Origin of the sequence: Paenibacillus sp. FSL H7-0442, from assembly GCF_038593105.1 — a bacterium.
GTDB classification, from domain to species: domain Bacteria; phylum Bacillota; class Bacilli; order Paenibacillales; family Paenibacillaceae; genus Paenibacillus; species Paenibacillus polymyxa_D.
The window spans coordinates 5,044,088-5,101,758 of sequence record NZ_CP151963.1; the positions used below are offsets into that span (position 1 = coordinate 5,044,088).

36 protein-coding genes, 1 tRNA gene and 3 rRNA genes (2 of these 40 running past the window's edge) are annotated in these 57,671 nt (G+C 42.7%); 6 read left to right on the plus strand and 34 right to left on the minus strand.

Translation table 11 applies throughout. The features are described 5' to 3' along the window. The 19 genes from clpC to rfbC form a co-directional block, all read right to left on the minus strand. On the minus strand, positions 1-1,742 hold the 5' portion of the coding sequence (gene clpC / locus MHH57_RS22390) for an ATP-dependent protease ATP-binding subunit ClpC (RefSeq protein ID WP_340933292.1). 703 nt of this gene lie to the left of the window's left edge; 1,742 of the gene's 2,445 nt are visible here — the first part of the coding sequence; it begins with the start codon at positions 1,740-1,742; its stop codon lies beyond the left edge, outside the window. Between the two features lie 44 nt (positions 1,743-1,786). Continuing rightward, the gene (locus MHH57_RS22395) at positions 1,787-2,851 is read right to left on the minus strand and encodes a protein arginine kinase (protein WP_023990573.1); all 1,065 of its coding nucleotides are present in this window, start codon (positions 2,849-2,851) and stop codon (positions 1,787-1,789) included. A gap of 28 nt (positions 2,852-2,879) precedes the next feature. Then, positions 2,880-3,404 carry a UvrB/UvrC motif-containing protein gene (locus MHH57_RS22400; protein WP_029514506.1) on the minus strand — a complete coding sequence of 175 codons (525 nt, stop codon included), beginning with the start codon at positions 3,402-3,404 and terminating at the stop codon, positions 2,880-2,882. Between the two features lie 69 nt (positions 3,405-3,473). Further along, positions 3,474-3,938, minus strand: a complete 465-nt coding sequence (locus tag MHH57_RS22405; protein ID WP_013312188.1) for a CtsR family transcriptional regulator — start codon at positions 3,936-3,938, stop codon at positions 3,474-3,476. A gap of 537 nt (positions 3,939-4,475) precedes the next feature. Then, a complete protein-coding gene (locus MHH57_RS22410; RefSeq protein WP_029514507.1) occupies positions 4,476-5,663 on the minus strand; it encodes a GNAT family N-acetyltransferase in 1,188 nt (395 codons plus the stop codon). A 163-nt stretch (positions 5,664-5,826) separates the two neighbouring features. After that, positions 5,827-5,943 (minus strand): 5S ribosomal RNA (gene rrf / locus MHH57_RS22415). A gap of 151 nt (positions 5,944-6,094) precedes the next feature. Then, positions 6,095-9,021 (minus strand): 23S ribosomal RNA (locus tag MHH57_RS22420). Between the two features lie 233 nt (positions 9,022-9,254). Then, a tRNA-Ala gene (locus MHH57_RS22425) sits at positions 9,255-9,330 on the minus strand. 97 nt (positions 9,331-9,427) lie between these two features. Then, positions 9,428-10,983: ribosomal RNA gene (locus MHH57_RS22430) — 16S ribosomal RNA — on the minus strand. The 16S, 23S and 5S rRNA genes sit together here with 1 tRNA gene alongside, the layout of an rRNA operon. A gap of 378 nt (positions 10,984-11,361) precedes the next feature. Further along, positions 11,362-13,377, minus strand: coding sequence for an NAD-dependent DNA ligase LigA (gene ligA, locus MHH57_RS22435; RefSeq protein ID WP_342434525.1), 2,016 nt, complete (start codon positions 13,375-13,377; stop codon positions 11,362-11,364). 89 nt (positions 13,378-13,466) lie between these two features. Next, complete coding sequence (gene pcrA / locus MHH57_RS22440) at positions 13,467-15,791, minus strand: DNA helicase PcrA (protein ID WP_029514509.1); 2,325 nt, start codon at positions 15,789-15,791, stop codon at positions 13,467-13,469. Positions 15,792-15,832: 41 nt separating this feature from the next. Continuing rightward, the gene (locus tag MHH57_RS22445) at positions 15,833-16,543 is read right to left on the minus strand and encodes a heptaprenylglyceryl phosphate synthase (RefSeq protein WP_069010718.1); all 711 of its coding nucleotides are present in this window, start codon (positions 16,541-16,543) and stop codon (positions 15,833-15,835) included. A 126-nt stretch (positions 16,544-16,669) separates the two neighbouring features. Then, a complete protein-coding gene (locus tag MHH57_RS22450; protein WP_342434526.1) occupies positions 16,670-17,542 on the minus strand; it encodes a phosphatidylinositol-specific phospholipase C/glycerophosphodiester phosphodiesterase family protein in 873 nt (290 codons plus the stop codon). 106 nt (positions 17,543-17,648) lie between these two features. After that, a complete protein-coding gene (locus tag MHH57_RS22455; protein ID WP_039271378.1) occupies positions 17,649-19,049 on the minus strand; it encodes an undecaprenyl-phosphate glucose phosphotransferase in 1,401 nt (466 codons plus the stop codon). Continuing rightward, a complete protein-coding gene (locus MHH57_RS22460) occupies positions 19,046-19,954 on the minus strand; it encodes a glycosyltransferase family 2 protein (protein ID WP_029514513.1) in 909 nt (302 codons plus the stop codon). The genes MHH57_RS22455 and MHH57_RS22460 overlap by 4 nt, the downstream gene beginning before the upstream one ends. Positions 19,955-20,603: 649 nt before the next feature. Next, positions 20,604-21,515 carry a glycosyltransferase family 2 protein gene (locus tag MHH57_RS22465; protein ID WP_342434527.1) on the minus strand — a complete coding sequence of 304 codons (912 nt, stop codon included), beginning with the start codon at positions 21,513-21,515 and terminating at the stop codon, positions 20,604-20,606. Positions 21,516-21,706: 191 nt separating this feature from the next. After that, positions 21,707-22,579 (minus strand): dTDP-4-dehydrorhamnose reductase, encoded by an 873-nt coding sequence (rfbD, locus tag MHH57_RS22470; RefSeq protein WP_342434528.1) that lies wholly within the window; start codon positions 22,577-22,579, stop codon positions 21,707-21,709. 1 nt (position 22,580) lies between these two features. After that, positions 22,581-23,600 carry a dTDP-glucose 4,6-dehydratase gene (rfbB, locus tag MHH57_RS22475; protein WP_342434529.1) on the minus strand — a complete coding sequence of 340 codons (1,020 nt, stop codon included), beginning with the start codon at positions 23,598-23,600 and terminating at the stop codon, positions 22,581-22,583. A 27-nt stretch (positions 23,601-23,627) separates the two neighbouring features. Next, positions 23,628-24,173 (minus strand): dTDP-4-dehydrorhamnose 3,5-epimerase, encoded by a 546-nt coding sequence (gene rfbC, locus MHH57_RS22480; protein ID WP_342434530.1) that lies wholly within the window; start codon positions 24,171-24,173, stop codon positions 23,628-23,630. An 83-nt stretch (positions 24,174-24,256) separates the two neighbouring features. On the opposite strand from rfbC, the gene MHH57_RS22485 reads away from it, so the two are divergent. Next, positions 24,257-26,131: a hypothetical protein gene (locus MHH57_RS22485; protein WP_342434531.1), complete on the plus strand. Its 1,875-nt coding sequence runs from the start codon at positions 24,257-24,259 to the stop codon at positions 26,129-26,131. Between the two features lie 71 nt (positions 26,132-26,202). On the opposite strand, the gene MHH57_RS22490 is transcribed toward MHH57_RS22485, so the two are convergent. The 8 genes from MHH57_RS22490 to MHH57_RS22525 form a co-directional block, all read right to left on the minus strand. Then, a complete protein-coding gene (locus MHH57_RS22490) occupies positions 26,203-27,303 on the minus strand; it encodes an acyltransferase family protein (protein ID WP_342434532.1) in 1,101 nt (366 codons plus the stop codon). A gap of 59 nt (positions 27,304-27,362) precedes the next feature. Beyond that, positions 27,363-28,091 carry a sugar phosphate nucleotidyltransferase gene (locus tag MHH57_RS22495; RefSeq protein ID WP_342434533.1) on the minus strand — a complete coding sequence of 243 codons (729 nt, stop codon included), beginning with the start codon at positions 28,089-28,091 and terminating at the stop codon, positions 27,363-27,365. A gap of 13 nt (positions 28,092-28,104) precedes the next feature. After that, positions 28,105-29,241, minus strand: coding sequence for a hypothetical protein (locus MHH57_RS22500; protein WP_342434534.1), 1,137 nt, complete (start codon positions 29,239-29,241; stop codon positions 28,105-28,107). Positions 29,242-29,310: 69 nt separating this feature from the next. Beyond that, a complete protein-coding gene (locus MHH57_RS22505; protein ID WP_342434535.1) occupies positions 29,311-33,147 on the minus strand; it encodes a glycosyltransferase in 3,837 nt (1,278 codons plus the stop codon). A 42-nt stretch (positions 33,148-33,189) separates the two neighbouring features. After that, the gene (locus MHH57_RS22510; protein ID WP_013312205.1) at positions 33,190-33,603 is read right to left on the minus strand and encodes an adenylyltransferase/cytidyltransferase family protein; all 414 of its coding nucleotides are present in this window, start codon (positions 33,601-33,603) and stop codon (positions 33,190-33,192) included. After that, positions 33,600-35,072, minus strand: coding sequence for an asparagine synthase (glutamine-hydrolyzing) (asnB, locus tag MHH57_RS22515; RefSeq protein WP_342434536.1), 1,473 nt, complete (start codon positions 35,070-35,072; stop codon positions 33,600-33,602). Before asnB ends, MHH57_RS22510 begins: the two co-directional genes overlap by 4 nt. Before the next feature lie 79 nt (positions 35,073-35,151). Then, positions 35,152-36,459, minus strand: a complete 1,308-nt coding sequence (locus MHH57_RS22520) for an ABC transporter ATP-binding protein (RefSeq protein ID WP_342434537.1) — start codon at positions 36,457-36,459, stop codon at positions 35,152-35,154. Positions 36,460-36,469: 10 nt separating this feature from the next. Then, complete coding sequence (locus MHH57_RS22525; RefSeq protein ID WP_342434538.1) at positions 36,470-37,258, minus strand: ABC transporter permease; 789 nt, start codon at positions 37,256-37,258, stop codon at positions 36,470-36,472. Positions 37,259-37,408: 150 nt separating this feature from the next. On the opposite strand from MHH57_RS22525, the gene MHH57_RS22530 reads away from it, so the two are divergent. Together MHH57_RS22530 and MHH57_RS22535 are read left to right on the plus strand one after the other, a co-directional pair. Further along, positions 37,409-39,859, plus strand: coding sequence for an O-antigen ligase family protein (locus MHH57_RS22530; RefSeq protein ID WP_342434539.1), 2,451 nt, complete (start codon positions 37,409-37,411; stop codon positions 39,857-39,859). A gap of 317 nt (positions 39,860-40,176) precedes the next feature. After that, positions 40,177-40,320, plus strand: a complete 144-nt coding sequence (locus tag MHH57_RS22535; protein WP_342434540.1) for a hypothetical protein — start codon at positions 40,177-40,179, stop codon at positions 40,318-40,320. A gap of 807 nt (positions 40,321-41,127) precedes the next feature. Here MHH57_RS22535 and MHH57_RS22540 read toward each other — a convergent pair. From MHH57_RS22540 to galU, 3 genes are all read right to left on the minus strand, one after another. Beyond that, on the minus strand, positions 41,128-42,468 hold the full coding sequence (locus MHH57_RS22540; protein ID WP_342434541.1) for a lanthionine synthetase C family protein: 1,341 nt from the start codon (positions 42,466-42,468) through the stop codon (positions 41,128-41,130). Then, positions 42,446-45,676, minus strand: a complete 3,231-nt coding sequence (locus MHH57_RS22545; protein WP_342434542.1) for a lantibiotic dehydratase — start codon at positions 45,674-45,676, stop codon at positions 42,446-42,448. The genes MHH57_RS22540 and MHH57_RS22545 overlap by 23 nt, the downstream gene beginning before the upstream one ends. Before the next feature lie 401 nt (positions 45,677-46,077). Beyond that, positions 46,078-46,959, minus strand: coding sequence for a UTP--glucose-1-phosphate uridylyltransferase GalU (gene galU, locus MHH57_RS22550; protein WP_340957024.1), 882 nt, complete (start codon positions 46,957-46,959; stop codon positions 46,078-46,080). A gap of 187 nt (positions 46,960-47,146) precedes the next feature. Between galU and MHH57_RS22555 the strand changes: the two genes are divergently transcribed. Beyond that, positions 47,147-48,178, plus strand: coding sequence for a glycosyltransferase family 2 protein (locus MHH57_RS22555; protein WP_342434543.1), 1,032 nt, complete (start codon positions 47,147-47,149; stop codon positions 48,176-48,178). Positions 48,179-48,192: 14 nt separating this feature from the next. Next, the gene (locus MHH57_RS22560; RefSeq protein ID WP_257785374.1) at positions 48,193-48,630 is read left to right on the plus strand and encodes a GtrA family protein; all 438 of its coding nucleotides are present in this window, start codon (positions 48,193-48,195) and stop codon (positions 48,628-48,630) included. 136 nt (positions 48,631-48,766) lie between these two features. On the opposite strand, the gene MHH57_RS22565 is transcribed toward MHH57_RS22560, so the two are convergent. From MHH57_RS22565 to MHH57_RS22575, 3 genes are all read right to left on the minus strand, one after another. Next, entirely contained in the window at positions 48,767-51,277 is a 2,511-nt protein-coding gene (locus MHH57_RS22565) for a U32 family peptidase (RefSeq protein WP_029514530.1), read from the minus strand. Positions 51,278-52,046: 769 nt separating this feature from the next. After that, positions 52,047-53,960 (minus strand): stalk domain-containing protein, encoded by a 1,914-nt coding sequence (locus MHH57_RS22570; protein WP_342434544.1) that lies wholly within the window; start codon positions 53,958-53,960, stop codon positions 52,047-52,049. 49 nt (positions 53,961-54,009) lie between these two features. Further along, a complete protein-coding gene (locus tag MHH57_RS22575; RefSeq protein WP_029514532.1) occupies positions 54,010-55,254 on the minus strand; it encodes a trypsin-like peptidase domain-containing protein in 1,245 nt (414 codons plus the stop codon). 359 nt (positions 55,255-55,613) lie between these two features. On the opposite strand from MHH57_RS22575, the gene MHH57_RS22580 reads away from it, so the two are divergent. After that, positions 55,614-57,239: a ferredoxin--nitrite reductase gene (locus MHH57_RS22580; RefSeq protein ID WP_029514533.1), complete on the plus strand. Its 1,626-nt coding sequence runs from the start codon at positions 55,614-55,616 to the stop codon at positions 57,237-57,239. Positions 57,240-57,352: 113 nt separating this feature from the next. On the opposite strand, the gene MHH57_RS22585 is transcribed toward MHH57_RS22580, so the two are convergent. Next, positions 57,353-57,671, minus strand: the 3' portion of a protein-coding gene (locus MHH57_RS22585) for a hypothetical protein (protein ID WP_029514534.1). The gene runs 893 nt beyond the window's last position; only the last 319 of its 1,212 coding nucleotides appear in the window; the start codon falls outside the window, past its right edge; it ends in the stop codon at positions 57,353-57,355.

Below are 57,671 nucleotides of genomic sequence, written 5' to 3' on the forward strand. Positions count from 1 at the left end.
TGTTTCTCCATATATTCGGACATATCAATACGGATGACCGCATTTTCATCTCCAAACATGGATTCAGCCAAGGCGCGTGCCAACTCTGTTTTACCCACCCCAGTTGGACCGAGGAAAATAAAGGACCCAATTGGACGCTTCGGATCTTTCAGTCCGGCACGTGCCCGGCGAATCGCCCGGCTTACTGCCTTAACTGCTTCGTCCTGTCCAATTACCCGCTCATGCAGCAACTCTTCCATATTCAACAAGCGGTGTGTTTCTTCCTCTTTCAGCTTGCTGACTGGAACACCTGTCCAGATTGCAACGACTTGAGCGATATCCTCTGGTGTAACTTCAGAATCTGTACGACCCTGTTGTTCTTTCCATTGGTTTTTGGTCACGTCTAGCTCTTCACGGATTTTTTGCTCTGTATCACGCAGGGCTGCCGCTTTTTCAAACTCCTGACTTTGTACCGCTGAATCCTTTTCCTTCCGGATATCTTCCAGACGGTTTTCCAGCTGTTTCAGGTTTGGCGGTACAGTGTAAGAATTCAGCCTTACTTTGGAGCCCGCTTCATCAATAAGATCAATAGCCTTATCTGGAAGGAAGCGGTCGGTGATATAACGATCTGACAATTTTACGGCCGCTTCAATAGCTTCATCTGTGATCTTTACACGGTGATGCGCTTCGTAACGGTCACGCAGACCATACAAGATTTGAATCGCCTCTTCTGGAGAAGGTTGATCCACTGTAATGGGTTGAAAGCGACGCTCCAAAGCAGCATCTTTCTCAATATATTTGCGGTATTCATCCAGCGTGGTCGCACCGATGCATTGCAGCTCGCCACGTGCCAGAGCAGGTTTCAGGATGTTGGACGCATCAATTGCGCCTTCCGCTCCACCAGCACCAATCAGCGTATGCAGCTCGTCAATGAACAACACGATATTACCCGCTTGACGAATCTCGTCCATAATCTTTTTCAAACGATCCTCGAATTCGCCACGATACTTGGTGCCTGCTACCACAGAGCCCATATCCAGTGTCATTACGCGCTTGTCGCGCAACGTTTCGGGAATCTCATTCGCTATGATTTTTTGAGCCAATCCTTCGGCAATCGCCGTTTTACCTACCCCAGGCTCACCAATCAGAACCGGATTGTTCTTTGTACGGCGGCTGAGCACCTGAATTACGCGTTCAATTTCCTTGCTACGCCCAATAACAGGGTCCAGGTTGTTTTCCTTCGCAGATGCCGTCAGATCGCGTGCCAGACTGTCCAGGGTTGGCGTGCTGACATTAGCTGGAGCACCGTGATGGCTGGAAACAGCCTCGCTGCTGCCGAGCAATTGAAGCACTTGCTGACGCGCTTTGTTCAGACTGATGCCCAGGTTATTCAGTACCCGTGCTGCTACGCCTTCGCCTTCACGAATAAGACCCAGCAAAATATGTTCTGTACCTACATAGGTATGGCCCAGTTTGCGGGCTTCATCCATAGACAGTTCGATGACTTTTTTGGCACGTGGAGTATAGGCAATGTTCGTCGGTTGCTCTTGACCGCGTCCAATCAACGTTTCCACTTCATCCTGGATTTTTTCCAGTCCCAGGCCCAAACCGATTAAGGCTTTCGCTGCTATTCCTTCACCTTCACGAATGAGGCCTAGCAAAATGTGCTCTGTACCAATGTTGTTGTGTCCCAATCGAACTGCTTCTTCCTGAGCCAAAGCAAGCACTTTCTGTGCACGTTCCGTAAATCTTCCAAACATCATATATCCTGCACCTCCACAGTGTGTATTTCAGATCATTTTATATATTAAAGGGTTGTGCCTAATTTTTGCCGGATCAGCTTCGCCCGGTACATATCGCGCTCTTCGGTATTCATTTTATCCCCAAAGCTTTTTTGCAGGAACCCGGGTTGTGTCATCACATTCAGCTCATTCATCGCTGCGGTGGAAGGACGCTCCAAAATTCCCAAATCTACGCCAAGACGTACATCAGACAGCCGCTGTGCAGCCTCCTTGGAATCCAATACTGCTGCATACGACAAAATACCGAATGAACGCATCACCCGATCTGTAATTCGCAGCATAGATTCATTCATTAGCCTTTCTCTGGCAGAACGCTCGTGCTCAATAATTTGTAGCACCACGCCATGTAGATTCTCAATAATCTCCGCTTCGGTTTGTCCCAGTGTAATCTGATTAGACACCTGAAACAAATTTCCGACCGCTTCGCTGCCTTCACCGTAAATGCCGCGAACTGTAAGACCTACCTGTGAAACAGCAGACAATATACGATTGATTTGATGAGTCATGACTAATGCGGGCAAATGCATCATCACCGAAGCTCTCATACCTGTGCCGACATTCGTTGGACAACTGGTTAGAAAACCTCTCCGATCATCAAATGCATAATCAACATGCGCTTCAAATGCATCATCAATAACCATAGCGCGTTCCCAAGCTTCTCTAACCTGACATCCCGGATATAAGCACTGGATACGCAGATGATCCTCTTCGTTTATCATAACACTAACCGATTCATCATCGCTAATTAAGACAGCACCGTTACGAGATTCGTTCGCCAAATTAGGACTAATCAAATGCTTCTCAACCAGCACCTGCTTGTCGATCTCATCCAACTCGGATATTTTCAACGTATGAAAAGTACCAAAACCGCCTAAATCATCATACTGAAGGATATCCGTCAAGCGCTGAAGTGCTTCTTCCGACTGCTGATTGGTAGCAAGCATGGGAAAAGGCAGATGCTGCAAGTTACGCGCAATTCTTACCCGGCTGCTAATGACAATCTCCGAATCCGCAGCATCACCACGCATCCAGTCACTTAGCGGCTTCTCCGTAAACCGAATATTGGGCATTACGCATCCCTCCTACTCTTCACAAACTTTACTCTTCAGTCATTTCTTTTTCAAGCTCTCTGATTTGATCCCTAAGCTCAGCAGCTGATTCAAACTCTTCCTGTACAATATGCTGTTGCATCTCTTTTTTCAAATCGTCAATTTGCCGTTTAACCTTCAGTCGGCCACCAGTGCGAACCGGAACTTTACCAACATGATTCGTACTGCCATGCACACGCTTGAACAGAGGGTCCAGACGATTATCAAAATATTGATAGCACGACGGGCATCCGAAACGTCCCAGCTTACTAAACTGTGCATAGGTCATGCCACAATCCTTGCATTGCAGGTTCTGCGGACCACTGTGGCCTGGAGACTGGCTCTTTGTACTGGAGTCAAAATCCAACATCCCCGACAGCAAGCTATGAATTGAAAAGCCGTTAGGTGTTCCAGGGATCATCTCCCCTTTTTCCTTCGCACACGTCTCACAAATATGAAACTCCGTCTTTTCGCCATTCACAATTTTGGTGAAATGCAAAGTTGCCGGCCGCATATTACATTCTTGGCACAGCATAAAAGCACCTCCTTCAATGTCAGGATTTAATACCCACCTTACATCCAAACATTAGTCTCTATTCACACACTATTTGGTCGCCAGCAACGAGATCAGCATAGCCTTAAGCAATCTTGCTCGCAGTTGATCACGATAGGGAAGCTTCAGTAATAATGTATCTCTCGATAAAGCAGCCTTCATTAGATTAGCTTCCCTTTTGCTTAAAAAATGGGCTTCCTCTAACTGATAAATCAGTCCTTCTGCTGCTGATTGGCTAATTTCCTCCCCGATGCTCTGATGAAGATGTGTATGGATGGCATGCTGTGCAGGGAGCTGAATTCGCTGAATACGAATGTAGCCCCCACCACCGCGTTTACTTTCCACCACATAGCCTTTTTCCAGCGTAAACCGGGTGCTAATTACATAATTAATTTGCGACGGAACGCAGGAAAAGCGGTCAGCCAGATCATTGCGCTGAATCTCCACCAAACCTTGGGGACTTTCCAGCAATATACTCTTCAAATATTGTTCAATAATATCGGAAACATTGCGCATTTCATCATCCTCCACTAACGGAAACGCAAGTATTCAAGTACATTTCACGCTCCACAGAGTCCGCCGTATATTGAACTTAACCAAACGGTAAAGTCACGAATCTAAGCTGTATTTAGGCTATTGCCTGTTCTACATCCATTGAAATGTACCGTCTTGTCTCTAGTGTGGCCTTTATTTGCGATTAATCATACACTTCTCTTATGTTCATAAGAGTCAGCTCCTAACTATACGCAAATCATTTCAATTCTCGTTTGCTTCTTTACTATCGAAATTACTTCATACGGCCAATCCATCAGCATAATACTTCTACAGAATCACACTAGGTTTGATTGACTTTGACTTTCTTTGACTATATTCACATTATAGCACATTATTCATTTTTGCCAAGGGGTCAATACCATTTTTCGCAATCTAATTATGTTTTATACAATACCATAAAAAAACTCTTCCCATTACAGAAAGAGTTTTGAAAATAATGATAACCACACAAGTTATATTCTCTGAAAGATGAGCTTAAAAGATCTAAATAGGCCTTTATCAGAAAAAATCCAATAAAAACGTTTGATTTACTGGTATTACGCGTTTTAGGGCAGACACATACTCACTGCTACCTTCAATACGCCCCCATTTACACAGATCATCAACCTGCTGGTAGCCAAGCATCAGAGTCGTCAGTGACTGAATCCCAAGTTTCAAGTCAACTACTATGGCATTTTTAGATGAAATGCTTTTGTTCACTCTCTCCAGACACCCTTGCCCTTTCGTCGTAATCGTTAATCTCCATACTCCTTCATTCCATGGAGCATACCGATCAGTCAGATTTAAGGTTAAACTTGTTTCCTCTCCAATCTGCTCAAAAGGGAATCTTTCTACAAAAGCAGCTGCATCCACAATACGCCCCATAAAATAAGGCACAGTTTCCTGTTGAATTCGAGGATCATCAAGTAAAAATGGCAAATTGTCATCTGCTGGAACGTAAATAAATTTACCTTGGGTTATCATTGAGTCATGATTTGCAAAATAAGTCCATAAAGCCCGACGAGCCGTCTCATTTTCATATACCAACTCATCACAATTCAACTGTTTATCTTCAATTTTGTATAGTGCATATCCTTGCGGATCGCCTGTTTCTGAGTAATATACCGCAGTTCGATAGTTCTCACTTAAAATCCGCTCTTGCCACCATTCCTTATCTCGTACCAGCGTGCCATTATAACGAGATGCATACGCTTGATACACTTGGTCCAGTTCTGAAATATCCTTGATATCGCGTTTGACTGTACCTTCTGTTTTAAGTTTTGCAGGGAATTTATCAATGGGAATGACGTATTTTTTGTACTCTGTATACGTTTCCCATCCAAATTTACGGTAGAAGGCAAAGGAGAATGGATGCAAAAAAGAAAGGCTTTGTCCCGCAGACTTCATCTCTTCAAGTGCATGCGTCAATAAACGTGATACCATGCCTCCGCGACGCTTTTCTGGCCACGTCGCCACACCAGCAATGCCCCCCATATCAAAAACCTGACCATTTATGTATACCTGAAGCGGTAACAAAGTCAGTTTAGCATTTAAGTCATGTCCGTCGAATATTCCCCATGTTTGTTCTGGTTTGAATTTCTTCTTGGCCTTTTCCAGATCCTCTAGGGACATTGTAAACTGAAAAGCATATTGAGATAATTCAATAGCCGCTTCAAATTCCTCACGCTGTAATTGTCTGATCTCCATATCTTCATCACCTCGCTCGTATACTTGGACATCCATAAAAAAGATTACACACTTAGAGTGTGGCAAACCCCATTCTCTCTGTCAACCTTAGAAGCAGGTGGCCATCTAAAAATGCATAAAAAAGGATGATAATCTCAATGAGATTATCATCCTTTTCACTTTTGCTTGGCGACGTCCTACTCTCCCAGGACCCTGCGGTCCAAGTACCATCGGCGCTGGAGGGCTTAACGGTCGTGTTCGGGATGGGTACGTGTGGAACCCCTCCGCTATCGCCACCAAACATGAATTTGCTATGCAAATTCTTCCGTAAGGTTATTCGGTTCACCACATATCGTGTGAATGAATAGCCATGCGCTTGTCGTATGTCACTTATACATACCTTCAAGGTTACACCCTGAAAACTGGATCCGAAACTCATTTGCGTCTTATCTTAGGATAAGCCCTCGACCGATTAGTATTGGTCAGCTCCATGCATTACTGCACTTCCACCCCCAACCTATCTACCTCGTCGTCTTCAAGGGGTCTTACATACTGGGAAATCTCATCTTGAGGGGGGCTTCACGCTTAGATGCTTTCAGCGCTTATCCCTTCCGTACATAGCTACCCAGCGGTGCTCCTGGCGGAACAACTGGTACACCAGCGGTACGTCCATCCCGGTCCTCTCGTACTAAGGACAGCTCCTCTCAAATTTCCTACGCCCACGACAGATAGGGACCGAACTGTCTCACGACGTTCTGAACCCAGCTCGCGTACCGCTTTAATGGGCGAACAGCCCAACCCTTGGGACCTACTTCAGCCCCAGGATGCGATGAGCCGACATCGAGGTGCCAAACCTCCCCGTCGATGTGGACTCTTGGGGGAGATAAGCCTGTTATCCCCAGGGTAGCTTTTATCCGTTGAGCGATGGCCCTTCCATGCGGTACCACCGGATCACTAAGCCCGACTTTCGTCCCTGCTCGACTTGTAGGTCTCGCAGTCAAGCTCCCTTCTGCCTTTGCACTCTTCGAATGATTTCCAACCATTCTGAGGGAACCTTGGGGCGCCTCCGTTACTCTTTAGGAGGCGACCGCCCCAGTCAAACTGCCCACCTGACACTGTCCTCGCACCGGATTACGGTACCAAGTTAGAACCTAGATACGATCAGGGTGGTATCCCAAGGATGCCTCCCTTCAAGCTGGCGCTCAAAGTTCGACGGCTCCCACCTATCCTGTACAGATCGTACCCAAATTCAATATCAAGCTGCAGTAAAGCTCCATGGGGTCTTTCCGTCTTGTCGCGGGTAACCTGCATCTTCACAGGTATTAAAATTTCACCGGATCTCTCGTTGAGACAGCGCCCAAGTCGTTACGCCATTCGTGCGGGTCAGAATTTACCTGACAAGGAATTTCGCTACCTTAGGACCGTTATAGTTACGGCCGCCGTTTACTGGGGCTTCGGTTCATAGCTTCGCTCTTGCGAGCTTACCACTCCCCTTAACCTTCCAGCACCGGGCAGGCGTCAGCCCGTATACTTCGCCTTGCGGCTTCGCACAGACCTGTGTTTTTGCTAAACAGTCGCTTGGGCCTTTTCACTGCGGCCCCCTCGGGCTATTCACCCTACCGAGGCACCCCTTCTCCCGAAGTTACGGGGTCATTTTGCCGAGTTCCTTAACGAGAGTTCTTCCGCGCGCCTTAGAATTCTCTTCTCGCCTACCTGTGTCGGTTTGCGGTACGGGCACCTTCTCCTGGCTAGAGGCTTTTCTTGGCAGTCTGAGATCATGACCTTCGCTACTATAATTTTCGCTCCCCATCACAGCCCAGCCTTACGATGTGCGGATTTGCCTACACACCAGCCTCACTGCTTAGACGGACATCCATCAGTCCGCGTCACTACCCTACTGCGTCACCCCATTGCTCATAACGGATTACGGTGGTACAGGAATTTCGACCTGTTGTCCTTCGACTACGCCTATCGGCCTCGCCTTAGGTCCCGACTTACCCTGAGCGGACGAACCTTCCTCAGGAACCCTTAGGCTTTCGGCGGATCTGATTCTCACAGATCTTTTCGTTACTCATACCGGCATTCTCACTTGAATGCAGTCCAGCGCTCCTTACGGTACACCTTCAACCCGCATTCAACGCTCCCCTACCCCTGATGCAAGCATCAAGCCATAGCTTCGGTGGTGTGTTTAGCCCCGTTACATTTTCGGCGCAGAGTCACTCGACCAGTGAGCTATTACGCACTCTTTCAATGGTGGCTGCTTCTAAGCCAACATCCTGGTTGTCTGTGCAACTCCACATCCTTTCCCACTTAACACACACTTGGGGACCTTAGCTGATGGTCTGGGCTGTTTCCCTTTCGACAATGGATCTTAGCACTCACTGTCTGACTCCCGGAACTAAATCTATGGCATTCGGAGTTTGACTGAGCTTGGTAACCCTTGCGGGCCCCGCACCCAATCAGTGCTCTACCTCCACGATTCTTCTTTCCGAGGCTAGCCCTAAAGCTATTTCGGGGAGAACCAGCTATCTCCGGGTTCGATTGGAATTTCTCCGCTACCCCCACCTCATCCCCGCATTTTTCAACATGCGTGGGTTCGGGCCTCCAGTGCGTGTTACCGCACCTTCACCCTGGACAGGGGTAGATCACCCGGTTTCGGGTCTACGTCCACGTACTCATTCGCCCTATTCAGACTCGCTTTCGCTGCGGCTTCAGCTCTTCACCTTAACCTTGCACGGGAACGTAACTCGCCGGTTCATTCTACAAAAGGCACGCCATCACCCATAGATCGGGCTCTGACTTCTTGTAAGCACACGGTTTCAGGATCTATTTCACTCCCCTTCCGGGGTGCTTTTCACCTTTCCCTCACGGTACTGCTTCACTATCGGTCGCCAGGGAGTATTTAGCCTTGGCAGATGGTCCTGCCGGATTCATACGGGGTTTCACGTGCCCCGCACTACTCGGGATCCGTCTCGGAGAGAACAAGTTTTGAACTACAGGGCTTTTACCTTCTCTGGCGGGCCTTTCCAGACCTCTTCATCTAACCGGTTCCTTTGTAACTCCATGTGAGACGTCCCACAACCCCAAGGAGCAAGCTCCTTGGTTTGGGCTAATCCGCGTTCGCTCGCCGCTACTGACGGAATCACTATTGTTTTCTCTTCCTCAGGGTACTTAGATGTTTCAGTTCCCCTGGTCTGCCTCTATTCTGCCTATGTATTCAGCAGAAAGTGACTGTCGATGAAGACAGCCGGGTTTCCCCATTCGGACATCCCCGGATCAAAGCTTGCTTACAGCTCCCCGAGGCCTTATCGTTGTTCGCCACGTCCTTCGTCGGCTCCTGGCGCCTAGGCATCCTCCGTGTGCTCTTTGTAGCTTAACCTAGTATTTACATCGTAAATACGATTTGCTTTGAATTTCGGTTCAACACTTACGTGTGAATGAAATTCAAGGCAGCTACCTTTATTTCACTTGTTTACACAAGATCAGCTTAAAGGAATATTCTAAAACGCAATTTCGTTTCGGTATCCAGTTTTCAAGGTGCAAGGCTGTTTGATTATCAATCAATCTCCAAGGAGTTAACGATTCTCATACAGTTTATGATGAAATTGTAATTGGTGGAGCCAAGCGGGATCGAACCGCTGACCTCCTGCGTGCAAGGCAGGCGCTCTCCCAGCTGAGCTATGGCCCCTCACAAGTTCCATCAAAACTGAACAAATGGAATGATGAATTTTGAAGCTTACACTTCATATTTGAATGTTTCCATCGCAGGAAACGATTCTCCATAGAAAGGAGGTGATCCAGCCGCACCTTCCGATACGGCTACCTTGTTACGACTTCACCCCAATCATCTACCCCACCTTCGGCGGCTGGCTCCCTTGCGGGTTACCCCACCGACTTCGGGTGTTGTAAACTCTCGTGGTGTGACGGGCGGTGTGTACAAGACCCGGGAACGTATTCACCGCGGCATGCTGATCCGCGATTACTAGCAATTCCGACTTCATGTAGGCGAGTTGCAGCCTACAATCCGAACTGAGACCGGCTTTTCTAGGATTGGCTCCACCTCGCGATTTCGCTTCCCGTTGTACCGGCCATTGTAGTACGTGTGTAGCCCAGGTCATAAGGGGCATGATGATTTGACGTCATCCCCACCTTCCTCCGGTTTGTCACCGGCAGTCTGCTTAGAGTGCCCAGCTTGACCTGCTGGCAACTAAGCATAAGGGTTGCGCTCGTTGCGGGACTTAACCCAACATCTCACGACACGAGCTGACGACAACCATGCACCACCTGTCTCCTCTGTCCCGAAGGAAAGGTCTATCTCTAGACCGGTCAGAGGGATGTCAAGACCTGGTAAGGTTCTTCGCGTTGCTTCGAATTAAACCACATACTCCACTGCTTGTGCGGGTCCCCGTCAATTCCTTTGAGTTTCAGTCTTGCGACCGTACTCCCCAGGCGGAATGCTTAATGTGTTAACTTCGGCACCAAGGGTATCGAAACCCCTAACACCTAGCATTCATCGTTTACGGCGTGGACTACCAGGGTATCTAATCCTGTTTGCTCCCCACGCTTTCGCGCCTCAGCGTCAGTTACAGCCCAGAGAGTCGCCTTCGCCACTGGTGTTCCTCCACATCTCTACGCATTTCACCGCTACACGTGGAATTCCACTCTCCTCTTCTGCACTCAAGCTCCCCAGTTTCCAGTGCGACCCGAAGTTGAGCCTCGGGATTAAACACCAGACTTAAAGAGCCGCCTGCGCGCGCTTTACGCCCAATAATTCCGGACAACGCTTGCCCCCTACGTATTACCGCGGCTGCTGGCACGTAGTTAGCCGGGGCTTTCTTCTCAGGTACCGTCACTCTTGTAGCAGTTACTCTACAAGACGTTCTTCCCTGGCAACAGAGCTTTACGATCCGAAAACCTTCATCACTCACGCGGCGTTGCTCCGTCAGGCTTTCGCCCATTGCGGAAGATTCCCTACTGCTGCCTCCCGTAGGAGTCTGGGCCGTGTCTCAGTCCCAGTGTGGCCGATCACCCTCTCAGGTCGGCTACGCATCGTCGCCTTGGTAGGCCTTTACCCCACCAACTAGCTAATGCGCCGCAGGCCCATCCACAAGTGACAGATTGCTCCGTCTTTCCTCCCTCTCCCATGCAGGAAAAGGATATATCGGGTATTAGCTACCGTTTCCGGTAGTTATCCCTGTCTTGTGGGCAGGTTGCCTACGTGTTACTCACCCGTCCGCCGCTAGGTTATTTAGAAGCAAGCTTCTAAATAACCCCGCTCGACTTGCATGTATTAGGCACGCCGCCAGCGTTCGTCCTGAGCCAGGATCAAACTCTCCATTAAAGACCAACCGAAGCTGGTTTATAGAAAGAGCGATAAGCTCATTTTTAATGCTAGCGATTCTTCTTTATAAAAGAAGAAATCTTTGTTTCATCATCCATTTGTTCAGTTTTCAAAGAACTTATCTGCTCTCGTTCGTTCAACGAGCGAGGAATTAGATCATATCATGTTAGTTACTTTCTTGTCAAATCTTTTTTTCGATTATCTTTTCAGCAACCTCGCTTCAAGAAATGATACTCTCAAAGCAACGTCTAATAATATATCATGCCTAAAGTTATTTAGCAAGCATTTATTTATATCTATTTTATTTCCTACTATACAACAGATAATAAGGCAGCCACCCCGCCCCAGAGCGGAATGACTGCACTCATTGCAAAACTATTATTCTTGTTCCAGCAGTCTGATAAATTCATCCTCATCTTCTATGGTGTCAATTCCGAGCTGTTGGGCCTTAGCCAGCTTACTCCCAGCCTTTTCACCAGCTATGACTAGATCCGTCTTTTTCGATACAGACCCCGCAACTTTGGCTCCCAGTGCCTCCAGCTTGGATGCAGCTTCGTCACGCGTAAGCTGATGCAGGGTACCTGTAAGCACGACCGTTTTGCCGCTGAAAAAGCTGTCTGTCTTCTTCTCCTGCGGAGCTTCAGGGGCCTGAGCTTTCACCCCTAGAGACAGCATCTTTTCAATTCCCGCCTGAGTAAATGGATCTGCAAAGAAAGCAACAATGCTTTCGGCTACAATCCCGCCCACATCCGGTAGTTCTATCAGTTCTTCCTCCGTAGCGGACATCGTCTTGTGCAAATCACGGTAGTGTTCAGCCAACATGCGTGTTGTTGCTTTACCGGTATTCGGTATACCCAGAGCATAAAGGAAAGAAGCCAAATCTCTCTCTTTACTCTTTTCAAGTGCCGCCAAGAGGTTACTGGCCTTTTTCTCACCAAACCGCTCCAGCTTCACAAGATCATCATATTGGAGTGTATACAAATCCGCAGGCTCGCGCACTTCCAGTTCGTCATGCAGCTGTATGGCCGTTTTGTCACTGAATGTCTCAATATCCATAGCATCACGTGAAGCAAAATGGGAAATACGAGCTACAATTTGTGGTTTACACCCCAGCTTATTGTCGCAAAACAAATGGGCACCTCGCTGCTGTAACGGAAACCCGCAGGCTGGACAATGATCTGGTACGACGATTTCCTCCCCGTCGTTCTCAGACGTTACCTTTCCTAATATCTCCGGAATGACATCGTTTGAGCGACGGATAAACACACGTGCACCCAAAGCAAACTTCAGGTTTTTGCGCTCGATGTCACCAGCATTGTTCAGTGTACAATTTTGTACAGTGACTCCCGCCAGCTCTACCGGCTCTACCCTTGCGAGTGGGGTGATTTTACCGGTTCGTCCTACATTCCACTCAACCGAGTTAAGCACCGTTGTCGTTTCCTCGGCTTCGAACTTATATGCCACCGCCCAGCGCGGGAATTTATCGGTATACCCGAGAGCCTCACGTGTGCGCATATCTGTAATTTTCAATACTGCACCATCAATGAGGTAATCCAATCCGGCACGAGATTTTTCAATCTCAATCAGTTGCTCCATTACATCTTCAAAATTATCAAAGTAAGTCAGGTAAGGGTTTACCTTAAAATGATTTTCACGCAGGAAAGTCATCATTTCCTGGTGGCTGTTAAACTGGATACGGTCTGCATATCCCACATTGTAGAAAAATGCATTCAAGCGCCGCTCTGCTGTCACTTTGGGATTCAAGTTGCGCAAAGCACCAGCTGCGGCGTTGCGTGCATTTTTAAGAGGGTCCACGGCAGTCTCATTATATTTGGACAATACAGAGAGATTCATGATCCCTTCTCCCTGTACTTCAATGGTTCCATTTCGAAAAGGAATTGTAAGTGGCACAGATTTAATGGTCTTCACCTGTGCCAGTATTCCCTCACCCACTACGCCATTACCGCGGGTAGAAGCCTGTACAAGCTGTCCATCTGTATACGTCAGGTTCAGCGTCAGTCCATCGAATTTAAGTTCTATCGCATAGCCTGGAGATGGCAAAGGTTTCTCCGGGTTCTTGGTATTGTAATCATTAACCAGTTTCACAACACGCGCGTTCCATGCACGCAGCTGTTCCATATTCTGAGCTTTATCAAGGCTCCATAATGGGGCAAGGTGGCGATGCGGTGTGAAACCTTTGAGTAACTCCCCACCCACACGCTGTGTCGGCGAATCCGGCAGCACAAGACCGCTCGTCTGTTCGAGCGCTACCAGCTCGTCATAAAGCACATCATATTCTTTGTCGCTGATCTTGGGTTCATCCAGTGTGTAGTAATGATAGTTATATGTGTTCAGTTCAGCAACAAGCTGCTCCATTCTGTGCATTGGGTTCATGCAGGCGTATCCCTCCGGGAACTTCATCAGGGCAGAGGCCTAAGCCAAACTGCCACTCATGAGGTTCGAGATTTAATGATGTTTGAGATTTATTCTACTTTTGTAATAGGTGCAAAGCCAGCCAGCAGTCGTTTAACCCCTACCGGAGCCGGGAAAGCAATTTGAAGTTCCATATCATTGCCAGTCCCTTTTACAGCTACAATGGTTCCAATTCCCCATTTGCCATGCTGCACCTTGTCTCCAGCAGCAAAAATGGAGGGGCCTCCTGCCGAAGCAGCCGGAGTCGGTTTCGCGGATGAAGATGTCGTTACGGTTACGCGGGGTGACGCGGAAGCGGACGAACCACTGCGGCTCATCGTATCAAACGAGCGTTCTCCACCAAAGTTGCTGCCACTACCTTTATTCAGTCCGCGCCCACCATAAGATCCGCCTACATTGCCTGAACGGCGGTAGCGGTCACGTTTGATGATCGTATCCTCTTTTAACTCGTCTGGAATCTCTTCGAGAAAGCGGGAAGGCGGGTTAGCCGTGGTGCGTCCAAACAAAGTGCGCATCTGTGCACATGTAAGGAACAGTTGCTCCTCTGCACGGGTTATGCCGACATACGCCAATCTGCGCTCTTCTTCCAGTTCTTCGTTATCCAGAAAGGCACGACTATGAGGGAACACTCCCTCCTCCATACCGACAATAAATACAATGGGAAACTCCAGACCTTTGGCGCTATGCATGGTCATCAATACAACCGCATCGCTTTGCTCTTCTTCGTCGTCATTCATGGAATCAATATCAGCAATCAGCGCAAGGTCGGTCAGGAAGGAGACGAGTGACTTGTCTTCCGCACCTTTTTCAAATTCCATGGTTACCGACAGGAACTCATCAATATTCTCCAAACGCGAGCGTGACTCGAGTGTATTCTCGTTTTGCAGTTCCAATCGATATTGGGTGGTTTCCAGCATTTTTTCTGTTAACTCGGTAACCGACAGGTAGTCTACCATACGACTTAAACCTTCGATCATATCGTAAAACTCTACCAACGCATTGCGCGTACGTCCTGCAAAGCCCAAATCATCTACCACTTGAAGGACACGGAAAATCGAAACTCCACGTTCCGCTGCAGCTGCCTGCAATTTGCCGACAGTTGTGTCTCCGATGCTTCGTTTTGGCACATTAATGATTCGGATCAAACTGATGTCGTCGTCAGGATTGGAGAGCAGGCGAAGATACGCCAGCAAATCCTTAATTTCCTTCCGATCATAGAACTTAATACCGCCCACGATCTGATAAGGAATATCTGATTTAATCAGAATTTCCTCGACAACCCGAGACTGAGCATTCGTACGGTACAAAATGGCATGATGGCTATAGGTTTTGCCCGCTTTAATATTCTTATGAATTTCTGAGGCGATAAAGTAGCCCTCATCATGTTCAGAATCAGCACGGTAAACCTTAATCTTCGCGCCGCCTTCTTTGTCAGTCCATAGTTTTTTCGGCTTGCGGCCTGTATTTTGACCAATGACTTCATTGGCAGCATTGAGAATATTCGAGGTGGACCGGTAGTTCTGCTCCAGCAAAATGGTACGCGCTTCCGGGTAGTCCTCTTCAAAATTCAAAATGTTGCTAATGTCGGCACCTCGCCACCGATAGATGGATTGGTCACTGTCACCTACTACGCAAATCCGGTGATGCTTGTCGGCCAGCATTTTGCACAGCATGTACTGCGCACGGTTTGTATCCTGATATTCATCAACATGAATGTATTGAAATTTCTTCTGGTAGAAGTCCAGTACCTCAGGTACTTCTTTAAACAGCTGAATCGTTGCCATGATCAAATCATCAAAATCAAGAGAGTTGTTGTTTTTGAGCCGCTGTTGGTACTTGGTATATACCTTCGCCACAATCCCTTCAAAATAGTCGCCAATCTTGCGCTCATACATTTCGGGAGTGACCAGTTCATTTTTTGCCGTACTCATCATAGACTGAACCGCTTTGGGTTCAAATTTTTTGGTGTCTATATTCAGATCCTTCATGCAGCTCCGAATGACAGACAATTGATCCGTAGAATCCAAAATGCTGAAATTCGAGGTAAATCCAATCCGCTCGATATCCCGACGTAAAATACGCACACACATCGAGTGGAAGGTGGATACCCACACATCTCTTCCCTGTGGGCCAATCAGCTTGGATACGCGATCCTGCATCTCACGCGCGGCCTTGTTCGTAAAGGTAATCGCCAAAATGCCCCATGGAGCCGTCTTGCGGGTTGCGATGAGGTAGGCTATTCGGTGCGTGAGCACCCGTGTTTTACCACTGCCTGCGCCAGCCATAATCAGCAGCGGACCATCTACCGCCTCCACAGCCTGACGCTGAGGCGGATTAAGGCGAGCTACCGCCTCGTGTATATCTATTGATTGCATGCGTGCATGCTCCTTTCCCTGAGCTTCCATAAAATCACGTTCTATACTTCCAATTTCACAGCTATCGTCTCCAGCGCTTTCGCCAAGTCACGATAAATGATGTTTCCTACTACAATGGTGTCACAAACGGCAGCCGCTTGTAACGCGGTAGATTTATCCACGATTCCTCCCCCGTATAGGACACGAGAGTGCTCTGTACTGCGATGTATTTTTTGCACCAGCTCCATATCCCCAAAAGCACCGCTATATTCCACATATACAATCGGCAGATGCATGAGCTTGTCAGCAATCTGTGCATATGAGGTGGCAGATGAAGTATCCAGCGAAGTATCTGCTCCGGTAAGCTTAGCGACTGTAGAATCACCGTTCAAAACAATATATCCTTCCGTCACAAGCAAATCCCAAGGGATCATATAACCAAACTGTTCAATCGCACGTTGGTGCTGTCCTAGAATCCAATTACTGTCAGCGGTATTCAGTACCATAGGAATCATATATAGATCAAACCCTGGTACTACAGCTTCCAGATCGGACACCTCAAGCACACACGGCACCTCATAACGTCGAACCCTCGACAGCAAATCCACCGTATTTTCGTAGGTAATACCTGATGAACCTCCTACCATAATCGCATCCGTACCAGACATACACACGGCGTCAAGTGCCTCATCATCCAGTTCCTTTTCAGGATCAAGCTTAAACACATGCCTCCATGATTGAATTGAATCTGCCAACACACATTCCTCCAGCATCCATTGCTTTTGTCATGATCCAGTCGAACCGAATTCCAATATCCAAAAGCGTTCTATGCTAAGTCTATGACAGTGCTTAAAAGGTGTCAATGTTCGTATCAAATGGGAACACCCCGTTCAGACAGCTTAGGGGCGTAGCGCATACAACCAACTACGTTTACTAAGTTCTTTTTCCGTTAAAATATCTGTATAGAAACCTTGCACACCCATCTGTTCATACTCAGCCGCATCCTTCAACTCATTAATGGTATTTACGTAGCATACCGCTCCTGCCTGACGCAAACTTTCCACTAAAGCACCACTCACCCGATTCTCTGGTAAAGTTACTGCCGTTATATCATTTTGTTGTACAAATCGAATGATCTGGTCGTCCTTATCTTCTGTGGCATAGAGCGTATAAATAATGGATGGGTAAGGATAAATACTTCGTAACGTTCGCAACATTTCTTCATTATAAATTTGAGGAACAATACGGGACAAAAGCTCGGGATTTTTCTCCTGTGCCTGACGGGTCAGTTGCGCAAACAACTGTTTGATTTGGGCAGGGTCCTGTTCTTTCGTATCGGTCACAATATAAGCATCCGGGTATGTTTCCAATAAATCCAATACATCCTTCCAATCTACTGGGGTATAGGAACCGTGTATGGGGGTGTTCTTGAATTGATGATAGCTCCAAGGTTTTCCGCCCTGTTCCGTAGCAACTGCATGTTCCTGTTGCATTTGCACTGTAAAAGATTCTGTCCATTCATGGCGCGCCACCAATTGTCCATCCGATGTAAACATCAGGTCGACCTCGAATACGCGGCTGCCTTTTTTATAATTTTCCACAAACGCTTCACGCGCATTAGTATAGGCCAAACCATCAACGGCTCCCATGGCATGCGAAATCACACGGTGCATGGTAAAGCCAGTATGTTCTTCTGTAGATTTTCCTTTGTATGCCAGTAAAAATGTGCCGATTAACATTAAAAGAATAACCGAAACAATCAATCGTTTCATGGGGTGTCACATCCTTTTCGTACAGGTCAATACCCCACATACGCATGCTCAAAACAACTGCCAGACGCAAAAACACCCTCCGGCTAAACCGAAGGGTGCTTTTGTATTAATATGCGTTCTTGAAACCGTTGCGAATCGTGCGGAAAATAATTTTAATATCGAATAAGAGCGACCAGTTCTCAATATAGAAGATGTCATGCTTAATCCGTTCCTCAATAGATGTATCTCCACGCAACCCGTTGCTCTGTGCCCAGCCTGTGATTCCAGGACGAACATGATGCTTCACCATGTATTTTGGAATTTCCTCACGGAACTGATCCACATAATAGGGGCGTTCTGGGCGTGGACCAACGACACTCATATCACCCAGCAGAACGTTGAAAAATTGAGGCAGCTCGTCGAGACTCGTTTTACGAATAAAAGTACCAAAACGTGTGCGTCTTGGGTCATTAGCAGTCGTCCAGCCCGTATCTTCAGTTCCAGGAGGCAGCACCTTCATCGAACGAAATTTGTACATTCGGAAGGTGCGACGGTTCAAGCCTACCCGCTCCTGCTTAAAAATGATTGGCCCTCTGGATGTAATCATCACACCAATCGCTACTGCTAGCATGATCGGAGAGGTCAGGAGAATCGCGAATAAAGAGAATAAAATATCGAATAGGCGCTTAAACAATCGATTCCCCGCTACATCCAGTGGAATATCCCGCACATTGATCATCGGCATACCTGCAAAGTTATCAAAGTACGGGCGAGCCGGCAAATAATCGAAAAAGTCGGGGATTATAAGCGTGCGCACTCCAGCCTTTTCACACATGTTGATAATCTTGGGGTACTTATCATGAGCATCCAGCGGCAGCGCCAGAATGACCTCGTCAATCATCAGACGCGACAGCGTAGCCTCCAATTGATCTAAGCCTCCAAGAATCGGGCGGAAATGCGCCTCTTCCTCTTCACTCCAATGCCGCTTATCATCCAGAAAACCCACTACCTCGTATCCCAGATCAGGATACTGTCCAAGGTTATGATAAAATCGCTGGCCTAGAGTACCCGCCCCAAGAATAAGCATGAATTGTTTGTTGTACCCTTTTTGACGGAGAGCTTTAAGAACTTGCTTCAAGAAAAATCGATAAAACAAAATAAGCAGCACGTTTCCAACCATATAGATTGCCAGATAGGACCGCGAGATATCAATTTGTTTCACGAAGAACATCACACTCAACAGCACGAACAGTCCAACGATATGAATCTGGGTGACGCGAAATACATCATCTGCAAATCGTTTTTTGCGTTTGGGCGAATAGAGCGAAAATAACATCCCCAGCACTACGGCAATCAGGCCGTAGATTAAGCTCCAGCCTCCATATACTTGAATAGGAAGCGGTTCTGTATAGGTGATCCATTCACTTTCAAATTTGAAAAACCAAGCGATCAGAAAGGACAACTGAATGACCGCGAAATCCGCCACAATATATAATTGGGTTAAAAAACGCTGATTTCTGCGTATCATGCTTTCACCTCAGTATGAGATTGTTCCCCGCCGTCCGGCTTGACCGGTGCGGACAACTTATTTTTCAGGAAAGCCATTCCAAATTTCACGGCAATCCCCGCATATACAGCCATATTGGTGATCCAACTGTATTGCTGTTTATAATGCTTACGATGAAATACCCACATAGCTCTATGAAACTCATAAATAATTTTCAAAGGACGGCGGCGAGCGCTGCCCCCTTTGATATGAATAATATATGTGCGCGGGTAGTAGTAAATGCCCCACCCGGCTTGCTTAATCCGGTAGCACCAGTCAATATCCTCACCATACATAAAAAAGGTTTCGTCCAACCCCCCGACCTGGTCAATCGTCTCCCGGCGTACTAGCATAAAAGCACCTACCAGTACATCTACTGGATACTCATCATCCGGGCTTAGATGCCCAAGCTGATATTGATTGTACTTCGGGCTATCCGGGTAACGCTTCGACCAGCCGAAAGCGTAGTAAAAAGAAGCTGACGGCGTTGGAAATCCACGCTTGCATGCCTTATCCAGCGAACCATCCGGCAGGATGACCTTACAGCCCGATGCTCCCATCTCCGGATGCGTATCCATAAACGGAATCATCGTATCCAGTGTGTCCGGCTGCACCAGCGTATCGGAATTCAATAGCAATATATAACGTCCGCCGGCTACTTCCATTCCCTGATTGTTTGCCTTGGCAAAACCTGTATTATCCTCATTGGCTATCAACATAATCTCCGGGTATGCAGCACGAATAGCCTCAACAGATCCGTCACTGGAGTGATTATCAATAACAATCACTTCATATCGGTATTGCGTCTCGGACGCATACACCGACTGCAAACAATCCAGCGTCAATTGACACGTATTATAGTTGACGACCAGTATGCTTACATCCATATTTAAAACGCTCCTGACAAATTCAGTAATCTATTCTACTATCGCCTATTATAGCATACCGCGCAGACCACGGGGCGCAAAAAAGCACATAACTTGTAACCTTACATAGTTTAGAAGGATTATGCAAAATTCGATTCCTGTCACTCCAAAGCGCAAATATAGACAAACGAAATCATTTCGATCTATATATTGTTCATTGGAAGTCGTTTATTAGATTTTTGTAAAATCCTCGGTTGAGGTCTAAAATTCATCGTGGTAAGATATACATGGAAAAAGGGCTGGTGCCAGCCAGCCCCTGCGCAACCAACGCTCCAAGAGCGGACGGTTTTGGAACAATCAGGCCGAAAATAGACCCTTCCTTGCGGGGGCGGTCTATTTTCGTTTGTTAAACTCTAACAGTGTGACGATTAACGCCCCGAACGTCAGCATTAAACTGAGCGCCTCAAACACTGTCACAGGCTTCACCCCCCTCCTCGGGAGAGTTAGCCGACCGCCCTTGCCAGCTCTATCGGTTGCACGTTTCAATTATACTATATTTTTCCATAAAGGAACACGCATTCGATGGTATTTTATCTAGTATTCATTTGCACCTTTGACTATTTGACGCTTATATATGGAAAAAAGTTTCAATATTTTTCTTTCCATACCTCTATAACTTCCTCAATACGAAAACCAACTTATAAATCCAGTTGTCCAACCGTGACTGTCTATAAAATGGAGACTGCCAAATATATTTCATACGAGAAAATACGCCCTTTTGGTAGCTGTCCAGGAATTGATCCATATCTTTATACATTTGAGGAGTCATGTCTTGTCCATAAAGCTGAATAAATTGCTGGGCTTGTTTGCTTAAAATATAGCGATTTTTTCCCTTTAAAAATCTACTTAGTCTTTTCCTCCACTTGCTAATCCAGCCATCGGTAGAACCTCCCAACACATTGTTTTGATGCTGCCGATACCAAATGGACGGCTTGGGGTCAAAAACAACCTCACCAAAAGAGGAGGTGCATAAGTAAATCCACCAGTCATGCATGATAATGTTATCCAAAGAAGTCGGAATTCTCTTTTTCACGAGTTGGAGTGTTTCTTTATTGATCACCATGGTACAACCTACACATACATTCTCAATGAGAGCATTATAGAAGGATACAGGTCGGGGGATGTTCGCTGGCCATACTTTAAGTGGTTCCAATGTTTGAGAGACCATTTGTGTAGCAGAACAGTACATCAACGGCCGACTCCCATCCTGATCCCTGAGATGAGCCACAGCCTGAGCAAGTTTGTTCGGCATCCACACATCATCCTGATCACAAAAAGCGTAATAGTCGAATGTCTCAGACGATCTTTGAATCAAATCAAAAAAGCTTTTGATAACCCCTACATTGCTTTCGAGGCATAAAATAATCTGTTGAGGATAACGTTGCTTCAGGGCGCTCAACTTGGCAACCGTATCATCTGTCGAGCCATCATCACGAATTAAAATCTGAACTTCTACGTCTTTTTGATTGATGAGACTTTCGATTTGCTCATCTAAATAAGCTGCTCCATTATATGTAGACAATAAAATTTGTATGATAGGTCTGTTCAGAGTAATGACCTCCTTCTTTTAAATTGTGTAATAGCGGGACAATAGGTTCCATCTGCTTATACATTATAATGCTCATTGTCCTTAATCAACATAGACTTTAATACAATAAAATCTCCCAATCATGAACTGATGGGAGATTGCTGATATTTATAATAAGGTTTTAATTACTCGGATTTACTAAGACACTCCTGCAAAAAATCACGCAATCCCTTACGCCAGTCGCGCAAATCATTTAACCCGTTGGTTCGGATCGCTATATGCTCCATAACAGAGTTGAATGGCCGCGCTGCCGGTCTGGGGAATTGCTCTGTGCTGCACGGCTCCAATTTCGCTGTGATCTTGGCATCTAATATTTCCGCCGCATCCTGTAAAATAGCTTGCGTAAATTCATACCAGGTACAGGAACCACTATTGGATGCATGGTATATGCCGTACTTCTCCGTTTGAATCAATTCCGCCAAAAAACGTGCCAAATCCACCGTATAGGTAGGTGAACCCTTCTGATCATTCACCACCTGCAGGAACGGCTTCTCCTGTCCAAGCTTCAGCATCGTTTTCACAAAATTGTTCCCGTGCAATCCATATACCCAAGATGTACGAACAATAAAGTACCTGGAGGAAAGTGTTTGGGTCAACACTTCTCCCGCACGTTTGGACTTTCCGTAGATACTCTGTGGATTGGTATTATCGTACTCATGATATGGCTGTTTTGCCGTTCCATCGAACACATAATCTGTGCTGATATAAACCAGCTTGGCTCTAACCTTTTCCGCAGCCAGAGCCATATTACGTGTACCTGCCGCGTTGACTTGATAAGCCCCGTCTACATCGGTCTCCGCTGCATCCACAGCCGTATACGCTGCACAGTGGATTACGGCATCAGGTTGATATTGTCCTACAATTTTCACAGTCTGCTGCAAATCCGTGATATCCAATTGTTCCCGATCGTAACCAAGGACATCATGTCCTTGCTCTTGAAAAACCTTTACTACGTCTTTACCAAGTTGCCCGGATGCTCCAGTGACCAATACCTTCATTCTACGCATCCCCCAAGCGGGAACCGTACTGCTTTGCATAGTATTGTTGATATTCGCCAGATTGAATGCGAGTCCACCATTCTTCGTTGTCTAAATACCAGCGAATCGTTTCTTTAATGCCGGTTTCAAAAGAGTGCTTTGGCTTCCAGCCCAACTCATTCATCGTCTTCGTTGGATCAATACCATAACGGCGGTCATGACCTGGACGATCCTGCACATACGAAATCAGAGATTCTGGCTTGCCCAGCTCCTCCAATACCGTTTTGACGATATGCACATTTGTCCGCTCGTTATTTCCCCCGATATTGTATACTTCACCCAGTTTACCCTGATGAATGACCAGATCAATTGCGCTGCAATGATCCTCTACATACAACCAGTCGCGAATGTTCAAGCCATCCCCGTATACTGGTAGCTGTTGATCACTCAGTGCACGAGAGATCATTAGCGGGATCAATTTTTCAGGAAACTGGTATGGACCATAGTTGTTAGAACAACGCGTGATATTCACTGGTAAACCGAAGGTTTCATGATATGCACGAACTAGCAGATCGCCACCTGCTTTGGATGCAGAATAAGGACTATTGGGTTGCAACGGAGTTTCCTCCGTAAACAATCCTGTTTCTCCGAGAGAACCATACACCTCATCTGTTGATACCTGTACAAACTTGGTCACGTTATACTTCTTGGCTGCGTCCAGTAGCACTTGCGTACCTAATACGTTTGTTTTCACAAACACTTCCGGTTCCAAAATACTCCGATCCACATGTGACTCCGCTGCAAAATTAACCACCACATTAATTCCCTGCTGCATCAGTTGGTCAATCGCTTGTGCGTCGGTAATATCTACTTTGATGAAGCTATGTTTGGGGTTATTTTCAATGGATTTCAAATTTTCCAGGTTACCTGCATAGGTAAGAGCATCTATATTTACAATTTCGTAATCTGGATGGTGTTTTAACATATACAAGACAAAGTTACTGCCTATAAATCCGGCCCCGCCGGTGACAAGAAGTTTCATACAGACCTCCTAAATCTTATTATTCCTCTAATCAAAATTAATGTCAGCGTCGGCCAGTGCCGGATGCTTCTGATCCTTCTCTGAAAGAATAGCATGAGAAGTTGGCCAATCAATCCCTAGTGCAGGATCATTCCACAGAACTCCCCGATCATTTTCGGGTGAGTAATACTCGTCTACCTTATACAGCACTTGAGTATTTGGAACAAGCGTACAGAACCCATGAGCAAACCCTTTAGGCACCAGTAGCTGACGTCTATTATGCTCACTTAAAATCACTCCGACCCATTGACCGAATGTTGGAGAACTTTTACGAATATCCAGAATCACATCGTAGATAGCTCCAGAAAGCACACGAATGAGTTTGGTCTGTGCTTTAGGATTAAGCTGGTAGTGCAAGCCACGAATCACACCAGCTTCTGCAGACAAGGAGTGGTTATCTTGAATAAAAACATGACCAATCCCGTTTTCTTTCATGATCTGTTCATTGTAACTTTCCATAAAAAATCCACGGTGATCACCATGAACCACGGGTTCAATGATTTTTGCACCTGAAAGTACTTCCTTTATTATCATTCACGAAACCTCCAACATCTTGAGTATATACTTTCATTTATGATTACTATAAAATTAATAAGCACACTATATTGGGAGGGAATATGCTTTTGAATTTATCGAGAGTTAATAAAAATTTTGTTTGGTCCTATTTGGTTTTGATGTGGCTACTTATCCCTATTCTAATACTGTTTAAAGTCGATTCTTACTATATTTCCATATTATTCGGTCTAAATATTGCACAGTCGTTTGTCATAGGTGCTACATACATTTTACACATTAGTGGTATCTTAACATATGCCAAGAAAGAAATAATGGTGCAGTACCTAGCTTTTGTCGGTTATCTAGTTGGAATAATATTCATTTACGCCTTCCTTCAAAGGGAACATTTCATTTATTATTGGGACTTTTCAGCCTATTGGAATACATCCATACAATTTAACAACCTTTTAAGTACAGATTTTATAGCAGCTTCTAAACAAATCTATGCAAGCATTTTAAGAGATGATTATTCCGTTTTCCCAACAATCTTTCTCTCTTTACCATTAAAGTTCTTAGGTACAAGCTACATGAGCTATGTCTTGGCAATCTATACCTGCTTCTTGTATCCTTCTTGTTTAATACTTTTCTTATTATGTATCAAGATTGCTGATCAAATCCAGTTAAACACAAAATTGAACATTTTCATGATCTTTGTACTTACGTTTACCTTTCCAATTATGATAGCTCCTATGTTAGGTGGATATCTGGATTCTATAGGACTTATTTTTATTTGCTTGTCGCTTGTTATCTTATTTAATAATGACTTTGAACGCTTAAATTTAAAAGCAGTTTTACTCTTAGCTGCTTGCTTGGTATTACTAACATTCACAAGAAGATGGTATGGGTTTTGGATCGTATCTCTTTTTGGCTCGATCAGTATCGCTTTTTTGTTCAAATGGATTCTAGAAAAAGAGTTTCGCTTCAAACAGCTCTTGCAGGTTATTTTAAATTTTTTCATTATAGGATCTTCAAGCGCATTATTTCTTATTATATTCTTCAATGAATTTATTCAAAGAGCCCTAACCAATAACTTTAAAAACGCCTACTCAGCTTATTATTTTGGTGACGTCTTAAGTAACTTACAGAATTTATTTTATCATTATGGTGCCTTCATTTTTCTGATAGCTCTTGTTGGTTGCATAGGCTTGTTATTTATTAGTAAAACTAGGTATATATCAATCTTCCTAGTTACGAACTTATTTATTACTTACTTTCTTTTTACAAGAATTCAAAGTTTAGCTTCTCAGCATTATTATCTTCTTACAGTGAACGTATTAATTCTATTTATTTGTGGCGTTATTCTTATTCTAAACTATTCGTCCAAGATAAAATATGCAAAAAATGTTTTCTTAGTTATTCTAGTTTATTTAGTCGCTTGTAATTTCTTGGTAACGTTCACTAATGTAAATGCACGACCTGTTACCTATTTTTCTTCTTTATACAGTGACTTTAAACAAACACCTAGAGTAAGAACAGATATACCTGTTTTAAAACAATTAACAGCTTATCTTAAGGAAATCTCATCAGAGCAGCATAAAATATATGTTCTGTCTAGCTCTGGAATTCTTAATGATGACATACTCAGACAGATTGAAATGCCTGACAATAGCAACGCTCTTCCATTTATGAATCTGACCCATCACGTGGATTTAAGAGATGGTTTTCCAGTGTCGTTTTTTGAGTCTGATTATGTCGTGATCGCATTACCTACACAATACCATTTAGGTGAAAGTGGTCAAAAAGTTGTAGGTATACTCGCAGAAGAGGTAATGAACGGATCACTTAAAGATAATTTTAAATCTTTAAAGAGCTATACTCTTGATAATGATGTAAAAGCCATAGTCTTGAAAAAGACATCATCCATCACGAAGGAAAAAGTTGAACTAATACGTTCACAATTCAAAAAAATATACCCTGATAATCCAGATCTTTTCTAATTCAATACAGATGTCGATGCATACAAAAAAAGCCCTCAAAAAAATCGGGGGCTTTTTTTGTATGTTAATCATTAAATATTCTTACAAGGAATAGTTGTTGTTTTAGAACTGCCAAAACTAAATTTTTTGCCAATCAGGAAAGGTAAGAACCTATTAAATAGTTCAATAAAAAGAATACAACTTAGGAAGACAAGTAAGGTAGAAATAACAACAAATGAAATTCCATCTAAATACATATTTGTTTTAGCAGAAAACTTCTCGTAAAAATTCACATTCTCCCAGAAGCTAAGTATTAAACCGTGCAGACCAAATATAATTAAAGAATTTTTACCAAAATAGGACAGTAAGCTAGATGACTCGATTTTTTTGGATAAGTATATATAAAATATTAAACTAGCCAATACTGACAGATAAAATAATACATAATTATGTCCATAGTAATTTCCTGACATGCCCGGCTTATCATTTACTAAAAATAATATAAGACCCAAGAAGCCCGCTGCGTAAGCAAAATATGGTTTGTTAATTCTGATTTTTTCAATAAAAAATTGTTCATTCAACCTGAATATATAACCACAAATAATTAAAGACGCTGCATTAATGGACGTGCCAAATGACCAAGGAAGTGCATGTGTGTCAAGCTTACTTAAGAATGCACCAAGTATGGTTAGCAAGATCCAAAATACATACATATAACTTCTTTTAGACGAAATTTTCAAGACTAAGAACGAAATGATCTGGGCTAAGAAGAGACAAGGTAGGAACCAAAGAGACATATTTAAAATACCTAAGTGATCTCCATCTGCATATAAAAAAGCTTCAATAACAACCATCGGATCAAGCGTTCCGACAATCCCCATCCAATGCATCCAACCAAAATACAATAATGAGCATATATAAAGAGTCGTATATGGTAAAAGGATTGTTTTGATTTTAGACCACAGAAAACTACTAAACTTATACTTCTGAAAATTAGAAGTAAACCCGGAAGCAAAAAAGAAAAGAGGCATATGGAAGGAATAAAAATAACCTATAATAAAGCTCTTTTCCATCATCTCATTACCTTTAAAACCATGGGGCACCAAATGTGAGAATACTAAAAAAACAATTGCTAATCCCTTTAGTACATCCACCCACTTTATTCTAGTTGGAAGAGCATTCACAATTTGCATTTAAACAGTCTCACTTTCTTAATTATTTAGCATATGATATCTTTAGTTTTATGATAATACTAAGAAAACAACTCATAATTCATTTCACTTACTAATTTGTTAGCAAGCATCAAAGAACTATGTGTTCCCGCATCAGTCCACCAGTTCTCTAAAATATCAAATGTAAGTTGGTTTCGTTGAATATAAGCGTTATTAACATCAGTTATTTCATATTCTCCTCTTGCTGAAGGAGTCAAGGTCTTGATGATATTGAAAACAGAGTGGTTGAACATATAAATGCCCGTAACTGCATAATCACTCTTAGGAATCTCCGGCTTTTCTTCAATATTTACGATGTTATCTCCTTGTAGTTCTGGTACTCCATAGCGATTAGGATCAGGCACTTTATGAAGTAGTAATTTCGCCCCTGATTCTTGAATTTTAAATTTTTCAACAAACGATGATATATCATCTTTAAAAACGTTGTCCCCCAAAATAACAACCATCTTGTCATTGCCAACAAAATGCTCAGCTAAAAGCAAAGCCTGTGCAATCCCCCCGGCTTCATCTTGCACTTTGTAAGTCAGAGTAACTCCAAGGTCGACACCACTTCCTAAGAGATTAACCACATCTCCCATATGTTCTTTTCCGGTAACGATTAAAATATCATTTATATTCGCCTTTTTGAGCTTATCAATAGAGTAATATATCATCGGGTATTTACCAATTGGCAACAAATGTTTGTTTGTAACTTTAGTAAGGGGGTATAACCTAGATCCGGTCCCTCCAGCTAATATAATCCCTTTCATATCTAAGTTCCTCCTATTGAAGCTCTTTTATAAGCAGCTCCATAATGGTTTTTGCACGAGCTTCCCAACTATTATGGACTACGAAGTTCTCTAGTTGCTCTTGATCATAAAAAGGGCGTTGCAGGGTATCTATATCCTTTAGATATTTTCTTATTTCCTCTAAACTATTATATAAATTAATCCCTTCCCAATTTAAAAGCCTTGTTTCTTCGCTATCCACCGCTAATATCACTTTATTAAAACTCAAATACTCATAAACTTTTACTGGATTGATCGTATCAATTCTATCCGAATTCCTCAAAAAGGGGTATAAAGAAATATCAAAAGCATTAATAATCGCACCAATTTCTGATTTAGGAACAGTCTCATAATATTTAATCCTATTATGCTGTTCAAAATTATAATTCAGGTTATTTCTCCCAACCAAACATACAACAAATTTCTCATCAAAATCAGTAATAGCCTTAACCGCTTCTACATCAAACCAGTGGTCAATCGCTCCCACATAGCCAAAAATATAGTAGCCCTCTTGCTTTAAACGTCTCAATTCATCAGCAACCAAACTATCTACATTTATGTTTAGTATAGCTGTATCCACAGCATTTTTCACTAAATAAGATTGTCTACACAATGTTTGAGAATGCTTATGCAAATGATTACTTGTAGAAATAACCAGATCCGCCTTAGCAAGTAATTCAAGTTCCCACTTTTCGAGTAATTTCTTCATTAACGCATTGTTAGTTAGAAATACGTAGTCGTCCATTCGATCAAATACAATCTTCTTACTATTATTTGATTTAATAAGAGGATAAAAGACTGGACTTCCTAACCAAATGATATCTGCACTGGAAACTAAATTTTTCAACTGTCTTTTTTCAAACCATTGATTCAAATGGAATATGTCTAGGCTTTCACAGCTTCTAGGGAATCTCAGACTGCCCGAAGGCCTGAATATTTGAAGACTATCATTAATGATTTGATTTCTTCTCTTATAATCTGAGTTCTGCCTTACAATACTATTAAGTATGCTAATGGATGGTTCTACAAAGGTGATGTGAACCCCCGGCATTTTAGCAAACTCTTCGGCCAAATGTTGCGGACGTTGTTTTAAATCATTCCAATAGATTGGAGAGAAATATAAAATTTTCATTTAACCGCTCCATACTAATAAAGGCGCCCCTTATTTTTTATAAAAGAGGCGCCTTTAAATTTTTATTAATTATCTATATGCTCTTGCCAACTGTTTTCGGGAATTTATATCGTTTTCCTTCATTTGTATTAATTCTTCATACGCTTCAACTGTGTATTGTTTATACAGAATATCAATTTCAACGTCTCGATTTTTAGTCGGAATCTTCTGCAAATGATCTAATTCAGCTTTAACAATTTCGAGGTGATTCTTATCTGCCTCAATATCCGATTCCATCGGCGCATACAGATCCTTTTGCAACTGGTAATTAGTTAAAATACTGTTTCGCATTGTCTTTCTAACATGCTCAACAGTATATCGGGAGGTGTCCACATCATGAATGACCTTCATTTTAGGATTAAGACCAACCTTATATCCGATTTCTCTCATAGCAAAAGATACAACAATTTCTTCTCCTCCAGCGTAATTGTTTCCTTTACGCCCATAGGCGCTTCTAAAGCCTCCAATTCGCATTAGCGCAGCATGTCTAACCGCAAAATTGGCTCCATAAGGGAACTCCCACTGAAAATTAGAATCGATAATTTCTTCGCCTTCCACAATAAGCTGACTCCAGTATGCTTCAGTACCTGGTTTAACCACTTCAGGCCGTTCCTCGTGTAAATTGAGTATAATATTCCCACCCATGACCCCGATATCGGGACGATCTGAGAACCCTCTGATGGTTTCCTCAAGCAAGTTAGAGTTTGCAATAGCGTCATCATCAATATAGAGTATGACCTCTCCTTCTGCCCCAAATAAGCCAACATTACGTGCAAAGGAAAGACCTTTTAATGGAGCTTCCATATATCGCAGGAAGGATTCGTCAATATTATAGGTTGCTCTGAACTCACGAACCAAATGATGAATCTCATCATTCAAATAATCATTATTTACAACGATAATTTCATAGTCCGCTTTATCCAACGACTGTTCTATGACAGATTTAATCGCATTCGATAGCTTTTCACTCCGCTGGTAAGTGCAAATAATAACTGATAATCCCTTATTATAAACGGGTTCACTTTCAATGACCGCCTCAATACGGTACAAATGATCGTTCTTAACCTTCGTATTTATAAGAGAGAACAGAACTTCCGTATCCTGTGCAAAAAAGTCATAACTGTTATCTGTTTCACCATTCATTCTATCCTTTATTTTCAGATCCCACGGATAGTCAGCTACAAATGTATCTGTTGAATGCTCTGATTTATCTATAAGCAGTGCATACATAGACGATAAAGCATTAGAATCAATAAATTCAAAATCATGGACTTCGCCTGTTTTTATATATAAATAGCAAATAGGCGTTGCCAAATTAAGACCAATAATCGTATTCACTTCATCTCTTCCAACCACAGTATGTCCTTTAGCAAGAACACACTTCTTAAACTCACCAACTTCAGTAGCATCTCCCTCAATGATCCATACTAATGGGGTCAGATAAAAATCTCTTCTAAAATCATCAAGTACCATGAGTTTATATCTGTTAGAGGTGATGCCCAGTTCTTGATCCAAAGCGGTCAGTGACTTATCATGCCAGCGATAATCATATATAGGCTCATCGAACGTCACATGTTTGAGCTCAAATAGAGAGTTCACTCTCATCCAGTAATCATAATCTTCAAGGGTATGCTTATAACTAGAATAGTCACCCAATAACTGGGTTACCTTGGCCCTATACATAAAAGCTGCACCAATCGTATTGTTAGGATATACGTTTAATTCCAATGCAGACTTAGGCAGCATAACATTGCCACTGAACTGTGGTTCTTCATACCAGCCATGGTTGGAAATCACTTGACCAGCAGAGTCGATTAACCTCATGTTCGCATATACCATACCAATATTTTCATCACTTTTAAGATCAGCTACCATCTTCTCCAGGAAATTTTCAGGGAGGATATTATCTGCACTTGTCCACGTATGATATTCACCCTTGGCTAGTTTAAAACCTCTGGATAATGTTCTTGGTATTTTACGATTTTCCTGATGGACTACTCTGATACGATGATCTGCTTTAGCATACTCATCAATAATTTCTGCCGTTGAGTCTTTTGAACCATCGTTAATAATAATGAGTTCAAAATACTTGTAAGATTGCTGCAGAATACTATCAATAGCTTTTGATACATAATCCTCACCGTTATATACAGGAAGGACGACCGATATAAGATCCTTCTCAAATTTAATCTCGAACTTATCAAGCTCCAGAGAAAATGAGTTATCTTTAGATACTTTATAATTGTAAAATTTATACTCATACCAGGTTAATAACTGATTGTAATTCCCTTCATCTTTGCGTAGATCAATTGGCTGATCCCCCGCGTTCGTTCTTTTAAGCTTATGCGACACTTTAGATTTTATCTTTTTCAATAAGATAGTGGTGCCATAACTTTTCCATACTCTATATCCCTTAAGAACATATATCATTTTGGACTTGTGTAAGATATGTTTAAGTTTATTCGCCATTTTCCACCTTTTAGAGTTATAAATATTGTGAATCTCTGTAGACAGTCTTCCATTATATTCTTCCAACTCACTGAACTGGGTGTTCAGTTCATTATATTGACCAAATAGTTGTCTATATTGATGATTTAATATATCCAAGTTGTTTTTTTCATTATTATAATCCTGTGTAAGTTGAACATATTTCTGTTCTAATTCGTCTTTCTTTTCAGACAGAGATTTAAAATCTGCTGACATGCTGCTTATTACATTTTCCTGATGATCTCGCGTTTGAATCAATGTGTTAATCTGATCCATATGCTCAACAATGTGTTGTTTTTGCTGCTCATTTTCTTGGCTTTGAGCATGATTATGAGCTTGTAATTCATTAAATTCATTATTCAGGCGTGTATGCCCTGCTCTATAAGCATGGTCTACGTCATCTTTTAGAAATCTGCTAATTACATCCATACACTTATCTATCGTCTCTCTTCCTTTAACCGGAAACATCTCTAAAGTAAATTTCCTTCTTTGTTGTATTAGTTGTTCATCTAAGATTGCATTAAGTAAGGTTTGTTTAATATTGCCGTTATCGCTCACAAAAGGAACAATGTTTTGCTGAACTATTTGTTCTTCCAAAGGTAAAATCCCCTCGAAAGATTCTGTTTGGGGATGTTGGAATATTACAATTGGAGTGTCCGTAAACAGCGCATCAAATATAGCCCCAGAGCCGTCAGACAATATCACATCAGCTTCCTCTATTAAATGAACAAGAGAAGCCTTATGATCAAGCACATCAGGAATATGAGACTTAACTAGACTAACCCGATCATGCTCCAAAAAAGAAGTGCCATGATGCAATTTCACCTTCATATTAAAGGTATCTGACATTTCTTCAATATGGTTCATAACAAGCTCAATAGACGACTCATTCCCATACGTAGGCAAATAAAGCAAATTATATTTATCCGTTTCGCGCTTCTTCCTTTGAAATTTGGCGTATTTAATCATTCCTACGATTTCAGTCTGAGTGTACGCTGCCAGAACCGAGGAGTCATACAGCCCATTACAAAAGATAAAATCGAAATTTCGACTCCATGTGTCTAAATTCCAGTTTGGCTTAGCCATTCCATATTGATATCTAAACTTATAATCGGACTTAACTTCCAAATAATAAGGGAGATAAGGATAGAAGGCTATTTTATATGCCTTGTCAGGTACAGAGCTTGTTAGAGTCACTTTTATACCATTGTCCTTCAAATAATGATAGGTATCTAAGGACATGTCTCCCCAATCTTCTTCTTCAATGTGAGGGACGTAAATATCACAAACGATCTGCTTTCTTTCACACTCCTCAATTAAAGGCTTAATCGTTTCATATAAAACTAGATTGTGAATGACAAAAGCAATAGATCTGTTCATATTCACTGCAAAACCTCTTCCTTTCAGGCAAAAATCTTATACTTATTTTCTTAATTTCAGTAATGTCTCATTCAGTAAAGTCGATGATGTACTCTTCGTATAGGGAAAATATATAATTTTCACTCCAACTTCCTTAAACTGCAACTCATACTGGTCCCAACGTTCATTTTGAAACCAATCATCACCAACGAACATTACGTCATATTTTAGTTTTTGCCAAACCTCAAATTTATCCATGGAGTCCTGAGGAATTACAGTATCAACAAAGCTGATGTTTCTGACAATCTCAATTCTTTCCTCAAAAGGAATTACTGCTTTTTTGTACTTATATGAAACTAACTCATCTGTCGTCACACCAACAATGAGTTTATCACAGAGTGATTTAGCATTTCTCAATAAATTCAAATGCCCAATATGAAATAAATCGAAGACTCCGGAAGTATAGCCGATAATCATAAGATTTCTCCTAACGTAGTTAAATTGAAGTTAAACCATTTGTCGAATGTCGTCTTCCCTTCAATTTTCTCAGAAGATAGGACTTTTTCAAGTTGAACAGGAAAACCCACCTTTTTTCTGTTTACAATCTCTGCAGGGACAATATCTTTAAAAATTCTCTTGAGAGGAGCCTTAACAACCCCATCCTTCATTTTGTACAGAGCGTTTACACCTGCAAGCCTTTCGATTAATCTGTAGTCCAAGAAAGGAGATCTTGCTTCTACGGAATTTAACATTGAGGCACTATCCAGTCTTTTAAGTAACCCTCTCAAATGGGCTTGTTGGAAGAATGCAGCTACGATTTTTTGAGGCGACTTTAAATTCATGAAAGGTGCCAAAGCGTCTTCTACAATCTCTATATCATCTTCAGATCCGTAGGTGTAGAGTTCACTAAAGGCCCGGATATCAAAGTCTGTAGTGCTACTAGCCCATCTGAAGATACGGTCATACCCAAAGAAAAGCTCATCAGCGCCTTCTCCACTTAATATGACAGTATTTTTAGCAGATGCTTGCTGAGTCATATGATACAGTAACACCTCGTTGGGTACAGATAGAGGCTCTTTTTTTACAGTTATAAGCTCTCGAGCTAATGATAAAAAGTGATCAGGTTCAAACAATATCGGATGATGAATGGTATTGTATCTTGTTGCTGCGATTTCAGACCACTGAAACTCATTATAATCTTCAAAACCAACAGTCCAAGTATGCTCTACTTTGGCAAGTGCGGTAATAATCGTGCTGTCCAATCCCCCGCTTAGGTAACTTCCAATTTCAACATCTGCGATCTTACGGTACTCTACTGCAGAGCGAATTAGAAACTCAAGTTCCTCATCGGAAGGAGGCTCTTTTTCAGAGTAATCCATTTCCCAATATTTAATAAATTCGCCATTCTCGTAGTAATATCCTGGCGGAAACTCTTTTATTTCATTATAGATAGTACGATCATTAAAAAAGCATCTCATCTTTTTATATTGTCTTTCGGCTTCTTGATCTATGGAAATGTTGGGGACTAATGGGAGCAATGGAGCAATTTCAGAGCTAAAAATAAACTCATCCCCATATCTGTTGTAATAAAGCGGCTTTACTCCCATACGATCTCGTGCTACAAAAAATGATTTCTGCTGGACGTCTAAAACAATAAAACTGAACATTCCATTAAGCCAATTCAACATTTGGGGACCATATTGAATATAAAGCTTCAATAAAAGTTCAGTATCTGAGTTTGTTCTCATTTGAATTGAATAACTGGAGGCTAATTCTTTATAATTATAGATCTCTCCGTTAAATATAATCACATATCTTCCGTCATCAGAGAAAAAAGGTTGGTCACTTCTCTCATCCAAATCCAGGATACTTAATCTGTTATGCCCCAGCATAAAGTTTTCACTCTGATATACACAAAGTGGGGCCGTAGGCCCCCGGTGTTTCATTATATTTAAAGAATTAAGAAATACTTCTTTATTTATGACTACATTCGAAAACAAAATCCCACACATTTTATCACCAGCCTTAATTAATGACTTGCAAATCTATTGTGTTATCTACAAATATTAATCCTGGTACGTAATTATTCTCTGGCTTAGGAACCTCAAAAACAGCTGCTATACTTACGCTATCCAGATAAAGAGGCTCAAAAGGCTTAGGCTTCAAACCAATAGAAATGGTGTATTTACCACTTTCAGATAATAGATTACGGAAATTAAAGTTAACCTCCAGAATGCCCCCCGCTTGCATTTTCGGAACTAATTTTGCTTTATTATAGATATTCATGCCAAACACATCGACACCAGTATGGTTTCTAACCATGTAGCCAATGGTTCCCTCAGAATCTATATCTTTATAATATTGTGCCAATAAACGCAAAGTAACCATTTCGCCAAAAGGGACCTGGTTAACAACTTCTCCATTGACTAGCAAGTCCGCTCTTATAAAGCGCGCATCTCCCGTTCCAGAGCGAAACTCATTGGCACGTTTTGCAAAAGCAGGATCCTCTTCTAATAGCAACAGCGAACTCTTCTTATCTGTTTCAGAATTAACAAATATATCCAAAGATTGAACTCGTTTCATATCTGCAATTTCCTGGTTAACAATGTTTTCATAAATTTGTGCTACTCGTTTCACAGGACCAATCTCGACCATGTGTCCTTTGTCAATCAGCAGCGCTGTATCACAAAAACTTTTAATGGTATCCATGGAATGAGAGACAAATAAAACCGTACTTTTTTTGGAGAGCTCCTTCATTTTGGTGATACATTTAGCCTGAAAATAAATATCTCCAACAGACAAGGCCTCATCCACAATCAAAATATCCGGATCAACATTGATGGCTACTGCAAAGGCTAATCGAGCAAACATACCACTGGAGTACATTTTGACTGGTTGATTAATGAAGTCCCCGATATCCGCAAAGGATACAATAGATTCAAGTTTTCCATCCATCTCTATTTTGCTATACCCCATAAGGGTTCCGTTCAGGTATATGTTTTCCATTCCTGTTAAATCCGGATTAAAACCCGCGCCCAATTCCAAAAGAGCAGCAACTTTCCCATTCACTTTAATGCTTCCGTTGGTGGGAGTAATCACGCCTGTGATCATCTTTAAAAGAGTCGATTTTCCAGAACCATTTTTACCAATAATACCAATCGCCTGTCCTTTATTTATGGAAAAGGACAGGTCACTGATGGCCTTAAATTCAGAATGATACTTTTTTTTAAAGGGATGAACAGCCTCTTTTAATCGCTCATTGGGATTGTCATATATTTTATATATTTTAGTGACATTATTAACTTCCACAGCAACTGATTCTGTTTGATTCATCATTTTCTCCTCACAATACATCTGCAAAATGAGATTTCATTTTCTTGAAAATTTTGATTCCTATAGTACCTGCGATAATCACAATAGCCCAAAAGTAGATCGTCATTGATGGATGCTCCCAGAACCATTTGTGATCAATAAAAGTATCCCGATATCCCTCGACGATATAAAAAACAGGATTTAGTTTAAAGAAAAACTGATACTTATCTTCAACAATATTTAAATTCCAGAAGATTGGCGTAAGCCAAAAGAATAGCTGAATAAATACCGCAACAACTTGACCAACATCCTTTACAAAAACAACTAATGTCGCTGTTATGTAAGAAATGGACAAGGAAAGAAAAATGGTGGCTAATAAATAATAAAGTATTTGAATGTTGTAAAGCGTAAATTCAACATTGTATATTTTAAACATAATGAAAAGAACAATGATAAAAAATACATGTACAAAAAGAGCAGACAAAATTTTCACCATCGGCAGCAAACCAACTCGGAAAACAATCTTCTTTACCAAATAATTGTTTTCTATAATACTATTGGTTGCAGTTGCTAAGCTTTCAGAAAAGAATAACCAAGGCACCATTCCTGTTAATAACCAAAGTATAAAGGGAGTATCTCCAATAGGTACATTTTTAAAACCAACCTGAAATACGACCCAATAAACAAGTATAGATACCATAGGATGTATAAAAGCCCAGAGTACCCCCATAAATGAACCAAGGTATCTAGATTTAATATCTTTTTTAGACAATTCCCAGAGTAGCTTTAAATTTTTAGAAAAGTTTTGAGTTAAATTCATACGAGTGTGTCACGACCTTAAACATGGTTTGGCAAGTCTCTTACAATACAAATGTGTAAAAATTTGGTAGTATCATTGTTGCGATATGGCTCTAACAGCTACGATATGCTAAAATGTTGACGTATCTACAAGAAAAGGAGATTGTAAACCTTGTCGAATCCAGTATACGGGAAACAGGCCAAAACGTCGACCCGTGACGATAAAAGGCCGGCTATGTTTTGGGTGTTAATTGTTGGCATGATTTTGTTCTTAGCTTGGGCCCCCTTCCAGGCTGCACTTTTTAATGGTCAAATGCTCGATTTTGAGAAACCTCTGTATTGGGCTTTGATCATCAGCACGATTCTGCTGATATTGGGAATCGTAACCTATTATAAGAAATTCAAATTGGAAGATCAAAGAGACTGGTTGGCTGTGCTAGTTATCTTACTTCCGCTGACGTTCGTGCTTTCATTGATTTCTGCTGCTTCTCATTATCTCGCGATGAACATGGTAGTGGTGCAGTGCATCTATGCCTCGTTCTTCATCATTACATTGTACGCCTTGCGAGATCGGTTGAGCAACCAGATCATCCAAACCGCGATTATGACCGTAGCTTATATTATTATAGGCTTCGGCCTCATCAACTGGTTTGGACAGTGGGTATTGGCCGGACGACTCGTGGATTGGTTCTCAACAATGGTAAGCGGTAATCGCTACGTTGATGCCATAAAGATAGATACTAATGGTCCGCGTCTCACATCCGTCTTCCAGTACGCGAATACATATGCGGCATTTTTGATGGCATTTTTGTTCGCAGCTATCTTTTGTCTGATGAAGTCGAAGACGTGGTATGGAAAAGCGACTCATGCCTTTATGCTGGTGCCTATATTGGTATCACTGTTCCTGACACTTTCACGTGGTGGTCTCATAATGCTGCCAGTCGTATTTGTTCTTTTACTTCTGTTCTTTAAGCCAGCACGGCAAATCTTATGGCTTTTGCATTGCGCAATTGCGGGTGTCGTTTCACTTGCTATTTTGAGTCCTATTACAAATTGGGGATTACAGCTGAATCAGACCTACAACGGTGCTGTGGCTGCTAAAGGCTGGGGACTGCTTCTTGCGATTTCCTTGGTGACTGCAGTTGTTCTATGGCTTATACAAACCTCTCTGGGATCTCGTTTGGAAAAAGGGATGCACGGTCTAGCCTCACGTAAACTCTCTAATCTGTGGCTGCCTGTTGGCTCTGTGGTCGTGATTGGTGTAATTGCGTTCCTGCTCATTGGTACAGGACTACGAACTTTTCTACCAGCCAATGTAGAGACACGTCTGGAAAATATCAACTTCCAACAGCATAGTGTGCTGGAACGTATAACCTTTTATCGCGATGCTTCCAAGCTAATTGCTGATTATCCGTTGATTGGCGCAGGTGGCGGCGGTTGGGCTACGCTGTATGGAAAATATCAAGACTATGGCTACACAAGCGCACAGGCACATAACTTTTTCATGCAGTATCTGGTAGAGGCCGGTATTCTTGGATTCATTATTTTTATGGCGTTTATCCTTTATATTTTCTATAAATACATTAAAGGTTACATCAAAAGCGATGAGGAAAAGCGGGATAGCCACTTCCTTTACCTGATCTTGGCAATGTCCATTTTGCTCCATAGTCTATTGGACTTTAATATGAGTTATGTGTTCATGGGTATACTGGTGTTTATTGGACTCGGGGGTATGGCTGCAGCAATGGATGCACAACCTGTAAAACGCTTGGCGATGAAGCCTGAAGGTTTCCGTCCGATTTATAGTATCGTCATTTGTGTTCTCAGTATTGTGCTTCTGTTTGTAGGGCTGCGCTTTGCACAAGCCAGCAATGCTGCCTGGGAAGCAAAAGCGCTGGAAAGCAGCAATTCGTTCGAACAACGACAAGCTGCTTATAATAAGGACTTGAATCTGCGCCCAACTCATATTGATTCAATTGTTGGTTTGTCTAGTATGTATTATCAGGTCTACAAGCAAACCAAACGCGAAGAGTTCTATACAGGCGGTATGACCATTGTTGATTTGGGGCTGCAGGCAGAACCGTATAATAGAAATATGCTGTTTATCAAAATGCGACTTGAGCAAGCTAAAGGAAACAATGACAAGGCATTTGCCATTTTGGAAAATAACCGTGCTAACTTCACCTGGGATCTGGATTGGTACAATTTGCTGATTACCCAAGCGTTTGAATTTGGCAATAAAGCTCGATTGGCTAAGGACTCAGCCAAGGAACAGAAGTATTTCCAAGCAGGTCTTGCTGCTTATCAGCAGGTTCTAGATGGGGTAGCTCATCTTAAGACGATTCCACCTGAAATTCAATTGATACGTACTTTTGAAGTAACTCCAAGCATTGCGCTCAGTGCTGGAAAAATTGAGTTCATGTCAGGTAAACCCGCCGAGGCTGCCATCATCCTGAAAAACGGCTTGAAGGACGATCTGGGTGACGCTACGAATCGTGAGGTAACCCGATACTATATTGCCGCTTTGCAAAAGCAGGGACAAGATGACAAAGCATTGTACGATAAGCTGATTCAAGCTGATCCCAAGGAAAAAGAACTGATAAACGAACTGAAAAGAGAATAGTCCCTGGAGTTTAGTTGTTCTCTGTTTTGTTTATTTGAAGCTGTCCCATAAATCGATGGGATGCCCTAAAAAACAAAAAAGCCCATCCTTGGTAAAAGGGACTGACGCCATAACGTGAGACAATTAAAACACTTTCAAGAGAATGCAATCCTGTCGTAAGATAGGGTGATAACCTTGAAAGTGTTTTTGCGTTGGCAACTAGAGTTGAGTTACCCGTTAGAAATAAAAATGAAAGTGATAGAAATTAGATTGGCATGAGTACCTGTAAAAGAGGTTATAGAGCAGTTCGGAATACGGAATAAGACACAGCTCAAGACGTGGATGTGGTGGACGAAGTATACCGTCTGGAGCAGCCTGTAGGTAAGCAATACAGCTACGGAAGAGGTCCAGAACTCTCTTTAGAGCTTGAAAAAGGAAAAGCAGAAAAAAAGTACAAGGACTGGAAAAGAGGTGGAACCTAAAGTCATCATTGCTTGGGTTGATTCCATTCGAGAAGTCATCAGTATCAACTCGCTCGCGTCGTAAGTGAAACCCTGAATTGGTTCGATGACACCTTAGACGCAGCCTACCCTGAAGGGGGTGAAACAGCAATCATCGCAATAAGCTCACCAAAGTCATTCTCTACGCCTACGCCTACATGTAGTGCATCTACTCATCCCGTCAAATCGTCAAAGCCGTTTAAGAGCTATTCCATTCATTTGGCTGGCCGCCCGTCACGTCGAGGTACAGCAAGCTCCTGCTCGCCATACTCACTAACGACGTTCTTCCTTGCTATTGCTGTTACGGCTGTTTGGCGTCATTTTACCTTTGATATCTTGCTCCTCCTAGCCCAGGTGCGCGTCCATTTCTGCTTCCAACACCTCCTGAAGAGTCTCCGCGAGCAGTTCATTTGAGGCATTTTACACATCCTGTGAGTCACCTGGTTTTTCTCCTTAATGAAAGCTCGCAGTTGCTCTTTTGACCAAAGCCCCATGTATTCTCCCCCCCTTTCTATGACTTCCATTTTACTAAACAAACTATTTTACAGACTCTAGTGAAGCAAAAAGCGCAGGTTTCGGACTAATTCAGCCTTGTAACCTACGCTTTTTCTCATGAAGTTAATTATAATTCGTCTCATTTAGGCTGTTTCACTATAAAAAAACTGCCTTTGAGATAACCCTTTTTATTGTTCATCTTTTTAGTGGAATTGTAACGCTGTTATCGATTAAGAACGCTAACCAGTTCCTCTCTGTGGTTTGAGTAATTCATCTGTCACTTTACTTATTACCTTAGCAGATCAATAAGCTGGCCCCCCAATCCTTTTCATCAGGATAAAGAGAATCTAGTAATGTCATGGCTATTCCCGAAACACCGTCAAGTAAACCTACATAATTTAAATTCTTAGTAGAATTAGAATCCCTATATAAATCATAAAAACCAAATGCCGATTCTTCATCAAACATTTTAACGACCGCTCGGAGCAAGCTTTGATAGTTTTCTTGCAATTCAGGATCGTGTGTGTCCCGATACATATGATAGGTAATTTTCAATAATCCTGAATATCCGTGGCATACCGTTGGTGAATAAATATTCCACTCTTCGATAGATCTTTTGTATATCGATTTAAATGCGTTTACAGCTAAAACCTCCAAGCTTCTATCCCCGATGGATCTACCTGCTAAAAATAGACTCCTCGCAACACCTGCCGAACCATAACACCAAGCATCCCGATGTTTTTTAGCGTATAATTGATCGTTTGTAAATTCTTCGTAGCTTATAATTAAGGGCCACTGTATTCCATCTGTTTGTTCCAATTTCCATTTTGTTATCCAGTCACAGTATCGTTGAATTGCCTCTATTTGACCAGGCACCTTTATATTTTGAAGTAACGCTATAGATAATAATGCCAAGGGGCCAGGAACTCCATGAGCTAAACCCATATTAAAATATCCAAATGGATATTCATCCTTTTCATGTGAAAGTAAATATTTATTTGAAATATACCAATTCGGAACCTCTTGTTTATCGTTGATAATCCTATCTTTACTTAGAAGAACAAGATACTCAAGAACACCAATAAGGAGCTCCCTAATTTCAGGTATATCAGAAAACAGTAACAGATACCTTCCTATGCCACTCCATCCGGAAATTACATCATAATCATTAATTGACGTACCTGATTCCAGCCTACTTTTTGCATTCAGTAGATCAGCACTACCATGACGCAATATCAATGTGTTAATTTGGTTGATAAATCTCCTGTATTTTATACCATTGTCAGATAATAGATATGCGGCAAACCCAACACCAGATAATCCTTCCCATAGTGATAATGGCGCTCCTGATTTCTTTAATGATTCACGAGTACTTAAAAGGTAGGAGTGTGCATAATCTTTTAATCTCTCATCCTTTAATACAGTACTTAATCTCCCATACAAAATACTGATTGCTGGAAATCCAGTTGCCAGGCTTATATCATTCCAATTAAACTCCTCTTGTTTAGCTACATGATTCTGCTCAGAAGAACATATAGTCTGTACATACTGGGGGTCAGTCAACCTGGCACTTATAACACTTACAATTTTCATAATATCGTTATGCAGGCTCTTATTGTTTTGTACTACTGTCATCAACGTTCAACTCCTTTGAAATACATTTTTTCTTGTGCTTTATTGATTCATTAAAATGATATAAAGAATGACTTAACAACGACATTATCTTTCTTTCCACTTTCCTATTCGTACCTATAAGACGGTTTAAATGCATATGAATGAGGCTACCTAGAATATTGGAAAATGTATTCGTTAAATCCTTTTCATGTTCAAGTGCCTCTTTATATTCATTTATTATTTTTTTTCGCTCTTGAAACTTAGATAAAAAGTAGTCCCCGTATTCCAAATTTCTAAGTGAGGACCAATTGTCCGAAACATCGCACAAAATTATATAAAAAGTGCGATCCTTCATAAAATCTTTTACATGCTCCTTATGCCATTCTTCTTCATGAAACCAAGTAACTTGCCGTTCTACCGCTGGTATAAACTGATTTAAAATATCAATTACACTAATGAAACCAATAATCTCTATAGGAACATTCAACTTATTGTTATATTTTAAAGAGACCAGTTCTACTGTAATCTTCGAATCAACAGCAAAAAAACGCTCCGCTATACTAATTAAACGTTTACCACCGTATCGCTCAATTTCCGGCTCATATGAATCAAATATTATTTTACTTAGTAGACCTTCAGCCTTTAGGCGTCTAGCCCACATATGAATAGCAGGGATTAGTTGTTTACAAACAACGGATTCCTCACCATGAAGTCGTAACCGTATATGATGATCCGGATCTTTATACCTAACAATAAAATAACGATTTATTATTCCTTGATTCTCTACCTGCTCACAAAATGTTCTAATGTAATTGCCAATAAACTCTTCCTCTCGTTCAGACATACCATAAAGCTTTATATAAAGCCATTCACTTCCCGGTAAATATATAATGTTTGAATGCTCTCTGATTGGTCTTTGAATAAGATTCATATCTTCACACTGCTTCGGGGTCAAAGGTTCCTCTACATTTGTCCTTACTAAGGGAATAACGTACTCTGCGATAAAGCGCCCTTCTTTCCCTCTAGCCCATACGTCACTTGGTTCAAATCCACTCTCGGTTAACCATAATGATTGTGAATCACTTAATTTATGATATTTCTCAAATAGCTCTAATATGAAAAACTCATTTTTAAGATCAATTAGTGCTCTGTTATCTGAAACAGAAGTGGTAATATAAACATATCTTGGAACGCGCCACTCCCCTCTCCACTTTTCAAAACCCTCAATCCAATCCTCCTCTTTTTTACATTTTTTTAATTCATCGTTATTTTTATTAAGCGACCATTTCGCTAAAGATAAAATTATGTTTTTATATTTCACACGAGGCAGCATAGGGAATTCCGATAGTCCTCCCCACTGAAAAGGCAAAATGCTTCTGTGTCTTTCTTGTGAAATTTCCATTAAAAAACGGTATACATTGGGAGCATTATTGTAATTTAGCATGTTGGTGGAAACTGGGATTATCTCTTTATTCAACGACTGTGACTTTAAATAAAAGTAATTGTAGGTACATCCTACATATAAATCAGAAATTGAAATTTGTTTTGAAGTATCTACATTGGAATAATTAGTTCCCAACACAATTTGGTGACTACATGATTTGTTGGTAATCACTACGTTAGAATGTCTACTATTGACCGTTAAATATACAAGTTCAGCAAATATAGCATCTTTTCTGTATTCCTCTTGAATTTTATACGTGTTCGTGATCTTCTCTCTTGCAGTCTTATCTAGGATTGGTCCAAATCTTCCAAATGTTTTACCCGCACCTGCACTTCCCGAATTGGGGTTGATAATGATCTTATATTCGTTATTTTTCAAAGCTTCTTCGCTATTTGCTGCTATGGTAACATACATTTCTATAGAGGTAGGGGGCAAAAGCTCATCAGATAAAGTCTCGATTCTCTTTAATTTTTTATCCGTCAGTTCTATTTCTATTTTTCCTTCTTTAATAACATTTGTAATCCAGTTTGCCAGAACCTTCTCTCTCTCTGCATTTAGTATAGGGTGTTCTAAACTATATCTACTCTCAGGATATTTATAATCAGGCGGAGCCCCTAACCCTAAATCTTCGTCCAAAAGCTCTAAGATCGGAACCTGACAATCAATACCATATTTCTCTATAAAATCATTTCGGTACTGTGTCCAATGAGGATTACTCAAATCCGGCGACAGCCTCCATAAGATCTCTGCTGATCTAGCAATATCTTTAGAGACATTTTGGCTTAAAAAGGCTTCTTCTACTTTTGTCTCCATATCAATCTGCAAAGTTTCTTTCGTTGGAACTAATTTTCTCATTCTTATACATAGCTGATTGTACAAGGATTCCCCCTTACCTATTGGAGAATCATCGTATTGTTTTATTTCTTCACTAATTTCATCCAGACCTTTTTTGATATATTCAATATTGTTTATAGGTGCTATCTGTTTTCGTAGATATTCAAAAGGCAAATCCATATTATCTATGCATAATGGTGGTCTCAAGTTGCTAATTAAAAACTCCTGATTCAATAGCTTCATCAGAAATTCAGTTATTAAAGTTTCTTTGTTTTCGGGATACTCTTCTTGTATTTTCTTAACTAGATTAGCAAAAGGAATCGGAGTTTGTGCATAATCCATCACAAGCTGAACCGGCTTGGACACTTTTATCGAACTACTTTTCATTCGTTTTACATCAGGATCGTGGTGTTGTTCAATATAGTTTAAAAATGGCAATTTTATTCTTGTACCAGATAAATACAAGGATGGATTAGTCCGCACCGCCAACTGTTTTACCACATTTCCCTCTTTCTCTAAATATCTAACCAATCCCATGATCCATTCCATATCTGGACGGGATATTTTCCTGTTCTGCCTAGTATCACCCACTTCCAAGCAGCTAAGTTCCGAAAAGAGACCTATAGAAACCCCAGAAAAAACCCCATAAGGTGTAGCTCTTGAAGAAAGCCTGATTAGATAATTCACAACTGCCCGTAGCACCGTGTTCATTTTTTTAGTATTTTTATTGGTTAGGACATTATTGATAGAATTCATAAGTGAAGGGCTGGCTATGGTGATCGCTTCCCGTATAACAGGGTCTGTTAACAAAGATAAAGCCTTGTTCCTTGTCACATCATATGTAGTACTTTCACTGAATAAGTTATAGTAAAAATCAATAGGCAATAGTGGTACTCTCACCATAAAAAAATCTAATGACTGAAACATATTTATATTTGTAACTTTATCCACTATAGGATAACCTCCTCCTGAAGTAAAAGACCCTGGATGTATGAAATAATATCCAGGGTCAGATTTCTTTTAAAGTTAGCACCAACACTCACAAGTCACATGTGTACCAAGGCATCTAGAAACACTACAAGTTACAGTGCTTGTGCAAGGACTTGCCGCTTGCTTTAATGTTAGATCATTAATTTGTAAGTCCAAATCAAAGGTGTCCTCTTGTTCGAAAAAGACTAATTCTGGAGAATTCATCTTAATCCCTCCCTTCGATAAAGTTGAGAGAACCTCAAGGAGCAATCTCTCAATATATAAGACGCATCAAGAGAGAAAAAGTTTCTTTTTATTACATCATTTAAAATTTTTACCTTTTTTCACAAAAAAGTATCTTCCCGAAACTTCTTATAGTAAGGCTATTTTTGCTGATCAATCTCTTCAATAACCTGTCTCATATAAGCCAGTACTTCATCCTTGATTTCGTTATGCTGCAGAGCATAATGAATAGTAGTTTCAATGAATCCTAATTTCTCGCCAACGTCATGGCGATTGCCGTCAAATTCGTAGGCCAGGATCGGATTCTTTTCTCCCAGTTTGGACAATGCGTCCGTCAACTGAATCTCCCCGCCTACTCCCGCCGATTGCTGACCCAGGATATCAAAAATATCAGGCGTCAGAATATAACGTCCCATGATCGCCAAGTTGGAGGTTGCTTCTTCCTTCTTTGGCTTTTCTACCAATCGTTCCGCCTCAGAGATTTTGGAAGTAAGTGCATGACCTTCAACTATGCCGTAACGATGTACCTCGTTCCAATCCACTTGTTTTACACCTACAACAGAACGCTGATACTCATCGAACACGTCAATCATCTGTTTGAGGCATGGATTCTCAGACTCAACGATGTCATCCCCTAAAAGGACGGCAAAGGGTTCGTCACCGATAAACTTACGTGCACACCAGATGGCATGCCCCAACCCTTTAGGTTCCTTTTGACGAATATAGTGGATATCTGCCATCTCCGATGGTTTACGCACTTCATTGAGCAGATCCCATTTTTCCTTCGCAGTCAAATTATGCTCCAGCTCAAAGGAGTAGTCAAAATGATCCTCAATCGCCCTTTTGCCTTTACCAGTAACGATAATGATATCCTCTATACCAGATGCAACAGCCTCTTCAATAATATATTGAATTGTTGGTTTGTCTACAATGGGAAGCATCTCTTTAGGCATCGCTTTCGTAGCAGGAAGGAACCGAGTCCCTAATCCCGCAGCAGGAATAATCGCTTTACGGATTTTCATAGGTTAAACTCCTTTTCAACAAAACTCACTAAATTATTCAATAATTTGAGTAACGCTTGTAAATTGCTAATAGTTTATTATAGCACTTAGTCATTGCAATGTTATATACTTTAAGTAAACCATATTATAAACTAAAAAAGATAGAAATTTGAGTACCAGATATGCCAAAATTTGAGGAGAGAGTTCTTTGGATTCAATAATCAGTAACCCTGTTTTAACGTTAGTTATTCCCTGTTATAACGAAGAAGAAGTACTGCCTGAAACTATAAGCAGACTTACGGTCATTCTTGAGGAGTTGGCAGAGAGTCAGCTCATTTCTAAACATAGTAAAATGTTGTTTGTTGATGATGGTAGCCGTGATAAAACATGGGACATCATAGCATCAAATAATCTAAAAAATCCTTTTGTCAGTGGTCTCAAATTGGCTAAAAATGCCGGCCATCAAAACGCCCTATTATCTGGATTAATGGAAGCTAAAGAGACATCTGACTGTGTGATATCCGTTGACGCTGACCTGCAGGATGATCTCAATGCCATCCGAGAATTTATAATAAAATTCAAAGAAGGTTATGACATCGTATATGGGGTTCGAAAAAGTAGAACCACCGACACATTCTTCAAACGTTCAACAGCCCAAGGCTTCTATCGTGTTATGAGTAAAATGGGAGTCAATATCGTATACAATCATGCGGACTACCGTTTAATGAGCAAAAGAGTTCTTCAGGAATTAAGCAACTTTAAAGAGGTAAATCTCTTTTTACGTGGTCTAGTTCCGTTAATAGGTTATAAGTCTACTGAAGTTTATTACGATCGACATGAGCGCTTTGCAGGAGAATCCAAATATCCTTTAAAGAAAATGCTAGCTTTTGCTTTCGATGGAATCACTTCATTTAGTATAACCCCAATCCGGCTTATCTCAGCTGTAGGTTTCGCAATGTTTGGCATAAGCTTATTAATAGCTGTGTATACCATTATTAGTAAGCTCCTTGGAACCACCGTTTGGGGCTGGTCTTCACTAATGTTGTCCATCTGGTTTATAGGTGGTCTGCAACTTGTAGCACTGGGGCTCATTGGCGAATATATCGGTAAAATATATAAAGAGGTAAAACAAAGACCCAAATATATTATTGAGACCCTATTAGATTCCCAGAGCACCCTAGATACTGAAAACACAAAAAAAGTGAAAAATAGTGAAAGGGAAGCTGTGGCTGTCCAATAAACAGATGCGAACAGGTGACTAATTTGACTTTATTTCAGAATAGCTTTTTCCGTTTTCTTGTCGTAGGTGTCCTAAATACAATATGCGGCATGTCCGTCATGTTCCTGCTCTTTAATACTTTAGGGACTAACTACTGGTTATCGACCTTTATTGGTAATTCTGTAGGTGCCACTGTAAGCTATTTCTTAAACAAAAGATTTACTTTCAAAAACAATGCAAGCCATGGACAGACCATTTGGAAGTTTGTCTTTATCATATTGATATGCTATTTACTATCGTATTGTCTCAGCTATCTAATCAGCCACTTTCTGATCTCAAGTCTGAGTATAAAAAACAATGCAATTTTAGGCAATCTGTCCATCCTAATCGGGAATATCTTCTATACTTTAATTAATTATGTCGGGCAAAAATTCATTGTTTTTTCCAAAAAAACGAAAGTCCAAAAAGTATAACAATACTAGATTCAAAGTATTTCAAATGGACTTATTGATAAAAATAGGGTATGTGCTCTCAAAGCACATACCCTATTTTTTCTTTTTCTACGTTCAAATATCAAAATAAATAACTGTGATAACCTATAGCATCCTTTTACTTCACCAGCTGCCCACGTGTAACACCCAACTGATTCGTTGCTTTCAGCGTCTTCCATACTTGTGTTCCGCTGATTTCTCCGCGCAGGGCACGGTTATAAAGATCAATAACCTCATGCACTTGCTCCGGTGTCTCCTCCAAAAATTCCACGCGGTAACGGGACACGCCCAGCTCCAGGAAGTTGGACAGATATTCCGCGCCGGATTGCTCAATCGCGTTGTACACCGTGTTGCGGCAGCCTTCGTCCACACGGACCGGATGAGACATACCAATTCGATCACGCAGGGATGCGCGATGGTCCTCACATGGACGTCCACAGTTCGTGTAGTCGGTGCCTTCACTCATAAAGGTGCAGTATACGCAATGTTCAGTATGGAACATTGGCATATGCTGCTGGATCACGATCTCCAGCTTATCAGTACGTGTACGTCTGAGCATATCGACCATTTGCTGAATGTTCAGATCGTACGAAGGCGTAACCAGGTCGCAGCCGGAATCCAGGAACAGATCAGCCGCTTTATGGTTGGCTATGTTCAGCGAGAAGTCACCAATCAATTGCGGGTGATGTGCGTCCGGGTTCTCCAACCGATGTCGCAAGTAGAAATACAGTGCCCCTGGATTGCGTACCAACACAGCATCCGGCTTCAAGCGCAGGATGTTGTTGTGGTAGCCATTTTCACCCGGCATGTGAATACGCGGGGTCGCCAGCGCAATTCGGCGGCCTGCAGCGTGCACTGCCTCTACGGCTGCCGGGAATTGCTTGATGAACTCGAAGTCGGCGTAGATGAACTCCACGCCGGCCTCGAGCGCAGCCTCCACCTGAGGGAGGCTGCGGCACAACGCGGTCAGCTCTGCCTGACCGCGTGCCACAGACGATGCCGGAGTCGATGCATCGTCATACACCTCGACCGCCCGTTTCGTGTACACGGGCGGTTTGGGACGCTCGCCCGCGAGCAGTTCCACCGCCTGACGGCGGATACCGTTCAGCTCGCGCATCGGCACGATGACGTCCCCATGCAGATGGACGTCCAGCTCTTCCAGCTGGAACACCGTTCCGCCCAGTCGGCCGAACTGCTCTTCGAGCAGCTCGTGCGTCATCGGACGCTTCTGGGCAATTTCAAGTTCCAGCTCGGAGTCCACGCGGACCGTTGTGCCTTTCTGCACGTCGGTCCACCATGTCGACAGCGGTTGTCCTGGGGAGCCGCTGACCCGCACATGTACTGGGAAGACCCGGTACGGCTTGTCCGTGTCGTACGACTGGCGCAGACGCTTGTCCAGCGCCGGGTCGTTGGTCTTCCAAATGCGATCGCCCACGTGTACACGGCGCAGATCAACATCGTTGCGTCCCGCTACGATGTCAATGATCCAGCCTTCTCCGGCTTCGCCTTCAATCTTCACGCCCTTGCGACGGATATCGTATACGCGTCCGCCTTCTTCTTTTTGCGTGGGATCTCCCGCATCGAATACAATACCATCGCCACGCTTGAGCGGTGCATCAATACGGCACACTACGCCATCACGAAGGATTTGTTCCACTCGGCCTAGATACACCCCCCGGCTTTTCGGGAACGTACCGTCAACCAGCTTCTTGTTATTGGTCCCTTCGAGAAAACCGTGCGTAAAGCCGCGTGAAAAGCTCTGCTGCAGCTCGCGGATATCTTCTTTGCTCGTCTTGGACGTATCGCCATCAAAATACTTATCAATGGCCTTGCGGTACTTGCTGACCACATTTGCCACATATTCAGGTGTTTTCAGTCGACCTTCAATTTTAAAAGAAACCACACCCGCATCGATCAGTTCAGGCATCAGGTCAATCGCTGCTAGATCCTTAGGTGACAGCAGATACGTCACATCTGCCATTGGCTTCTGCTCTCCATCCACCATCAGATCGTAAGGCAAACGACATGCCTGTGCACACTCACCACGGTTAGCAGAGCGGCCGCCCCACATTTCTGAAGTCAGGCATTGGCCAGAATAAGATACGCATAATGCTCCATGTACGAATACCTCCATTGGAAGTCTCGCCTGATCGCCTATTTTTTGGATCTGTTTCAGGTTGTTTTCACGTCCAAGCACGACCCGTTCCATATTGTACGGCTTTGTAAACTCTACCGCTTCCGGCGAGGTAATCGTCATTTGGGTAGAACCATGAATCGGAAAATCCGGTGAAATGTCGCGGATCATTTTCACCAGGCCCATATCCTGGACAATTAAAGCATCGACTCCAGCATCAATACAGGCATCGACCAGCTCCTTAGCGTCCTCCAACTCGTTTTCAAATACCAATATATTGAATGTTAAAAAACCTTTAACCCCATAGCTATGCAAAAACGCCATAATTTCAGGCAGTTCCTCCATGCGGAAATTATTCGCCCGTGCCCGTGCGTTGAACTTTTCCACCCCGAAAAAGATCGCATCAGCCCCGTTTGCCACCGCCGCACGCATACAATCCCAGTCACCGGCTGGTGCCAGAAGCTCAACATCTTCTCTTCGTACTACTGATTTCATTTTTGTCCTCCCTATATGGAGAAATAACTGATTAACCTTGAGTTAAACGTTATTTTCCAGAGCAGCGATGCTGCTTATTTTATAGCCCTATGAATTATCATCCTATCCGATCATCCCCACTCTGAACCACTGGCTCGAGGGATAAATGGCATCAACTCAAAAAATCCGCATCACGAACATTTGCGGCATAGTTATTCTTATCTTGTAACTAATCTAGTGTACCAGACTGCGTCCCAAGCTTCTACACTTTCCAAGCGATTCCTCATAAAAATCCTCTTACTAAAACATAAAAAACACCCCCATTCCCGTCAAACGGTACTTTGGAGGTGAAGAATCCTATAAAACAAGAGGAACAACGAAGTAATCAGTACTATCGAGCAGGAAGCCAAATAGTGATGAAGACTAGGCAATTTAGCGCGCTAGTAAGCTACACCAGCCTTTTTAGAATACGGTATCCTCGTTGACGCTAACAGCGTACCAGACAATGAATCCGAGAAAAGGGGTTCGTATTGGCTGATCTAAGTACCGTAAATATCTGCCTTTGCTCTTCCCTGCTTACCTCACTCATCAAAAGATTGGTGGTATTTGGCGGGCGCCAGCGAAGCGGGCCATTTGAATCCGTAGAAGCGTCAGCGTTCGCCTTTGACCCGGGATTCTTACATATTAAATCCTTATACAATCCAAGAATCCCGGGTCAACAGCGATCGTAGGATCAAATGGCACGCGTAGCGCTCTCACCATAACTCGCTAATCTCTTACCTACACCCTCTTACTTCACAAAATCAAACGAATTCAACGTCGAATCCAGTGCGTTAGACTGAATAGCCGTGTTGTTCGCATCATTCAATGTCGTTGTCACGGTATACGTTTTTCCGTCACGTTCTAAAACCAATTGGTGGCCTGTGTAGCCAATGCCTTCCTCGATACGATGGAATGTAAAGGACACTGCCGGAACACCAGCAAATGTTACGTCCTTAACTTCCTCAACTTTGAGGTTTTTGTAGTTCTTTGCTTGCTTATCGTAGAAGTCCTTGAGCTGGGATACCGTTAGTTCAAATGATTGGTCGTTGTCGATTTTGATGGAAAAGCGTCCTCCGGTAAACTGGTACTCTACATCGCCCAATTCAAATTGATCGCTAATCGCGGTCCAATATCGTGGGATATTCACTGTATATTCATAGGCTTTTGACGTCTTTTTGACCGTTTTCGTTTTGTCTGTCAAATAGTCGTCTTCTTCCAACTGTCCAAAGTTACTCGCTACGGTTTGAAAATCGATTTGAAGCGAGGAAATGAGCGCGTTGAACTGATCATTTCCTTTGCTTACTTTTTCAGGCACTGCGTATTCAGCCAAGTAGCGGTATCCATTTTGCTGAATCAGCACATTGTACTCTTTGACCCATCCATCGCCAAAATTATAGCGGTACTCCTGTACTAACCCTTGAACGCCTGCAACCTCCAGCGGATACGTCTTCTGTGCCTCATAAGCCGTGGACACAAATGAATCGCTCAGCCATTTTTGCAGCTGCTGGCCCCAGTTCTCCAATTTTCCATCTGCTGGAGCTGAGGTTACTTTCACACGGAAGCTCGATCCATCATTACTTTCATATTGCATCCGTTGATCGTCCATTTTCCAGCCTGCGGGTATGCTGAGTGACACACCGTAGTCTGGATTCCCGGCCTCGCGTGTGCCTCCTACGACAGTAGACAAGTCTTTAATACTTTTATCCTGCGCATTAAAGGAGGTCTTGAAGGAATTTAAAAGTCCCGCATACTGGGCCAGATCTTTATAATTCGTTGCTTTAGCATCGGAAAAATAAACTACATACAATCGTCCGTTGTCATAGTACTGACGATTTTCCCACAGCACGCCGTCCCCATCCTTCGTAATGACACGAGCATAAGGTACCTTCGCTTTCGGGAAGGATTTTCGATCGATCACAGTTTCTCCCGTTTCCTTGGCTGCCTGCACCAATTGTTGCAGCAGATCGTCCGCATTCAGTGGAACCGGCTGTGACGCTGTGTGCACTTCCATATAATACGCACTGTTCTCGTCCATAAATGTGGAAATACTCTCATCTCCACCTCCCTGACCGATGACGAGCCCTGTTGGATAGTTCATAGACCAGTCATAGTAACTGTTCCCGATCTGTGTCTTACCCTCATCATTATCAATGTTCGGTGTCTCTTCAGCTACCGTGCCTGCCTCTTCTTGTGCTTCCATCCGAATAATGATTCCGGCACCATTCTTCTCCAACTTACCGCCAAGCCCTTCTGCTACTTGACGCAGAGGCACCATGAGAATACCTGATGACATTTCCGGTGGAGCTGGAAGTGTCACCTTGTGACCTCTCACCCACGCTGTACGGCTACCAATGGTTAGCGATACAACATGAGTTCCGCTAGTGATTTTAACCACATTATCTTCAGCTAATCGAATTTTGCTGTTAAATGCCTTTTTAAACACACCAGCCGGAACCATCAGTGCACCACTTTTGGAATACGGCTTCGTAATATTGGCATTATGACCGTTCACGATGGCTGTATTGCTGCCGCTTTGCAACCGTAATTCCAGCATGGTTTTATCATGATCTGCTGCAACTGCTGGCAAAGCGGAAAGCAGAAGGGACAATGCGACAGCGCCGACCCCCAGCTTACGCATCATTTTTCTTTGAATATGCTTCACAGTAAATCTCCCTTTAGCTTTATTTTATAGATTCAAGAGGCATTATTGTTCACTTTCCAGTAGTTGCTCCTTGAGCTGGCTCCGATGCTTCCTTAGAAGGCGCTACACCACCATCTTCAGCGGCTTCCGAACCGTTCGAATCTTCACTATCTTCTCCAGACTGAATGGACTCATAGATTTCACCATTATCCTGTGTCAGTACCAGCTTGCGCTTCACAATATCACCGTCAGACTGCATAAGTACACTCACCGTTTGACCTGGTTGATAGTTTTTAAGCAGTTCATTGACATCAATAGCGGAAGCTACACGCTTACCGTTAATACTATACAGCTCATCGCCTTCCTTGATTTTGGCCTGAACGGCATTGGCTGAAGTAATTTTCGTAACTTTCAAAGGATCCTCGGTAGGTAATCCGACGATAGCTGACCAGCTTTCTTCCAGCCCTAGACCAAGACTAGCGCGCCGAACCTCTCCGTATTTGAAAAATTGGCCGATGACATATTTCACCGTATCCGCCGGAATCGAAAAGCCCATATTTTCAATGCCGACCGCCGAGAATTTCATCGTATTGATCCCAATGACCTCACCCTTGAGATTGACCAGCGGACCGCCGCTGTTACCAGGATTGATCGCGGTATCACTTTGGATCAAACGATAAGCAGCGTTGACACCACGGTTCAGCCCGCTAACCACACCTGAGGTTGCCGAATTGCGAAGTGAAAAGGATATAGGCGTACCAATAGCCACTACCTGCTCCCCTACCTGTAGACTGTTCGTTGAAGCTGCCAAGGTAGCGGGTTTGAGGCCGCTTGCCTTGATTTTAACTAATGCCAAATCACTGATCGGATCGCTATAGCTGTCGGTGATTCCGTAAGATTTTCCGTCCGAGGTTACGACCACGGCATCACCTAATCCTTCGATAACATGCGCATTCGTCACAATCCATCCATCTGTACGAATGATGACACCCGTGCCGTGAGCCAGGTTGTATCGATCTCCTCCTGCTACGGTCTCTCCCGTGGCTGAACGGCCAATAATACCGACCACAGAAGGAGATACATTTTTAACCACCTGCGGCACACGACCGGCCGATAACGTATATGTACCATTTGCGCTGTTATATGCGCCGCTGGTTCCTAATGCCTTATTCATATCGCTTACGTTAACATAGACCCCACCATTAATGACTTTGGCCTTTAACGCAGTCCCACTGCTGGCTGCACCTGCCGTACCAGAAACACATAGAGCGCTGCCCAAAGCCAGAACAACTGCCCTTTTCCCCATCTTACGCATATACTCACCATTCCCTCTCTTACATGACCCTGTTCTATCAGTTAGTCCAAATCTACCATAGAGGGGACACGTATACAATCGCTTTAAGCCCTATCTTTTTCTAAAAGGCGCCGTTTGCTGCATCCCTGTCCTCTCATGCTATTTATATTATAAATTTTCCAAATCCTTATATCAAAAAAATAAGCAAAAACGATAAATAATCGTTATACCGTTTAGGTCATTCCTTCATTTACGGGCATAACCAACTATGATACCATCACATTATATCTTAGTTTTATTGTCGGAAATAAAGAATAAAATCATGAGTCCTCTATCCAAAACACTAAAGTATAAATAAGCACCTACAGGAGGTTAAAAGAATGGCCTACGAACCAATCTGGAACGCTCATCCCGATAAGCTTAACAAATTCGAGTTAGTCAAGCTGGAAAAGGACGGTCTCGACGTTATCCGTACCATTATTGAAAACTATGCCAACGAAGGCTATGACTCGATCTCTGCGGACGATATGGATCGTTTCAAATGGGCTGGGGTATATCAGCAAAAGCCCAAGGATGGTCATTTCATGATGCGAGTCCGCATCAACACAGGGATCATGACTTCAGCACAAGCACATGCACTGGCAGACATATCCGCGCTATACGGACGCGGTCTTGTGGACGTCACCACTCGCCAGGCGATTCAATTCCACTGGCTGACAGTCGAAAGCTTGCCCGATATTTTTGAAAGACTGGAAAAAGTCAACTTGTATTCCTTCGAAGCCTGTGGAGACTGCCCGCGTACCATTGTCGGTAATCCGCTGGCTGGTATTGATCCCAATGAATTGGTGGATACCCAAGAGATTGTAGATGAAGTAAACCGTTTTTTCTTATTAAATCGAGACTTCTCCAATCTGCCGCGTAAGTACAAAATGTCTATCTCCGGTAATACGTACAACAATGCACAGGCTGAAATTAACGACCTGTCCTTCACTCCGGCCACCAAGATCCTCGACGGAAAAGAAGTGATCGGCTTCCATGTGATGGTTGGTGGAGGTTTGTCCGCCAAGCCGCATATGGCACAGTCTCTGGATTTGTTTGTTCGTCCTGAGGAAGTACTGAAGGTTGCTATTGCTGTCACCACCATTTTCCGTGATTACGGCTATCGGGAAAAGCGGCACCATGCCCGCTTGAAATTCCTCGTTACCGATTGGGGCCCAGACAAATTTCTGGCTAAGCTCACCGAGTACATCGGTGAAATGCCCGGACGAGGTGAAGACAAAACGATTGGCTGGCAAGCCGCCTATTTTGACGGTGTGCACCCTCAAGCCCAGAAAGGCCTGAACTATGTCGGTCTGAACGTGCCTGTCGGTCGCCTTAGCGCTGACGAGTTGCATGAACTGGCCGAACTGGCTGACCGCTATGGCGATGGTCAGATTCGTACCACGATGTCGCAAAATATTTTGCTGAGCGGCGTGCCGGATGAGCAAGTGGATGAACTACTGGAAGCTCCCGTGCTGCAACGCCTGACACCACGACCCAAGCATTTTATGAGTCGTACGGTATCGTGCACAGGAAATGAGTTTTGCAATCTGGCGATTGTGGAAACCAAAAAACGGGCGGTTGACGTTGCCGAGTATTTGGATCAGCACGTACAATTGGATGAAAAGGTGCGCATTCATTTTATCGGTTGCCCAAATTCCTGCGGTCAAAAGCATATTGCGGACATCGGTCTGCAAGGCTCGCTCATAAAGACACCGGAAGGCTTGGTCGACGCGTTCGACATCGCTGTCGGCGGAGCGCTTGGGGCAGGCGCCCAGTTTAACAAGGCGCTCAAAGGTCGCGTACGTGGGGATCAGGTTGGACCTGTGCTGGCGGAGCTCATTCTGTTCTACAAAGAAAACAGGAGCGCTGGCGAAAGCTTTTACGCATATGTACAGCGTGTAGGTATTCCGACTTTCCAGGAAAAGCTGTCTGCCATTTTACAGTCCAGCCACGTTGCATCCTAAATATAGAGCCTATTAACAGCCTGCTTGTATCCCATATACAAGCAGGCTGTTTCTTATCGCCATACAGCCCCGCAATATCGTCTCCCTCACTTTCACAAAAAAAAGACACCGGATTACTCCGGTATCAATATTTTTGCAAAATCAAGCACTGTCGGTTTATGAGCGCCTGTTGTAGATGTCACCACCGCGTAGCCTGAAGGTATCTTATATATCAATCCCGTATCATACCGGATGCCGAAGGAATTGTCCTCCTTATAATGAGTCCTCGTTTCCCACACCTTCGTACCGTTTTCTTTCAAGCCTGTAATGGTGATGCCATGCATCTTCGTCGTTTTCCCCAGTGGATCATATTGATCACTGAACTGGACATACAGCTGCTCCTCAGGCAGATACACCTGGTCAGCCCCGTAGTCCGCTGTATTGCTAAATAAT

What these genes read in the sequence shown, in the direction of transcription:
- MHH57_RS22395 (WP_023990573.1), bottom strand. Translation starts at nt 2,851, where the DNA reads ATGCCCAATATTCGGTTTACGGAGAAGCCGCTAAGTGACTGGATGCGT.
- MHH57_RS22400 (WP_029514506.1), bottom strand. Translation starts at nt 3,404, where the DNA reads ATGCTGTGCCAAGAATGTAATATGCGGCCGGCAACTTTGCATTTCACC.
- MHH57_RS22405 (WP_013312188.1), bottom strand. Translation starts at nt 3,938, where the DNA reads ATGCGCAATGTTTCCGATATTATTGAACAATATTTGAAGAGTATATTG.
- MHH57_RS22410 (WP_029514507.1), bottom strand. Translation starts at nt 5,663, where the DNA reads ATGGAGATCAGACAATTACAGCGTGAGGAATTTGAAGCGGCTATTGAA.
- ligA (WP_342434525.1), bottom strand. Translation starts at nt 13,377, where the DNA reads ATGAACCCAATGCACAGAATGGAGCAGCTTGTTGCTGAACTGAACACA.
- pcrA (WP_029514509.1), bottom strand. Translation starts at nt 15,791, where the DNA reads ATGCAATCAATAGATATACACGAGGCGGTAGCTCGCCTTAATCCGCCT.
- MHH57_RS22445 (WP_069010718.1), bottom strand. Translation starts at nt 16,543, where the DNA reads ATGCTGGAGGAATGTGTGTTGGCAGATTCAATTCAATCATGGAGGCAT.
- MHH57_RS22450 (WP_342434526.1), bottom strand. Translation starts at nt 17,542, where the DNA reads ATGAAACGATTGATTGTTTCGGTTATTCTTTTAATGTTAATCGGCACA.
- MHH57_RS22455 (WP_039271378.1), bottom strand. Translation starts at nt 19,049, where the DNA reads ATGATACGCAGAAATCAGCGTTTTTTAACCCAATTATATATTGTGGCG.
- MHH57_RS22460 (WP_029514513.1), bottom strand. Translation starts at nt 19,954, where the DNA reads ATGGATGTAAGCATACTGGTCGTCAACTATAATACGTGTCAATTGACG.
- rfbD (WP_342434528.1), bottom strand. Translation starts at nt 22,579, where the DNA reads ATGAAGGTATTGGTCACTGGAGCATCCGGGCAACTTGGTAAAGACGTA.
- rfbB (WP_342434529.1), bottom strand. Translation starts at nt 23,600, where the DNA reads ATGAAACTTCTTGTCACCGGCGGGGCCGGATTTATAGGCAGTAACTTT.
- rfbC (WP_342434530.1), bottom strand. Translation starts at nt 24,173, where the DNA reads ATGATAATAAAGGAAGTACTTTCAGGTGCAAAAATCATTGAACCCGTG.
- MHH57_RS22485 (WP_342434531.1), top strand. Translation starts at nt 24,257, where the DNA reads ATGCTTTTGAATTTATCGAGAGTTAATAAAAATTTTGTTTGGTCCTAT.
- MHH57_RS22490 (WP_342434532.1), bottom strand. Translation starts at nt 27,303, where the DNA reads ATGCAAATTGTGAATGCTCTTCCAACTAGAATAAAGTGGGTGGATGTA.
- MHH57_RS22495 (WP_342434533.1), bottom strand. Translation starts at nt 28,091, where the DNA reads ATGAAAGGGATTATATTAGCTGGAGGGACCGGATCTAGGTTATACCCC.
- MHH57_RS22500 (WP_342434534.1), bottom strand. Translation starts at nt 29,241, where the DNA reads ATGAAAATTTTATATTTCTCTCCAATCTATTGGAATGATTTAAAACAA.
- MHH57_RS22505 (WP_342434535.1), bottom strand. Translation starts at nt 33,147, where the DNA reads ATGAACAGATCTATTGCTTTTGTCATTCACAATCTAGTTTTATATGAA.
- MHH57_RS22510 (WP_013312205.1), bottom strand. Translation starts at nt 33,603, where the DNA reads ATGATTATCGGCTATACTTCCGGAGTCTTCGATTTATTTCATATTGGG.
- asnB (WP_342434536.1), bottom strand. Translation starts at nt 35,072, where the DNA reads ATGAAACACCGGGGGCCTACGGCCCCACTTTGTGTATATCAGAGTGAA.
- MHH57_RS22520 (WP_342434537.1), bottom strand. Translation starts at nt 36,459, where the DNA reads ATGAATCAAACAGAATCAGTTGCTGTGGAAGTTAATAATGTCACTAAA.
- MHH57_RS22525 (WP_342434538.1), bottom strand. Translation starts at nt 37,258, where the DNA reads ATGAATTTAACTCAAAACTTTTCTAAAAATTTAAAGCTACTCTGGGAA.
- MHH57_RS22540 (WP_342434541.1), bottom strand. Translation starts at nt 42,468, where the DNA reads ATGACAGTAGTACAAAACAATAAGAGCCTGCATAACGATATTATGAAA.
- galU (WP_340957024.1), bottom strand. Translation starts at nt 46,959, where the DNA reads ATGAAAATCCGTAAAGCGATTATTCCTGCTGCGGGATTAGGGACTCGG.
- MHH57_RS22565 (WP_029514530.1), bottom strand. Translation starts at nt 51,277, where the DNA reads ATGAAATCAGTAGTACGAAGAGAAGATGTTGAGCTTCTGGCACCAGCC.
- MHH57_RS22575 (WP_029514532.1), bottom strand. Translation starts at nt 55,254, where the DNA reads ATGCGTAAGATGGGGAAAAGGGCAGTTGTTCTGGCTTTGGGCAGCGCT.
- MHH57_RS22580 (WP_029514533.1), top strand. Translation starts at nt 55,614, where the DNA reads ATGGCCTACGAACCAATCTGGAACGCTCATCCCGATAAGCTTAACAAA.